We start from the raw sequence: 53,718 nt of genomic DNA, 5'->3' as shown, positions 1-53,718 counted from the left end.
ACGTACCCACAAGGTTCGCTCCGTGATCGAGTTTCACCACGTCAACAAGACCTATCGGGTCGCCGGGCGCGATGTGCCCGCCCTGCAGCCCACCAGCCTGCGCGTCGAGCGCGGCCAGGTGTTCGGCCTGATCGGCCACTCCGGCGCCGGCAAGAGCACATTGCTGCGCCTGATCAACCGCCTGGAAGAGCCCAGCGGCGGCCGCATCGAGATCGATGGCGAAGACGTTACCGCGCTGGATGCCAGGGGTCTGCGCCGCTTCCGCCGCCAGGTCGGGATGATCTTCCAGCACTTCAACCTGCTGTCGTCGAAGACCGTCGCCGCCAACGTGGCCATGCCGCTGGAGCTGGCCGGCGAGCTGAGCCGCGAGCAGATCACCCAGCGCGTCGCCGAGCTGCTGGCCCGCGTCGGCCTCAGCGATCACGCCAACAAGTTTCCGGCGCAGCTGTCCGGCGGCCAGAAGCAGCGCGTCGGTATTGCCCGCGCGCTGGCCACCCGCCCGAAGATCCTGCTGTGCGACGAGGCCACCAGTGCCCTCGACCCGCAAACCACCGGCCAGGTCCTGCAACTGCTGGCCGAGATCAACCGCGAGCTGGGCCTGACCATTGTCCTCATCACCCACGAGATGGATGTGATCCGCCGGGTCTGCGACCAGGTGGCGGTGATGGACGCCGGCACCATAGTCGAGCAGGGCCCGGTGGCCCAGGTGTTCCTCCACCCGCAGCACCCGACCACCCGCCGCTTCGTGCAGGAAGACGAGCACATCGACGAGAACGAGCAGCGTGATGACTTCGCCCATGTCAGCGGCAGGATCCTGCGCCTGACCTTCCAGGGCGAGGCCACCTACGCGCCGTTGCTCGGCACCGTAGCCCGGGAGACCGGGGTCGACTACAGCATCCTGGCCGGGCGCATCGACCGCATCAAGGACACGCCCTACGGCCAGCTGACCCTGGCCCTGACCGGCGGCGACATCGACGCCGCGCTGGCGCGCTTCCACGCCGCCGACGTGCACCTGGAGGTACTGCGCTGATGCTCGAGCAACTGCTGGCCAACTGGCTACCGAACGTCGACTGGGAGGAGATCGGCTACGCCAGTCTCGACACCCTCAACATGCTCGGCGGCGCCACCCTGTTCACCGTGCTGCTCGGCCTGCCGCTCGGCGTGCTGCTGTTCCTCACCGGCCCGCGGCAGATGTTCGAGCAACGCGCGCTGTACGGCGTGCTGTCGCTGGTGGTGAACGTGTTGCGCTCGGTGCCGTTCGTGATCCTGCTGATCCTGATGATCCCGCTGACAGTGATGATCACCGGCACCTCGCTGGGCGTCGCCGGCGCCATCCCGCCGCTGGTGGTGGGCGCCACGCCCTTCTTCGCCCGCCTGGTGGAAACCGCCCTGCGCGAGGTCGACCGCGGCATTATCGAGGCGACCCAGGCGATGGGCGCCAGCACCCTGCAGATCATCTTCCGCGCCCTGCTGCCAGAGGCGCTGCCAGGGCTGATCGCGGCCACCACCGTGACCGCCATCACCCTGGTTTCCTACACCGCCATGAGCGGCCTGATCGGCGGCGGCGGTCTCGGCGACCTGGCCGTGCGCTACGGCTACCAGCGCTACCAGCCGGACGTGATGGCGGTGACCGTCATCCTCCTACTGATCCTGGTGCAGGTCCTGCAGATGGTCGGCGACAAGCTGGTCATCCACTTCTCGCGCAAGTAACCCATTCGCACCACCTAGAACAGCGGGCAACCGGCCACCCGTCGAACCCCGCGCCATATCCCACAAGGAGCTGAACATGAAGAAACTGCTGACCGCCCTGGCCGCCGCTGCGGCCCTCACCTCCGCCGCCGCCCACGCCGGCGAGATCAGCGTGGCGGCCACCGCCGTGCCGCACGCGGAGCTCCTCGAGTTCGTCAAACCGGCCCTGGCCAAGGAAGGCGTCGAGCTGAAGATCAAGGTCTTCACCGACTACGTGCAGCCGAACGTGCAGGTTGCCGAAGGCCGCCTGGACGCCAACTTCTTCCAGCACCAGCCGTACCTGGACGAGTTCAACGCCTCGCGTGGCACCCAGCTGGTGAGCATCGCCGGCGTGCACGTCGAGCCCTTCGGCGCCTACTCCAGCAAGATCAAGAACCTAACCGAGCTAAGCGAAGGCGCCCAGGTCGTGATTCCCAACGACGCCACCAACGGCGGTCGTGCCCTGCTGCTGCTGCAGAAGGCCGGTGTGATCAAGCTGAAGGCCGACGCCGGCATCACCGCCACCGTCAAGGACATCGCCGAGAACCCGAAGGGCATCAAGGTGCGTGAACTGGAAGCGGCCACCCTGCCGCGCGTTCTGGCCCAGGTCGACCTGGCCCTGATCAACACCAACTACGCCCTGGAAGCCGGCCTCAACCCGACCAAGGACGCCCTGGTGATCGAAGGCTCCGACTCGCCGTACGTCAACATCCTGGTGACCACCGCCGAGAAGAAGGACAACGCCGACCTGCAGAAGCTGGCCAAGGCCCTGCACAGCGCCGAGGTGAAGCAGTTCATCGCGGACAAGTACAAGGGTGCCGTGGTCCCGGCGTTCTGATCGCCGCAGCCCGCCGCACAATAAAAAGCCCGCTCTGAGAGCGGGCTTTTTCGTTTCTGCTAGGCCGGCTGCAAGCCGCAGTCTGAGCCCGGATGCAATCCGGGACACAGACAGCTACTGGATCTGCAGCAGCGAGGGCAACTGGGCCGCCAGCTTGTCGTTGTTCACCGGTGCGCGGATAAAGCCGCGCTGGGTGCCGTCCGGGCCAATGATCACCAGGTTGCCGCTGTGGTCGACGGTGTAGTTTTCCTTGCTGGTGTCGGCCGGGATGTAGGGAATGCTCACCGCCGCGGCCAGCTTCTGCAGGTCTTCCTGGCTGCCGGTCAGGCCGAGGAAGGCCGGGTCGAAGAAGCCCAGGTATTTCTTCAGCTGCTCCGGGGTGTCGCGGTGCGGGTCGACCGTCACCAGCACCACGCGCAGCTTGTCCTTGGCCTCGGCCGGCAGCATGCCCTGCAGCTGGCGCAGCTGGGCCAGGGTGGCCGGGCAGATGTCCGGGCAGAAGGTGTAACCGAAGAACAGCAGGCTCCATTTGTCCTTCAGCTGATCGACCTGCAGCGCCTGGCCGTTCTGGTCGGTCAGCGCCAGCGAGGGCAGGCTGCGGCTCTGCGGCAACAGGACGATGCCGGCATCCAGCAAGGCCACCTTGTCGGTGCCGTCGCCTTTGCTGTTGAGCACCTTGTTGACGGTGAGGCCCAGCACCAGGGCGACCAGGGCGGCGAGGACGATGACGGTTTTCTGCGTACGACTCATGAACTCTCTCTTGGAAGCGGCGGGCGGCGCGCGAGTCTCGCGGCCGCCCAGGGATGCTGCGGGGTTGCGCTCAGAGGTTGAGCAGCAGGTAGTGGTCCGCCAGCAGGGCGATGAACAGCAGGAACAGGTACCAGATACTGTACTTGAAGGTGTTGATCGCGGCGTGCGGCCGGCTGTCACGGTACAGCACCCAGACCCAGAACATGAAGCGTCCGCCGAGCACCAGCGCGGCGGCGAGATAGAGCGGCCCGCTCATGTGGATGGCGTAGGGCAGCAGGGTCACTGCCAGCATCACGGCGGTGTACAGCAGGATGTGCACCTTGGTGTAGTGCTCGCCGTGGGTCACCGGCAGCATGGGGATGTCGGCCTTGGCGTATTCCTCCTTGCGGTGGATGGCCAGGGCCCAGAAGTGCGGCGGGGTCCAGGCGAAGATGATCAGCACCAGCAGCAGCGGCTCGGCACTGATATGCCCGGTAACGGCGACCCAGCCGAGCAGCGGCGGCGCGGCGCCGGCCAACCCGCCGATCACGATGTTCTGCGGCGTGGCGCGCTTGAGAAAGCCGGTGTAGAGCACTGCGTAGCCGAGCAGCGAGGCCAGGGTCAGCCAGGCGGCCAGCTCGTTGGTGAAGCTGAGCAGCAGAGCCATCCCGGCCACCGCCAGCAGCAGGGCGAAGCCCAGCGCTGCCGGCACCGAGAGCCGCCCGGCAGTGACCGGGCGCTTGTGGGTGCGCGCCATGATCGAGTCGATGCGCCGGTCGACCACATGGTTGACCGCCGCCGCAGCCCCGGCGCACAGGCCGATGCCGAGGTTGCCGAACAACAGCACGGTCCAGGGCACGCCGGCGCGGGTGGCGAGGAACATGCCGACCAGCGAGGTGATCAGCATCAGCAGTACCACCCGGGGCTTGGTCAGCTCCAGGTAGTCGCGCCAGCTGGCGGATTCGGAGTGGGCTCGCAGCACAGTAGCCATGGCGTATCTCCTTGCTTATTTACCCAGCGGAGCGAGGCGGGTGTCGGCCAGGTCGGCCTCCACGCGCTTGCTCGCCGCCAGGGGAACCGCCCGCAGGCGATAGTTGATCAGGACCAGCACCAGCAGCAGCGCGGCGCCGCCGGCGTTGTGCGCCACGGCCACGGCCAGCGGCAGGTGCAGCAGCACGTTGCTCACACCCAGGCTGACCTGCGCGGCCAGCGCCAGCAGCAGCAGGCCGGCCAGACGACCGAGGCCGGCGGCGCGCAGACGCCAGGCCAGCAGCAGCAGAACCAGGCTGAGCGCCACCGCACCGAGCCTGTGGGTCATATGGATGGCGGTGCGGGCGTCGCTGTCGAGTTGACCACCCAGGTAGTTGGGGCCGATGTGCTGGGTCAGGTGGAAGCCGTTGGCGAAGTCCATCGCCGGCCACCATTCACCATGGCAGGTCGGCAGATCGACGCAGGCCACCGCCGCGTAGTTGGAGCTGACCCAGCCGCCCAGAGCGATCTGGCAGCCCGCCAGCACCAGCGCCACACCGGCCAGCGCGCGCAGGCGCAGGGAAAGTCCGGGCAACACCGGCAGCGCGCCGGACAGGCGCAGGCTGAGCAGGAACAACAGGGCCAGGGTAGTGAAGCCGCCGAGCAGGTGGCCCGTGACCACCTGCGGCCACAGCTTGAGGGTGACCGTCCACATGCCGAAGGCGGCCTGGGCGATGACCACGCCGAGCAGCAGCAACGGCAGCTTCAACGGCTGGCCGTCGACAGCGCGGCGGCGCAGGGCCTGCACGGCCAGACCGAGGATGACCAGACCGAGGGTACCGGCGAAGTAGCGGTGAACCATCTCGTTCCAGCCCTTCTCCACCTCCACCGGCGCATGGGGGAAGCGCTCCTCGGCCAGGCTCTGCTTGTGCTCGCTCATCGGCACGCCGATGAAGCCGTAGCAGCCCGGCCAGTCCGGGCAGCCGAGGCCGGCGTGGGTCAGCCGGGTATAGGCGCCGAGCAGCACCACCACCACCGCCAGGGCGGTGGCGAACATGGCCAGGCGGTAGCCGGGCAGGGTCTTGCGTTCACTCATCCGGGGCCTCTCTTATTGTTATGGGCCAGCAGTCCGAGTCGATCAGCCGATCTGCGACAGCTTCAGCAAGAGGCGCAGGTCGTTGAGGATGTCCTTGCCCTTGGTCTTGCCGTCGTAGCGCAGCACCAGGTTGCCGTTCGGGTCGACTATCCACAGCTGGGCACCTTCGCCAGCGGGCACGGCCTTCTGGTAGCGCAGAGTGTCCAGCGAGTAACGACCCAGCTGCGGGTACTCGCGCTGCAACTGCTGGTCGTAATCGGCCGCCAGCGGCCGGGCCACGGCCAGGCCATGCGCGGCGCGGGTGGCATCGCGATTCAGACCGATATGGATTTGCCGGGCGGTGTAGACCAGCTGGCGGCAGTCGTCGGCGCAATCGCCGGGCGTGGTCACCAGCAGTTGCCAGCGTTCCTGGGCAGCGCCTTGCACACCGATATCGGCCAGCTGGCTGCCGTCGCCGATCAGGGCGCCGTGGTAGTTGCGCGCATCCGGTACCCAGAAGCGCCACTGGTACATGGCGGTGGCGAGGATCATCGGGCCGATCGCCACCAGCAGCAGCAGGATCAGCTGCCAGCGCCCGCGGGCGCGCGCCGGTGGCGCCTCAGGAGTGGAAAGGGCCGGATTCATGGCTGTGCTCATGCTGTTGCTCCCGCGCGATCTGTCTTGAATTGTGAATGCCGAGATAGAGGTAGAGGCCGCTCAGGGCGACGGCCAGGGCGAACCACTGCACGGCGTAGCCGCTGTGCTTCTCCGGGCCCATGGCCACCAGCGGCCACTCGGCCTGGTAGGCGGCGGGGCCGGGTTCCAGGCGTACTTCGTAGGCCATGCCGCCACGGCCGAGCTGGCGCCACAGGCGCTCCGGTTCGACGACGGTGATCAGTCGCGGCCAGTCACCGCCAACCGGATCGGCCTGCAGCTGGAAGGCCTCGCCGACCGGCACATAAACTCGCGCCACCAGCTCCAGCGGCTGCTCGGGCGTGGTGAAAGAAGGAGGATTGCGCCGATCCGGCCAGGGCAGCCAGCCGCGGTTGACCAGCAGCCACAAGCCGCTGGGTTGGTCGTAGAAGGGTTGCAACAGCTCGACGCCGACCTGGCCGCCGCGCTGGCGGTTGTCCAGCAGCAGGCTGTGGCGTTCGTCGAACTGGCCCTGCAAGCGGATGCGCAGGTGGGCGAGGTCGGAGCGCCGCTCCAGCTCGGTCACGGCAATGGGCTCAGCGTGCTGACGCGCCTCGAAATCGGCGAGCAGGGCGCGCTTCTCCTCGGCGCGCGCCAGTTGCCAGAAACCCAGGCCGACCAGCAGCGGCAGCAACAGAGCCACCACGATGCTGGGCAACACGCCCGGGCGAAAGCCGTTCAAGGCCTTCCCCCGAAAGCCCGGACACGGCTGGCTATACTGGAACTGCACACCATCTCCCCCATCCCCCGGAGTCACGCATGCTCAAGGCCGCGATCATCCTCCTACTGCTGGCCACCCTGGTCAGCCTGTTCAGCGGCCTGTTCTTCCTGGTCAAGGATGAGGGCCGCGGTTCGCGGGTGGTTAACGCCCTCACCGTCCGCGTGATCCTGGCCGCCGCTACCCTGGCCTTGATCTCCTGGGGTTTCTTCAGCGGCCAGCTGGTTTCTCATGTCACCTGGTGAACCCCGCTACAGGATGTAGACGAAGACGAACAGGCCGATCCACACCACGTCGACGAAGTGCCAGTACCAGCTGGCCGCCTCGAAGGCGAAGTGCTGGTCGGCATTGAAGTGCCCACGCCACACCCGCACCAGCATGATTGAAAGCATCAGCGCGCCGAGGGTCACGTGCGCACCGTGGAAACCGGTGAGCATGAAGAAGGTGGCGCCGTAGATGCCCGAGCCCAGGGTCAGGCCTAGCTCGTTGTAGGCGTGGATGTACTCCTCAACCTGGAAGAACAGGAAGGCGATACCGAGCAGCACGGTCAGCGCCAGCCAGATCTTCAGCTGCTTGCGGTTGTCCTTCTTCAGCGCGTGGTGGGCGAAGGTCACGGTGAAGCTGGATGTCACCAGCAGAATGGTGTTGAGCAGCGGCAGCCCCCAGGCCGAGATCACGCCGCTGGGCGCCGGGAAGAGTTTCGGGTCCGGGTTGTTCAGCAGCGGCCAGGTGTACTCGAAGTTAGGCCACAGCATGTTGGATACGCCCTTGTCGCCCTCACCGCCTAGCCAGGGGGCTGCCCAGGTGCGCACGTAGAACAGCACACCGAAGAAGGCGGCGAAGAACATCACCTCGGAGAAGATGAACCAGCTCATGCCCCAGCGGAACGAGCGGTCCATCTGCGGGCTGTACAGGCCCTCGCGGCTTTCCTTGATCACGTTGCCGAACCAGCCGAACAGCATGTAGGCGAGGATCAGGCCACCGATGAAGAAGATCAGCGGACCGTTGGATTCGGCGCGGTCGGCCTTGAGGTCGTTGAACCAGGTGCCGACACCGTAGACGGTGGTGAGCATGCCGATGGTGGCGATGATCGGCCACTTGCTCTGGGCGGGAACGTAGTAGTTCTCGTGACTCGACATTTCTTGTTCTCCTTATGGAGCCGCCCGGCTAGGGGCTGTCTGGGCAAGAGTCGCCTGCGCGACGGGCGGTTTGCGCGCAGTGATATCGAACAGGGTGTAGGCCAGGGTCAGGTGCTTCACATCCTTGGGTAGATCTCTGTCGACGATGAAGCGCACCGGCATCTCGATGCGCTCGCCGGGTTGCAGCACCTGCTGGGTGAAGCAGAAGCATTCGGTCTTGTGGAAGAAGGCGGCGGCCTTGGACGGCGCCACGCTGGGGATGGCCTGGGCGGTCATCGGCTTTTCGGTCGGGTTGTAGGCAACGAACAGCATCTCGTTGCTCGCTCCCGCCATCACCGTCAGCTCGTCCGCCTTGGGGCGGAACTCCCAGACCATGTCCGCGGCGTTGGTGGCGAGGAACTGCACGCGCACCTGGCGCGCCTCGTCCACCACCTGCTCGCCCTGGTAAGCCGAGGCCGTCTTGCCATTGATGCCGAAGGCCTGGCACATCACGTCGTAGATCGGCACCAGGAGGAAGCCGAAGGCGAACATGCCGACCACCACCGCCAGCAGGCGGAGGACCAGGCGGCGGTTGTCCAGGGCTTCGCTCACGGGCGCGCTCCTACTTCACTTCCGGCGGAGTGGTGAAGGTGTGGTAGGGCGCCGGCGAAGGCACCGTCCACTCCAGCCCCTCGGCACCGTCCCAGGGCTTGGCCGCGGCCGGTTTGCCGCTGCGGATGCACTTGATGACGATGAACAGGAAGAGGAACTGGGTGGCGCCGAAGGTGAAGGCACCGATCGACGAGATCATGTTGAAGTCGGCGAACTGCAGGTTGTAGTCCGGAATCCGCCGCGGCATGCCAGCCAGGCCGACGAAGTGCATCGGGAAGAACGCCATGTTCATGCCGATGAAGCTCATCCAGAAGTGCAGCTTGCCGAGGGTCTCGTCGTACATGTGGCCGGTCCACTTGGGCAACCAGTAATACGCCGAGGCGAAGATGCCGAAGATCGCGCCGGGCACCAGCACGTAGTGGAAGTGCGCCACCACGAAGTAGGTGTCGTGGTACTGGAAGTCCGCCGGGGCGATGGCCAGCATCAGGCCGGAGAAGCCGCCAATGGTGAACAGGATGACGAAGGCCACGGCGAACAGCATCGGCGTCTCGAAAGTCATCGAGCCTTGCCACATGGTGCTCACCCAGTTGAACACCTTCACCCCGGTGGGCACGGCGATCAGCATGGTGGCGTACATGAAGAACAGCTCGCCGGTCAGCGGTATGCCGACGGTGAACATGTGGTGCGCCCAGACGATGAACGAGAGGAAGGCGATCGAGGCGGTGGCATAGACCATCGAGGTGTAGCCGAACAGCGGCTTGCGCGCGAAGGCCGGGATGATCGCGCTGACGGCGCCGAAGGCCGGCAGGATCATGATGTACACCTCGGGATGGCCGAAGAACCAGAACACGTGCTGGAACAGCACCGGGTCACCGCCACCGGCCGCGCTGAAGAAGCTGGTGCCGAAGTGGATGTCCATCAGCATCATGGTCACCACCCCGGCCAGCACCGGCATCACCGCGATCAGCAGGAAGGCGGTGATCAGCCAGGTCCAAACGAACAGCGGCATCTTCATCAGGGTCATGCCGGGGGCGCGCAGGTTGAGGATGGTGGCGATCACGTTGATCGCGCCCATGATCGAGCTGATGCCCATCAGGTGGATGGCAAAGATGAAGAAGGTCACCGACTCCGGCGCATAGGTAGTCGACAGCGGCGCGTAGAAGGTCCAGCCGAAGTTCGGCCCGCCGCCCTCGGTGAACAGAGTGCTGACCAGCAGGCCGAAGGCCGCCGGCAGCAACCAGAAGCTGAAGTTGTTCATCCGCGGCAGGGCCATATCCGGCGCGCCGACCATCAGCGGGATCATCCAGTTGGCCAGGCCGACGAAGGCCGGCATCACGGCGCCGAACACCATGATCAGACCGTGCATGGTGGTCATCTGGTTGAAGAAGGCCGGCTCGACAATCTGCAGGCCCGGCTGGAACAGTTCCGCGCGGATCACCATGGCCATGGACCCGCCGAGCAGGAACATGGCGAAGCTGAACCACAGGTACATCGTGCCGATGTCCTTGTGGTTGGTGGTCAGCACCCAGCGCATCAGGCCCTTGGCAGGGCCATGGTGATGGTCATGTCCGGCATGACCGTGGCCAGCATGGCCCGGATCGATCACTGCACTCATGTCCTTACTCCTGAGCCTGTTTGAACGCGAGGATGTCCTTCGGGGTGACCATGTCGCCGACATTGTTACCCCAGGCGTTGCGCTCGTAGGTGATGATGGCGGCGAGGTCGACTTCCGACAGCTGCTTGCCGAACGCGGCCATGGCGGTGCCCTGCTTGCCCTCGACCACGATGCGGATGTGGTCGGCGGCTGCGCCGGTGGCGATCTTCGAGCCCTTGAGCGCAGGGAACATCGGCGGCAGACCCTCGCCGTTCGGCTGGTGGCAGGAGGCGCAGTTGGTCTGGTAGGCCTTCTCGCCGCGGGCCATCAGCTCCTCGCGGGTCCACTCCTTGCTGGTCAGCTCCTTGATCTTGGCGGCCTCTTCCTTGCGCTCGGCCAGCCACTTGGCGAAGTCTTCCTTGCTCTTGGCCTCGACCACCACCGGCATGAAGCCGTGGTCCTTGCCGCACAGCTCGGTGCACTGACCGCGGTAGAGACCGGGTTCCTCGATGCGGGTCCAGGATTCGTTGACGAAGCCGGGGATGGCGTCCTTCTTCACGGCCAGGGCCGGTACCCACCAGGAGTGGATCACGTCGGCGGCGGTGATCAGGAAGCGCACCTTGGTCCCCACGGGCACCACCAGCGGCTGGTCGACCTCGAGCAGGTAATGCTCGTCCTTCTCGGCCTTGTTGTAGATCTGGTCGGAAGGCGTAGCCAGGTTGCTGAAGAACTCGACGTCCTGGCCCAGGTACTTGTAGTGCCACTTCCACTGGTAACCGGTGACCTGGATGTCCAGTTCCGATTCGGAAGTGTCGTAAATGTCGATCAGCGTCTTGGTGGCCGGAACGGCCATCGCCACCAGGATGACGAAGGGCACGACAGTCCAGAGAATCTCTACCGTGGTGCTTTCGTGGAAATGCGCCGGCTGCTGGCCGGTGGAGCGGCGGTGGATCAGCATCGACCAGAACATCACGCCGAAGACCACCACGCCGATCACGACGCAGATCCAGAAAATGATCATGTGCAGGTCGAAGACTGAACGGCTGACCTCGGTGACACCCGGCAGCATATTCACTGCCCACTCGGCGTGCGCCGAGCCAAATGTCAACCACAGCAGGAGGCCCATCCAGACTCGTGGATGTCGCATCATTGCGGGTTCCCCTCGTTGTTCTTGTTATCCCGCCGGCTAAGCCTGCGGCAAAGGGATCGACTGCCAAAACGGCTGGCTACTACTTGTCGAAACCTCTCCGTGCCGAAGCCCGTCCGGTTCCATCAGGTAAACGCCTTGCGATTTCGAGTATAGCCAGCGACCGCGTCAGCACAACGCAGTCAGAAAAATAACGCCCCATTTCTGCGCCTGCCGTGCAGGCTTAGAGCGATGCGGGATGCGCCGCAGAGCGGTGCCTGGGATATAGCGTTGCCGAATAAAAATTAAATAATTATGACAATCAGGTCTTAGCCGGCGTCCTTCGCCAGCTAACGTGAATTCTCGTTTGCTTGCCTCATGTCCCTGTCCGGAGCCGTCATGAATACCCTCGCCCTGCGCGACCAGATCCAGCGCGCCCTTGTCCACGAAACCTCCACCGGTGACCTGGCCCGCCAGCTCGATAGCCAGCTCGACCGCCTGCACCCGATCATCCAGTTGCCCCCCAGCGACGCGCGGGGCGTGCTCGAACGCTTCGTCGCCGCCTACGTGGAGCAAGTGCCGGACGTGCTCGACGCCGCCAACGCCGTGGCCCGCGAGGCCGGCATCGAGTCGCAGGTGAAACCGGTGCTCAAGCTGGCCGAACAGTTCTTCCTCAGCCCGCCCAGCATCATGGAGGGACACCAGGGCCTGGATGCGCTGCTGGACGAGGCCTACCTCGCCCATCGCCTGGTCGAGGAGGTGAACGACCGCTATATCGCCCACCTCGGCCAGCCGCTGATCCCGCTGGATACCACGGTGGCCAACGTGATCGCCCACCAGCTGATCGGCGAGCCCTTCGCCAACCAGTTGGACGAAGCCGTGCACCACGCGGTGGAGGGGATGCTGGACGAGCAGGTGTTCCAGCAGGACTCGGTGCAGGAATACCGCGCCCGCCTGAGCAATCCGCAGACGGTGGCGGCCTGGCAGAACTGGCCGTGCCTGTCGCGCCAGCTGGGCGTGGAGCTGGGCCTGCCGGCCTGAGCCATCCCCAGATACATCGAGGCCCGCGATTGCGGGCCTCGTCGTTTCACTGGGACTGGTAGCGCGCCCTGGGCGTGGCCATCGGCACCACCTCGCCATCCAGCGGCAGGAAGCTCCCGCGCTCGGCGTCGTAGGCACGGATCGCGCTGGTCTCGATGTCGTAGACCCAGCCATGGATGAACAGCTGGCCGCTGGCCACGCGCGCCGCCACCGAGGGGTGGGTGCACAGGTGGTTGAGCTGGGCCACCACGTTCTCCTCGGTGAGGATGCCCAGGGTGTCGTGGCCTTCGCAGCCACAGTTGGCCTCAACCACCTTGAGCGCCACCTCGCTGTGGCGCAGCCAGGCCTTCACCGTCGGCATGCTCTCCAGGGTCTCGGGGGCCAGCACCGCCTTCATCGCGCCGCAGTCGGAGTGGCCGCAGATGATGATGTGCTGCACACCCAGGGCCAGCACCGCGTACTCGATGGCGGTGGAGACGCCACCCATCATCTGCCCGTAGGCCGGCACCACGTTGCCGACGTTGCGGGTGACGAACAGGTCGCCCGGTGCGCTCTGGGTGATCAGCTCGGGAACGATGCGCGAGTCGGCGCAGGTGATGAACATGGCGCGCGGGTTCTGTGCGCTGGCCAGGGCCTTGAACAGCTCTTCCTGTTGCGGGAAGACCTCGTTGCGGAAGCGCTTGAAGCCACCAACGATGGCGTTCAGCGCCTCATCGGCGCTCTCCGGCGCGGTACGCGCCTGCAGGGGAATGGCGTTGTGCTTGTAGGGCATGGCGTCTCACCTCGTGCTGGACCGTCGCGCTTTCGCGCGGTGCGGATTATCGACCTGGCATGCGGACAGTTGCCAGCCCCGGTGAGTCACAATTCGTTTACAGCAACGCCAGTTGCCGACCGGGTGGGGCGAACTGGCTGCAATCGAGGTTGAAACCATCGCGGTGTGTCAGGCCGAGGCGTTTGCGCGCCAGGCTGAAGCGCTGCGACAACAGATCGGCGAAGGCGCCCTCGCCGCGCATGCGGGTGCCGAAGCGGCTGTCGTAGTTCTTGCCGCCGCGCGACTGGCGGATCAGGCTCATCACATGCTCGGCGCGCTCGGGGAAATGGCTGCGCAGCCACTCCTCGAACAGCTCGGCGATCTCCAGCGGCAGGCGCAACAGCACGTAGCCGGCCGAGCGCGCGCCGGCGTCGCGGGCCGCCTCGAGAATCCGCTCCAGCTCCATGTCGTTGATCATCGGGATGATCGGCGCCACCAGCGCGGTCACCGGTACGCCGGCCTGGCCCAGAGTGCGCATGGCCCGCAGGCGCGCGCCGGGCGAGGCGGTACGCGGCTCCATGATGCGCTTGAGATCGTCGTCCAGGGTGGTCAGGCTGAACGCCACGCTGACCAGATTGCGGCTGGCCAGCTCCTGCAGCAGGTCGAGGTCGCGCAGGATCAGCGAGCTCTTGGTGATGATGTGCAGCGGATGGCGGAAGCGCAGCAGAATCTCCAGGGCCTGGCGGGTCAGGCGCTGCTCGCGCTCTATCGGCTGGTAGGCATCGGTGTTGATGCCCAGGGCAATCGGCTGCGGCATATAGCCGGGCTTGCTCAGCTCCTCTTCCAGGCGCTCGGCCAGGTTGGTCTTGGCGATCAGCCGGGTCTCGAAGTCGATGCCCGGCGACATGTCCCAATAGGCGTGGCTGGGCCGGGCAAAACAATAGATGCAGCCATGCTCGCAGCCGCGATAGGGATTCACCGAGCGATCGAAACCGACGTCCGGCGACTGGTTTCGGGTGATCACCGTCTTGGCTCGCTCCGCGCGCACCTCGGTAGCGCGGCAGGGCGGCGTCTCCTCCTGAAACCAGCCGTCATCCTCGACCTGGCTGCGGGTCGGGGCGAAGCGGTTGTGCGGGTTGCTGGCGGTGCCGCGGCCGCGGGGCGGCAAGGTGACGGACATGGGCAATGCTCCAGAATACTGTATGCATGAACAGTATTCTGATTCACCCGGCCACGCCAGCGGCGCCTACTCGTCCTCGACCGGCGGCGGCGCGGTGAACGGCTCGATCACATACTCACGACCGTGACTGCGACAATCCTCGAGCGTGCCCTCGGCATCGCGCCGGGTGACCAGGAAGGTGCTGCCACGCGAATCCTCGGCGTCGATCACGCCGGTCTGCAGGTCAACACCATCGCTCACTACCGCCGAGAGAAAACCATCGGCCCAGTCCGTCTCGCCATGCCAGCGCAGGATCATCCGTCCCTCGCGCCAGTGCACCGAGACGAACTCCAGGCCGTAATCCCAGCGATAGCCCAGCAGGCAGAAATGGTTGGTGGCGGTGTTCGCATTCTGGTGCGCCAGCAGTAGACGCAGCTCCGCCCCGGGTTGGCGGTAGCGGGCCTCGGCAGCCGGATCGAAGCGCGCATTCATGCCGGAGTAGATCGAGGGGCCGAATTCTTCGGCGGCACCGGAAAATGAGCTACTCGCCAGCAAGGCTAGCGCGATGAAGTGGCTCTTCATTGACGTCCCTGTCGATGACGATGGCTGAAGCGGCAGCAGGCGAGCGACCTGCCTCGCCTTGGCCCTACTCTGGCTTCTTCAGCTTGGGATTGGGGAAGAACTGCACGGTCTGGCCCTTGCTCGCCGCCGGCTTGGGCGCAATCTGGTTGACCCGGGTGCCGACTTCCTTGGGCACCGACTGGCCCTGAGCGTTGAGGGTGTCGGCATAGCCACAGGCCACGCATTCGCGGTGTGGCGTGCCGTCCTCGTCCCACATCTTGATGGTGTCCATCGCGCTGCACGCCGGGCACACGGCGCCGGCGATGAAGCGTTTTTTCACCTCGCTCATCACGCCGCCTCCTGGCTCAGGCCGAGGTGACGCAGCAGGGCGTCGATGCTCGGCTCGCGACCGCGGAAGTCGACGAACAGCACCATCGGTTCCTGCGAGCCGCCGCGGGCCAGGATCGCCTCGCGGAAGGCGCGGCCGGTGGCCGGGTTGAGCACGCCCTCTTCCTCGAACTTGGAGAAGGCGTCGGCGGACAGCACTTCGGCCCACTTGTAGCTGTAGTAACCGGCCGCGTAACCGCCGGCGAAGATGTGCGCGAAGCTGTTGGCGAAGCGGTTGAAGGCCGGCGGACGCACCACCGCCACCTCGTCGCGGATGCCTTCCAGCACCTGCAGCACGCTGCGACCGTCGCCGTGGGTTGCGTGCAGTTCGAAGTCGAACAGGCTGAACTCCAGCTGGCGCACCATCATCAGGCCGGACTGGAAGTTCTTCGCCGCCAGCATCTTGTCCAGCAGCGCCTGGGGCAGCGGCTCGCCGGTCTCGTAGTGGCCGGAGATCAGCGCCAGGCCCTCGGGCTCCCAGCACCAGTTCTCCATGAACTGGCTCGGCAGCTCCACCGCATCCCAGGCCACGCCGTTGATGCCGGAGGCTCCGGCATGCTCGACGCGGGTCAGCAGGTGGTGCAGGCCGTGGCCGAACTCGTGGAACAGGGTGGTGACTTCGTCGTGGGTCAGCAGCGCCGGCTTGCCGCCGACCGCGGGGGTGAAGTTGCACACCAGGTTGGCCACCGGGGCGATCAGGCTGCCGGAGGCCGCGCGACGCTTGTCGCGGGCGCCGTCCATCCAGGCGCCACCGCGCTTGTTGGCGCGGGCGTAGAGGTCGAAGAAGAAGCGGCCGACATGTTGGCCATTCTCGCGGATCTCGAACAGGCGCACGTCCGGGTGCCAGCTGTCGAACTCTTTCAGCTCGTTGATCTCGATGCCGTAGAGCTTCTGCACGATGGCGAACAGGCCGGTCAGCACCTTGTCGATCGGGAACCAGGCGCGCACTTCCTCCTGGGAAATGCTGTAGCGCTGCTGGCGCAGCTTTTCGCTGAAGTAGCCGACGTCCCAGCTCTGCAGGTCGTTGACGCCTTGCTCGGCGGCGAAGGCTTTCAGCTCTTCCAGGTCTTGGGCGGCAAACGGCTTGCTGCGCACCGCCAGGTCACGCAGGAAGTGCAGCACCTGCTCGGTGGACTCGGCCATCTTGCTGGCCAGGCTCAGCTCGCTGTAGTGGGCGAAGCCGAGCAGACGCGCCAGCTCCTGGCGCAGGTCGAGCAGCTCGGCCATCACCGGGCCGTTGTCGTTCTGCCCGGCGTTCGGGCCCTGGTCGGAAGCACGGGTACAGTAGGCGGTGTAGACCTCTTCGCGCAGGGCGCGGTCGTCGGCGTAGGTCATCACCGCGTAGTAACTGGGGAACTCCAAAGTGATCAGCCAGCCGTCCAGCTCCTTGGCCTGCGCGGCCTGGGCCATCTGCGCCTTGGCCGAGTCGGTGAGGCCGGCAAGCAGAGACTCGTCGGTGATGTGCTTGGTCCAGGCCTGGGTGGCGTCGAGCAGCTGGTTGGAGAATTTGCTGGCCAGCTCGGACAGCTTCATCTGGATCTCGCCGTAGCGCTTCTGCTGCTCGGCCGGCAGGTCGATGCCGCTCAGGCGGAAGTCGCGCAGGGCGTGTTCGAGGATGGTCTTCTGCGCCACGTCGAAGCCTTCGGCAGCCGGGCTCTTGGCCAGCGCGTCGTAGGCCTCGAACAGCGGCTTGTTCTGGCCCATCTCGGTCCAGTACTCGGACAGCTTGGGCAGGCAGGCCTCGTAGGCCGCACGCAGCTCGGCGTTGTTGCACACCGCGTTGAGGTGGCTGACCGGGCTCCAGGCACGACCCAGGCGCGCGTTGAGCTCGTCCAGCGCCAGCACCAGGCCGTCCCAGCTCGGGTTGGCCTGCTGGGTCTTGAGCAGCTCGGCGATGGCCACGCGGCTGTCGGCGAGAATCTGGTCGACGGCCGGCTCGACATGCTCGGGCTTGATCAGCGAGTAGGGTGGCAGGTCGAAGTCTTGCAGCAGGGGATTGGCAGCGGTCACGGCGAGGCACCTTTGAATACGCGAATGCAGAATCGGGTTATGGGGTCTTAGACGACCTTTCACAACCGCAGTGCCTGGCATGTTAATTACAATCTGCGGCAACCGCAGCCTGAAGGAGACTATCGTGGCGATTCGAACTTACCAGGGCAGCGCCCCGCAGCTGGGCCCGCGCGCCTTTGTCGACGCATCCGCCGTGGTGATCGGCGACGTGGTACTGGGCGAAGACGCCTCGGTCTGGCCGATGGCTGTGGTTCGCGGTGACATGCACCGAATCAGGATCGGCGCCCGCAGCAGCGTGCAGGACGGCAGCGTGCTGCATATCACCCACGCCGGGCCGTTCAACCCGGACGGCTACCCGCTGCTGATCGGCGACGAAGTGACCATCGGCCACAACGTCACCCTGCATGGCTGCACCCTGGGCAACCGCATCCTGGTCGGCATGGGCAGCATCGTGATGGACGGCGCGGTGGTCGAGGATGAAGTGGTGATCGGCGCCGGCAGCCTGGTACCGCCGGGCAAGGTGCTGGAGAGCGGCTACCTGTACGTCGGCAGCCCGGTGAAGCAGGCCCGCGCGCTGAGCGACAAGGAACGCGCTTTCTTCGCCTACAGCGCGGCCAACTACGTGAAGCTCAAGGACCTGCACCTGGCCGAGGGCTACGACCGGTGAACCGCTTCACGCCCTTTGCCTAGCGCGCTGGGCCCGAAGCGGCCCCGGACATACTCTGGGCGCCCTGGAAAAGGATTTTGCCGATGACCAACCCCTTCGCTACTTCCGTTCCCCAGCCGGTCGCCGAGCGCCCGGCCTGGCAGCAGCCCTACGCCTTCGGCGCCATGGGCGCACTGGTGATGCTGCAGAGCCTGGTGGTCGGCAATCTGCTGGCTGCGCTCAACCACGCCGAGTTCAGCGACTATCTGCTCGGCAACCTGATGCACCTGCTACCGGGCTGGCTATGCAGCGTCCTGCTCGGCGGGCTGGCCGCCACCCTGTTGGTCGCCAGCTATCAGGAGCGCCATGCGGCGGTCCTGGTCAAACCCGGCAGAGTGCTGCTGGCAGTTGCCGCCGCCATCGTGCTGGCCGGCCTGCTCTATGGCGTACTGTCCGGCTTCCTGCTCGCCGGCCTGTATGGCTGGCTCAGTGAGCACGGCAGTCTGGTGGGGCTCTACCAGCCGCTGGTCTTCGAGCCCCTAGGCCTGCTGGCCTTCGCCCTGACCAACCTGCTGCCGCTGTGGCTCGGCCTGCGCCTAGGCGCGCGGCAGGCCCGGACACCGGCACCAGTAGGGCGCACGAGCGTGGCGGCGCTGCTGGCTCTGTGCGTGCTACTGCTGAGCCTGAAGACCCTGGACATCCTGATCAAACAGGTGGTGCCGGGTTACAGCGCGGCCCTGCCGCTGGCCCTGGCCTGCCTGACCCCACTGCTCGGCGCCGCGCTGGTGTTCGCCAGCAGCTGGAGCGCGCTGCCGGCGCGCCTGCATCGGCTCAGAGCAGGGCAGCTGCTGCTGACCGCCCTGGCGATCTTCGTCGTGTGGATGCTGGCCCAGCTGCTGGTCGCCGGCCTGCTGGTGATGTATGCGCTGGCCGACCGCGGCAGCGAGCTTTTCCATCCCGCTCTGCTGGTGGCCATGGGCGCCGGCCTGCTGGCCCTGCTATGGCCGCTGACCCTGCTGGGCCTGCGCTGGATCTATCGCGCCGAGGCGGCCTGAGCGACTCACTCGTTCTTCTGGTAGATGATCTTGCGGCTGCCACCCTCGCAGCTGCCGACCACCATGTTGGGGTCTTCCACGTCGGCGGCCGGGACTATTTCCAGGGTGTAGCTGGTCACCTTGGCCGCCTGGATCTTCACCTCGATCTCGCGCTTCAGCTCTTCGCAGGGCTTGGGTGCGGCGAGGGCGCCGCCACACAGCAGGGTGGCCATGACGGCCGCAAACCAGCGCTTCATCGCATGCTCCTCGGGATGGGATCAGGCAGTTCTAGTTCTGATCGGCCAGCGCCGCCAGGGTTCGCTCGCGTTGTTCCGCGTCCAGTTCGCCCAGCGCGGCGGCGCGGCGGTAGAACTGCGCCCAGTCGCCGCTGGCCTGGCGGAACAGCGTGGCGAACGCTTCCACCCACTGGTCGTAGAGGCCGAACGGCAGCAGCCGGGCGTTATTGAGTGGCTGGGCGACCCAGGCGTCGTAGCGCCGATCGCCGCCCCACTCGCCGTCGCGCAAGGTGCGGTATTCGTCGCGCAGACGCTCGAACTCAGCGACCTTGCCGGCGCGCTTCTGCGCCTCGTCCAGCGGGCTGGCGTAGAGCGCCTGCAGGCGCTCGCGGCTGGCCAGGATCAGCTCGGTGAACTGGCGACGCATGCGCTCTGCATGCGCATCGCCGTGCGCCAGGCCACGGGCGGCGCGCCACTGACGCAGGCCTTCCTGCTCGACGAAGCTGGCGAAGGACTCGTTGAACGCCGTGTCGTCGGCTACGTACAGCTGCTGGTGCGCCAGCTCGTGGAAGATCACCGCGGCGAGGCGCTCGTCGTCCCAGCGCAGCATGGTGTTGAGGATCGGGTCGTCGAACCAGCCCAGGGTCGAATAGGCCTCGATGCCCGCCACATAGGTGTCCATGCCCTCGGCCTGCAGCAAGGCGGCGGCACCACGGGCGCGCCCCTGCTGGTAGAAGCCGCGGTAGGCCACGCAGCCGGCGACGGGGAAGCAGTGGGTCAGCGGCGCCAGCGACAGCTCCGGCGTGGCGAACACATTCCACACCACATAGGGCCGCTGCAGGTCCGCATACAGGCGATAGCTGCGGTTGTCCGGCAGCGCCAGGTGCGCGCTGGCGAACTCACGCGCCTGCTGGGCCAGTGCCAGGCGGCGCTGCAGCACGGGATCGGCCTGGGGATCGGCGAGCAGCTGGGCCACCGGCTGGCGTGCGGCGAGCAGGTCGAGCTGGCCACGGCTGAGCTGGGCGTAATAGTCGAGGCTGGCGCAACCGCTCAGCAGAACGCCGAGCCACAGCGGAACCAGGCACCGCGCGCGGCGGTCGAGTAGGGCGATAGGCATTTCGCGAGCCTATTGCATTGCCCCTCTGCCAAGGAAGCCCGTCATGCGCTCACCTCTGTTGCTCTGCCTGCCCGTTCTGCTCGGCGGTTGTTCGCTGCTGATGCCTTTTCACGATCCAGCGCAGGCCTGGATCGAACTGCACGAGCGCCAGGACGGTCGCCTGGAGGCGGTGCAGGTAGACGGTAAAACGCTGGACGACGGCCGTTATTTCCAGATTTCTCCCGGCCGCCACGAGCTGCAGGTACGTCTGCGCTTCGAAGTGGCGCCCGCCAACACCGGCGCGCAGCAGAGTCTGCCGCGCACCTGCCTGCTGACCCTCGACTACGCCGACTTCGCCGCCGGCCAGCGTTATCGGCTGAAGGCCGGTAGTCGCGGCTTCCGTCCCTGGGCGCAGTTACAGGACGAGCGCGGCGAAGACTTGGCGCGAGCCCGTGAGGGCCGCTGCGGCGCCGTCTGATCGGCGCTATGCTGGCCTTCTCCATCGTCGAGGACACCACCATGCGCCTGCCCCTGTTGCTGCCCCTGCTCGCCGTCGGTGCCTGCGCCAGCCCGCTGCCACCGGCGGACCCGCAGCAGGCCTGGGTCGAACTGTACGCCAGCCCCGGCTACACCCTGATGGCGCACAAGCTGGATGACCAGCAGACCCGCGACGGCCGTTACTTCCAGGTGGCGCCCGGCGCCCACGAGCTGCAGGTGCGCTTCCAGTTCGAGGTGGCGGGTGGCGGCGGTGGCGGCGAGTTCAGCAGCGAGCCGGTCGAGATGACCTGCCACCTGCGCTTCCGTTACGACGGCTTCGCCGCTGGCCAGCGTTATCGTATCGAGGCCCGGCCGCTGCAGTACAAGGCCCAGGGCTGGCTGTACGGCGAGGGCCGCCAGGTGCTGGCGCGCGCCGACGTACTGCGCTGCAGCACCTTCTGAGTGCCGCTCAGGCGTCCAGCGTCACCTGCAGGCTGATCTCGGCGTTGAGCAGCTTGGACACGGGGCAACCGGTCTTGGCCGTCTCCACCGCCTCCTCGAACTTGTTGCGGTCGGCGCCGGGAATCCTGGCGCGCAGGCTCAGGTGCACGGCGCTGATGCGAAAGCCGCCGTCCTCTTTCTCCAGCCACACCTCGGCCTGGGTATCGATGCTCTCGGCGAGCATGCCGCGCTCCTCCAGCTCTTTGGACAGGGCCATGGAGAAGCAGCCGGCATGGGCGGCGCCGATCAGCTCCTCGGGGTTGGTACCGGGCTGATCCTCGAAGCGGGTATTGAAGCCATAGGGCTGGTCCTTCAACGCGCCGCTCTGGGTGGAGATGCGACCCTTGCCGTCCTTGATGCCGCCCTGCCAGTGGGCCGAAGCCGTCTTCTTGATGGTCATGTGCTGCTCCTCTCGAATGGGTGGATACCCAGTTGAGAGGAACGCGGCGGCGGCAAAGTTCGTCCTATCGCAGCCCGGCGACTATCTCGAAGCTGCGCAGGCGGTGCTCGGGCTGGTACAGGTCGCAGGTGAAGATCAGCTCGTCGGCGCCACTCTGCTCCAGCAGGATCTCCAGACGCGCGCGCACCTTCTCCGGCCCGCCGATCACCGCCAGGCCGAGGAAGTCGCCGACCGCTTGCTGTTCGTGGGGTTGCCAGCGGCCGACCATGCTTTCCACCGGCGGACGCAACACCAGGCTCTGCCCGCGCATCAGCGCCAGCACCCGCTGGTAGGCAGTGGTGGCGAGGAACTCGGCTTCCTCGTCGCTCGGTGCGGCAATCAACGGTACGCCGATCATGGCGTAGGGCTTGTCCAGCACGGCCGAGGGCTGGAAGTTCTCGCGGTAGATGCGCAGTGCCTGGTGCAGATAACGCGGCGCAAAGTGCGAGGCGAAGGCATAGGGCAGGCCCTTCTGCGCCGCCAGCTGGGCACTGAACAGGCTGGAGCCGAGCAGCCAGATCGGCACGTTCGTGTCCACGCCCGGCACGGCCAGCACCGACTGCCCGGGCTGGCGCGGACCGAGCAGTGTTTCCAGCTCCTCGACGTCCTGCGGGAAATCCTCGGCGCTGCCCAGGCGGTCGCGGCGCAGGGCGCGGGCGGTGGCCTGGTCGGCACCCGGCGCACGGCCCAGGCCCAGCTCGATGCGGCCCGGATAGAGCGCCGCCAGGGTGCCGAACTGTTCGGCCACCACCAGCGGCGCATGGTTGGGCAGCATGATGCCGCCGGAGCCGAGGCGCAGGGTGGAGGTGTTGGCGGCCAGGTAGCCGAGCAGCACGGCGGTGGCGGAACTGGCGATGCCCTCCATGTTGTGGTGCTCGGCCACCCACATGCGCGAGAAGCCGAGCTGCTCCACATACCGGGCCAGAGCAAGGGAGCGCTGCAGGGCGGGCGCGGCGCCGATATCGTCGTCGCGCATGGGCGCCAGGTCGAGTACGGAGAATGGCGTGTTGGACAGCTTGCTCATAAGGCCTCCTCGGGTCGTACCTGCTTTATGGGGTCGCCCCGGCGAAAGGCAAGCCGCCATTCGGCCGCGCCATGAAAAAGGCCGGAGCCCCTCGCGGAGGCTCCGGCCTAGTTGCCGCGGCTAGATGATCAGCCGCGCTGGTAAACGATTTCCTTGGTGTCGGCCTCGCAGGTGCCGACCACGGTCTTGTCGCCGGCGCCACCCTTGTCGACCACTTCCAGGGTGTAGGCGGCCACGCCCTTGTCCTTGAGCTTGGCCTCGATCTCCGCCTTCAGCTCGTCGCAGGGCTTGCCAGCAGCCAGGGCGGAGCCGGCCAGGGTGAACAGGGCCAGGCCCAGCATCATTTGCTTCATGGATAACGCTCCTTCGTAGGTGGACTCGCGGGGCAACCCGCCCCGGACCGGCCAAGACTAGCCGACAGGCGCGGGCGAAACCGTGCGCCGCTCAGCTGTTGCTGATGCGGAAACCGACCTTGAGTTCGACCTGATAGTGCGCCACCTTGCCGTCGACGATATGACCACGGGTATCGACGACCTCGAACCAGTCCATGTTGCGCACGGACTTGGCGCACTCGGCGAGGGCATTGGCGATGGCATCCTCGATGCTCACCTTGGAGGTGCCGACGACTTCGATTTTCTTGTAGGTGCGGTGATCGGACATGTGCTTCTCCTTGGGCAGACAGGCTTCTTCTTCACGCTAGCCAAGCCGGGCGAAAGCACAAGCGGGGCGCGACTCAACCCGCCAATTCGCGGCCCAGCCACTGCGCCAGGCGCTCGGCGCGATCATCGCGGCTGCGCCCGGGCACCCACAGGGCAAGGCGGGCCGAGGTTTCGACAAAACCCCAGGGTGCGACCAGGCGACCGGCGGCCAAATCGTCCGCCACCAGCTGCTGCGGAGCGATGGCCACACCGAGGCCGGCGGCGGCGGCTTCCAGCAGGTAGTAGAGATGCTCGAAGCCCTGGCCCTGCTGCAGTCGCGCCGCCTCCAGGCCCTGGGCCTCGGCCCACTGCGGCCAGGCCTGGGGTCGCGAGGCGGTATGCAGCAGTGGTTCGCCGAGCAGGGCGGCGGCCGGCTCTCCGCTCAGGCGCGCATACCCCTGATAACGCGGACTCAGCACCGGGCCGATGCGCTCCGCCGCCAGCTCGTACACCTGCATGTCCGCCGGCCAGGGCGGGGTGGCGAAGCACAGGGTGGCATCGACACCGGGCCGGCGCGGGTCCAGCTCGCCCTCACTGGACGACAGCTGCAGGCGCAACTCCGGCAGCTCGCGGTTGAGCCGGTCCAGGCGGGGGATGAACCAGCGCGCCAGCAGGCTGCCGGGGCAGCCGAGGACGAAGGGCGCACCCTCCTGGCGCTGACGCAACTCGGCACAGGTCACGCGCAGGCGCTCGAAGGTCTCGGAGGCGACGTCGCGCAGGCGCACGCCCGCATCGGTGAGTTTCACGCCGCGCCCATCCTTGTCGAACAGGCTGACGCCGAGCTGTTCCTCCAGCACACGTATCTGCCGGCTCACCGCCCCGTGGGTCACATGCAGCTCGGTCGCGGCCTGGCTGACGCTGAGCAGACGGGCAGCGGCCTCGAAGGCGCGCAAAGCATTCAGTGGGGGCAGTTCTCGACTCATGGACCAGTGATATTTTCTGACGTGTCCTGGCAATCTAATCCGTTTGCGCCGGCCCCGCCACTTCGCGCCGGTTCATTTTCGCTCGATGCGATGGTCCGTGCCGCTGGTAGAGATTTCCGGCTCCTCACCTTCCCAGGCGACCTGCTGACCGATGCCGTTGACCTCTATGCTCACCGGGCCTTCCAGATCCAGCTGCAGGATGTTCTCCGCACCATAGATGGCTACCGTTGGGGACTGCCCCTCACCCCGTATTTCGGCGTTGATACGATGGCCGCTGCCATTGACCGCGAGGCCACCGATATGCCCGACGTCGACACGGTTTTCGGCTCCGGTCACCTCCAGGCTGGCAGCGCTGCCCAACCGCAGCACGTGCTCAGAGCCTTGCACGTCGACCCTGCCACAATCGCCATCCAGACGAAATTCGTTGGCATTGCCAGTGATGATCACGTCCCGCCCTTTGCACGACACGTCACGCGAAACTCCGATGCCATCGAGTTCCATCGCCTCCTGAGCCTGAGCGGCGCCAGTCAGCGTCAGTAACAGCGCACCCGCTCCCAATACCTTGTGCATAGCCATGTCTCCAATCGATAGCGGCCCGCTTGGCCGTGTGCTGCTGGGACAAAGCCGCCGGGTGCCGAGTTCTACGTCTTCTTCGGCACAGCGGGGAATGCGCGGGGAGCTCTCTCCTCAGCCCCACAAACATGTGAGTATTTCTCACGCATTAGCGCAATCTAATCGCTTTTTCTGTCCGCCCGGATGGATAGAATGACGCCATCACCCACTCTCCCTCGCACCGACCCGATTCGCGAGGGCAGCAGAGCAGGAGCACGCCATGACTTCTTTACGCACCGGCCCGGATAGCACCGGCCTGTTCGGCCATTTCGGCGGCCAGTATGTCGCCGAGACCCTGATGCCGCTGATCCACGACCTCGCCGCCGAGTACGAGAAGGCCAAGGCCGACCCGGAGTTCGCCAAGGAACTGGCCTACTTCCAGCGCGACTACGTCGGCCGCCCGAGCCCGCTGTACTTCGCCGAGCGCCTGACCGAGCACTGCGGCGGCGCGAAGATCTACCTCAAGCGCGAAGAGCTCAATCACACCGGTGCGCACAAGATCAACAACTGCATCGGCCAGATCCTGCTGGCCAAGCGCATGGGCAAGAAACGCATCATCGCCGAGACCGGCGCCGGCATGCACGGCGTGGCCACCGCCACCGTGGCCGCGCGCTTCGGCATGGAGTGCGTGATCTTCATGGGCACCACCGACATCGATCGGCAGCAGGCCAACGTGTTCCGCATGAAGCTGCTGGGCGCCACCGTGATCCCGGTCACCGCCGGCACCGGCACCCTCAAGGATGCGATGAACGAGGCGCTGCGCGACTGGGTGACCAACGTGCACAACACCTTCTACCTGATCGGCACCGTCGCCGGCCCGCACCCGTACCCGGCCATGGTCCGCGACTTCCAGGCGGTGATCGGCAAGGAAACCCGCGAGCAGCTGCAGGAAAAGGAAGGCCGCCTGCCCGATTCCCTGGTCGCCTGCATCGGCGGCGGCTCCAACGCCATGGGCCTGTTCCACCCCTTCCTCGATGACCAGTCGGTACAGATCGTCGGTGTGGAAGCGGCCGGCCACGGCATCGAGACCGGCAAGCACGCCGCCAGCCTAAACGGCGGCGTACCGGGCGTGCTGCACGGCAACCGCACCTTCCTGCTGCAGGACGACGATGGCCAGATCATCGACGCCCACTCCATCTCCGCCGGCCTGGACTACCCGGGCATCGGCCCCGAGCACGCCTGGCTGCACGACATCGGCCGCGTCGAGTACACCTCGATCACCGATGACGAAGCCCTGGCCGCCTTCCACCAGTGCTGCCGCCTGGAAGGCATCATCCCGGCCCTGGAGAGCTCCCACGCCCTGGCCGAAGTGTTCAAGCGCGCACCTAGCCTACCCAAGGACCACATCATGGTGGTCAACCTGTCCGGCCGCGGCGACAAGGACATGCAGACCGTGATGCACCACCTCGACCTGTCCAAATCGGAGAACAACTGATGAGCCGTCTGCAGAGCCGATTTGCCGAGCTGAAACAGCAGAACCGCGCCGCCCTGGTCACCTTCGTCACCGGCGGCGACCCGGACTATGAGACGTCCTTGCAGATCCTCAAGGGCCTGCCGGCCGCCGGTGCCGACGTGATCGAGCTGGGCATGCCCTTCACCGATCCGATGGCCGACGGCCCGTCGATCCAGCTGGCCAACATCCGCGCCCTGGGCGCCAAGCAGACCCTGGCCAAGACCCTGCAGATGGTCCGCGAATTCCGCCAAGGCGAAGCCAACACTCCGCTGGTGCTGATGGGCTACTTCAACCCCATCCACTACTACGGCGTGGACAAGTTCATCGCCGACGCCAAGGAAGCCGGCGTGGACGGCCTGATCGTGGTCGACCTGCCGCCGGAACATAACGCCGACCTGTGCTTCCCGGCCCAGGCCGCGGGCATCGACTTTATCCGCCTCACGACTCCCACGACTGACGACAAGCGCCTGCCGACCGTACTCAACGGCAGCTCGGGCTTCGTCTACTACGTCTCCGTGGCCGGCGTCACCGGCGCCGGTTCCGCCACCCTGGACCAGGTGGAAGAAGCCCACGCCCGCCTGCGCCGCCATACCGACCTGCCGGTATGCATCGGCTTCGGCATCCGCACCCCGGAGCACGCCGCCGAGGTGGCGCGCCGTGCCGAGGGCGTGGTGGTGGGCTCGGCGCTGGTCGACCAGATCGCCAAGGCCGCCAGCCCGCAACAGGCCGTCGAAGGTGTGCTGAACCTGTGCGCCCAGCTGGCCGAAGGCGTGCGCGGCGCTCGTCGCTGAGTTTGCCTCGGCGTGAAAAAAAGCCGCCCTCGGGCGGCTTTTTTGTATTCAGGCGCGGCTACTGACCAGCCGCAGCACCTGCCAGTAACTCGGCGGTTCCGGGGTCAGGCCGCGCTCGCGTAGCAGGGCGTGCAGCTGTGGCAGGCGAAAGTAGGGCACCGAGGCCATCAGGTGGTGCTCGATGTGGTAGTTGACCCGGATCGGCGCGACGAAGGCGCGGGCCAGCCAGCCGGCGCGCGTGGTGCGGGTGTTGCGCAGGGTGTCGCGACTCGGTTCCAGGCAGGCGTGCTCGGCCATCGAGCGGATGCGGATGAACAGCGGGAAGGGCGTGACATAGGCCAGCGCCCACACGCCGTACAGCCAGGCGTGGCCGCTGGCCCAGCACGCGGCCAGCAGCAGGCCATTGGTGATCAGCATGCCGGCGGCGTTGCCAAGGAAGGTCAGCGGATAGTCCCACCAGCGCCGTCCTTCCTGGGGCAGCACCTGCACGTCATTGGCCACCGTCCACTTGAGTACCCCGGCGTCCATCAGCACCCGACCGAGCATGAACTTGAGCCCGGTGACGCCGAACAGATCACGGGCCAGCTTGCGCTGCAGCGAGGTGCGCGTGGTGGGGAAACCGGCCACCAGGGACAGATCCGGGTCATCCACAGTCGAGGTCTTGGCGTGGTGCACCAGGTGGTAGGGGCGGTACTTGTGCAGCTCGTTCCACACCGGCCGCGCGCATAGCCAGTCGGTCAGCACGTCGTTGCCCCACTTGCTCTTGAACAGGGTGCCGTGCGCCCCATCGTGCTGCAGGATGGCCAGGCACAGCTGGCGCCCGCCGATGATCGCCAGGCCCAGCAGCAGTGCGGGAATCAGTGCCCACCAGGGCAGATGTTCGGCGGCCCAGGCCAGGGCCACGAAAGTCAGGGCCACGACCGCCCAGGTCGAGCCAACGGCCCAGGCGCCGCGCCAGTCGGAGCGCTGGGTAAGGGCCTTGATCTCGTCGCGGCTGAGGATGTCGCTGATTTTGGTCTTGTTGTTCATGCGAGTCTCTCCTGAATCAGTGCAGGCGATCGGCCGCCGGCCGGTGCGCTGGGTTGGGGCTGGGGCGGCTGCCGTCGAACAGTCCGCGCCAGATCTGGTGGCCGTGCTCCACGAAGCGCTGCACGCAGGCGAAGAAGCGTGCGCGCGCGGCCGCGTCGACCAGGGGCTCGGGCAGAAGGGGATCGAACGCCGCCTGGCGAATCGCCTGGCGGCCGAGCAGGAAGGCCTCGCGCGCGGCGGTCTCCGGCTCCAGCTCGGCAGCGCGCTGGCGCCATTCCTCCAGCTGCGTTTCCAGCCGGGCGTAGGCGGCGCTCAGCGCGGCGCCATCCCACAGCGCATGGATGCGCCGTTCCTGCTCGGCGCCGAACTGGTCGGCACGGAACAGCAGGGCCTCCGGCTCCAGGCCGAGCTTGTGCAGGCGCTGGCGCACGCCATCGATGTCCGCCTCGATATTGTCCGGACGCAGGTACAGGCCCTTCTCCAGCTCAACGAAACCAAGCATGTGCAGGGCCCGCTCGCGGCGCTGCAGGGCGCTGCGGTCGACGCGCCCGAGAGCGGCGCAGGCGACCATGAGGTAGGCGCCGCTCCAAGGCCGCATACGCCGCTCCATGCCACGCCAGGCGGCCAGTTCGCTGGACAGCTGCAAGGCCATCGGACCGAGGCGATAGCTGCCGCGCCCGGCACCTTCCACCAGGGCTTCGGCCGACAGCCGGGCCAGGGCGACACGCACGCTGTTCTCGCTGATGCCGAACAGGGTGCTGGCGGCAATGGCATCACGGGCCAGCAGCGGCTCGCCGTCATTGGCCATCAGCAGCTCGAGGATCAGGCTCTTGGCGTTGATTTTCATGGGGTGGGCTTTGCCTTAATTACACACGATCAAATTTATATTTGAACTAATGTAATATTTCAACAGAAAGTTTTTCCTTGCTCATCTATGAAATGTTCCGCCATGAAAAAGCCGCTGCGCACAGGGCGGGCAGCGGCTCGGGTACGGCGTGAACCTCAGCGCAACTTGTCGACCATCGCCGCCAGTACGCTCAGCACATCGCGCGCCAGGCGCTTGGAGCGGGCGCCGTTCCAGCCGGTGCGCGGGTCGGGCGAGAGGTTGTGGTCCTTGAACGGCATCTCCACCGTGTAGGCCAGGCAGTTGTAGGTCTGCCCGACCCAGTTGCAGGCCAGCGCGAGATTGGCCTGACCCGGTTCGTCACGCGGGTAGCCGTGCTCCACCTGGAATTCGCCGATGGCCATCAGGCGCTGGCGGAACTCCTGCTCCAGCGCGTCCAGGCGCGGGGTGAAACCGGGGTTGCCCTCGCAGCCGGCGGTGAACACATAGGGAATCTCCTCGTCGCCGTGGATATCCAGGAAGCAGTCGACGCCCTGGGCGGCCATCTGCTGCTGGACGAACAGCACCTCCGGGCTCTCGCTGGCCGAAGGCGCCTGCCAGGCGCGATTGAGGTCCTTGCCGGCGGCGTTGGTACGCAGGTTGCCGAGGAAGGCGCCGTCCGGGTTCATGTGCGGCACTAGGTACAGGTCGGCCTTGCTCAGCAGTTGCCGCAGCTCCGCGTCATCCTGGTAGAGGCGCTCGATCAGGCCCTCCATGTACCACTCAGCCATATGCTCGCCGGGATGCTGCTGGGCGATCAGCCAGATCTTGCGCGGCGTGCTGGCCGTGCCACGCACATGCAGCAGCGGCAACTCGCGGCCCTGCAGGCTGCTGCCACAGGCCAGCAGTTCGACGTTGGGCAGCGCCAGCGCCTTGACCAACAATTGCGCGTGCCTGGCCCGACTGTAGGGCTCGAAGTAGGCAAAGCGGGCGGAATTGCGCTCGGCCAGCAGCTTGAAGTGCAGACCGTCCGCGTCGAAGGTCGTCGGTACGCGGAACCAGTCCTCGCCGTCGTAGCTGGCCACCGCCTGGTAGCCGCTCCAGGCGCTCTTGTAGCTGGACTGGGCGGCGTTGGTCAGGCTGAAGCCGTGGCTGTGGCCGACGCTCAGGCCCTCGGCGAGAAAGTGGAACCACTGGAAGTGGTCGCTGGCGAAGTCCTTGCGGATGGCCAGGCGCACCCGGCTAGGGTCGCCGGCGTTGATCACCTCGATGTTGCCGCTGTCGAAATCGCTGCGAATCTGCATGGCCGGGGTCCTGATTGCGGGAAGCCGGCAGGATAGCCGGCACTGATCTGCTGCGCATGCCCGAGGTAACAGGCTGTCGCATCCCGGCAAGACGATTACGCGAAGATGAATACTGCCGGCTCTTGCCAGGACGGGTAAGGGCTCTGCACTCTAGCGATCTGACTTTGGCAAGGAAGCCCTATGCGCCGCACCACTTCGCTGACGCTGCTGTTCACCCTGTTCTTCGCCCCCCAACTGCTGGCTACGGAACGGCCCAGTTTCTTTGGCGAAACCTTGCTACCACAGCACAACTTCGGCATCTCCCGAGGCTGGTACGACCAACAACTGACGGCCAAGGATCTCTGGCAGCGAGCTCTGATCGAGTTGCAGCTGTTCTCGCCCGATGCAGAGAAAAAAAGCTGGAGCTCAGAGGATTGTCACTACGACAGCGCCCTCAAGGTGCTGCAACAGATTCGTCGGGAGCTAGGGACCGAGACACCGTACCAGAGACTATGGGCAGCCAATCAGGTGCGAGTGCTGGATGTCTGTGCAGGGCAGGCCGGTGAGGAGCCGGTCGAGCCGGAGATCGAAGGGCAGCCGGCTCGCGCGCAAAGCGACTACCTGTATCAGCTGGCCAGCTGGCATTTCTACAAACGCCAGTACGAGCCGGCGCTGGCGCTCTATGAGCAGGTCGGCGAGCAGAAGCAGGCTCCACTACGTGGCTTCGCGCGCTATATGAGCCTGCGTAGCCTGGCGGCGCTGGGGCGCGCCGACGAAGCCTATGCCCGAGCCAACGACATGCTCGAGGAAAACGACCTAGACAGCCGCGAGCTAGTGGCCAACTACCGCTTCATCCTGATGCATTTCACCAGCCTCTATCGGCCTGACGTAGACGTTGATCTTGCCGATCGTCATCTGCGCTGGCTGCTAGAAGCGATCAAGCAGAGCCCGGAGAAAGCGGCGGACATGAGTCGCAGCCGCCGGGATCTGGAAGACGCCACCGAACAACTAGCAGGCTATTTCGTCGCCCGCCCACAAGGGCTGCCAGTCCATTGGTGGTTGACCCCCAACGTCCCGCTCAACCCGCTGCTGCAGGCCGTTCAGCACCAAGCCCGAGACAACGAATTGGTGGACTGGCTACAGGCCCGCGAGGCCTACAACGTGCTGGCCAGCGATTGGCTATGGGCACTGCACCAGCAACAGGCAGACTACTGGGAGCAGAACCGCGTCATCGTCGAACACGCATGGCAACGTTGGCAGAGCAGCGGTCATGCGGAGTGGCTGCAGATAGCAGTCGCACGGGTACACCCACAAGACCCGCTGGCGCAGACCATTCTGGAGGCTGGTGAGGCGCGGCTGAATACTCAGTGGCAAGGAGAGACAGCCGAGTACCGCTATTGGCTGGCCGACCTCTGGACGCACAGCATTCGCCTGCGCCTGGGTCGCAATGATCTACCGGGGGCCATGCGCCTGGTCGAGCAGCACGCGGACTATGACCAGCTACGCCGTGATCGCCCCTACGCCAGAAGCGCAGCTCCAGAAGCCTACTCCAACGCATTGCGCTGGCTGGTCTATCAGGGCAAGGCCGAGGACGCTCGCCAGTGGCTGGCCATGCTGCTGAAACGCCACCCAAACAGCTACAAGGCATGGCGAACCCTGCTGGCTCAGGACTGGCCAGAGGCCCAGATTTCCGGACTTCAGCAGAGCAGATACAGCGACGAAAGCACCGACAACTCGCCACAGCTCTGGCATGCCATGCTGCAATTGCTACCACTCGAGGAACTGGAGCAACTGGCCGATCGCGAAGACCTCCTGAAGCCGTACCGCGTACCGCTGGCCAGAGCCACACTGACCCGCGCCATTCTGCTCGGCAAGGATATGGACACCTTGGATCGCAACGCGGCCAGGCTCGCCAAACACGAACCGGAGCTACGGGAGCTGGTACTGCGCTACAGCGAACAGCGCGATCATGACGCCTACGTCGAACTGCTGCTGCAAGTGCCTCGCCTACGCCCACTGCCCTATGTCGAGTATCAGGCAGACTTTTATGAGTCGCCACTGCATGACAGCCTGCCGAGCTCCGCCATGGCCATCGACGTGATCAATCACAACGACAACAACTGGTGGTGCCGCGTCCATCAGGAGCGCCAGGAGAAACGGCTGTTCGATGCGGCCAAGATAGCTCCGGCCAATCTGCGCGATATCTTCGATACCGAAAATCTTGAGCAGCAGCCCGAAGTGCTGGCCTATCTGGACAAGCAGCGACAGTTGCTGGCCAACCATCCGCTGTTTCAACACATCGATCAGGCTGAGCTGGACCTCCTGGCCGAGATCCCGTCCGGCCCACAGTATCTGAGTGAGGAGGTCATTCAGCGGGAGCGCTTTACCGACTGGCTACCCACGCGCAGCGAGAGTGACCGCAACCAGCATGCTGCCAACCTGCATCGAGCAGTACGCACCACCCGTTACGGTTGCCCCCGAGACGGCTCCCACGCCCGTTATTCGCAGGCAGCGTTCCGCCTGCTGCACCAGCACTATGGCGATACCTTGTGGGCTCGGGCGACGCCTTATTGGTTCGGCTGCCCGTACTCCTATCAGGGCTGCCCTGCCAAGCCCGCAGCAGATTAGCTATCGGTCTAGCCGGCCGGCCCGGACTACGCCGCTCACCGGTCAGCTTGGCGATGTCAGCCAGAATCAGCTCGGCAACGGCGCAATTGCCGAGGTGCAGCGTCCGCGCCACACTCCTGCGAAAACGACGGCACAAGACCGAAGGTAATTGCCCTGGAGTCACGAATGAAGACAACCCTGGACGAGCTGCAGGCCTTCACCCAGGTGGTGGATGGCGGCTCCATCACCGCCGCCGCGGAGCAGCTGGGGCAGACCGCCTCGGGCATCAGCCGCGCCCTCGGCCGCCTGGAGGAGAAGCTCGAAGTCACCCTGCTGCGCCGCACCACCCGGCGCCTGGAGCTGACCGAGGAGGGCGCGGCGTTCCTCGCCCAGGCCCGGCGCATTCTCGCCGCCGTTGAGGAGGCCGAGGAGCAGATGGCCCTGCGCCGCCAGGTGCCGGCCGGGCGCCTGCGGGTCAATGCCGCCTCGCCGTTCATGCTGCATGTGCTCGTGCCGCTGGTCGCCGGCTTCCGCGAGCGCTTTCCACAGATCGAGCTGGAGCTGAACAGCAACGACCAGATCATCGACCTGCTGGAGCAACGCACCGACCTGGCCATCCGCATCGGCCCCCTGCGCGACTCCAGCCTGCATGCGCGGCCGCTGGGCTGCAGTCGCATCCGCGTGCTGGCCAGCCCGGCCTATCTGAAGAGTCGCGGCACCCCGCGCAGCGTCGCCGAGCTGGAGGACCACGACCTGCTCGGCTTCACCCAACCGGAAAGCCTCAACGTCTGGCCGCTGCGCCATGCCCTCGGCGAGGGCCTGAGCATCAGCCCTAGTCTGCGCGCTTCCAGCGGCGAGACCCTGCGCCAGTTGGCCTTGAGCGGCGCGGGGCTGGTCTGCCTGTCGGACTTTATGACCGCCGAAGATCGGCAGTCCGGCGCGCTGATCGAAGTGCTGGCCGAGCAGCGTGTCGACAGCCACCAGCCGATCAACGCCGTGTACTACCGCAACACCGCGCTGGCGGCGCGTATCACCTGCTTCCTCGACTACCTGGGCGAGCATCTGGCGGGGCGGGCCTGGGCCAGAAACTGACCGGGCGCTCTTGGCCTTATGAATTTTCTTGTGTATTTTTTCATGAAATTAACAAGAAACAATTTCACGAGGCCGTCATGTTCAAGCAATCCGCGCAGCACATAGGCACTTACTACGCCGGCACCTATGGCCCGATTCCGCTGCGCCCGCGTCTGGAAGAACATACCGACTGCGACGTGCTGATCATCGGTGGCGGCTTTAGTGGCCTGCACACCGGCCTGCGCCTGGCCCTGGCCGGCAAGAAGGTGGTGATCCTCGAAGCCAGCCGCCTGGCCTGGGCCGCCTCTGGGCGCAACGGCGGCCAGGCACTGCCGGGCTGGTCCTGCGATATGCCGCCGCTGGAGAAAGCCCTGGGCACCGAGCGCGCCAAACAGTTGTGGGACAGCATGGTGTGGGCCGCCGAGGAGATGCGCGAGCTGCCCGAGCGCCACCGCTTCGACATCGACTACCGCACCGGCGCCATCTACACCGCCGTGCTGCCGCGCCGGGTGCGCCTGCTGCAGGAGAACCTCGAGGAAGCCAGCGAGAAGTACGGCTATCAGCAGCTCAGCTTCATCCCCAAGCAAGACTTGCCCCAATGGATCGCCAGCCCGCGCTACCAGGCCGCGCTGCATGACTCCGGCGCCGCCCACCTCAACCCGCTAAAGCTGGCCCAGGGCCTGGCGGGCGCCATCGAGGCGGCCGGCGGACGCATCTTCGAACAGAGCAAGGTGCTCGACTACCGCGAGACCGACGCCGGCTTCGTCGCCCGTACCGAATACGGCGAAGTGCGCGGCAATGTGCTGGTCCTGGCCTGCAACGCCTATATCGACCGCCTCGACCCGGCGCTGTCCAAGCGCCTGCTGCCGGTCGGCTCGTACCAGGTGGCCACCGCGCCGCTGGATCCGGAGCTGGCGCGCTCGCTGTTCCCGCGCGGCACCTGCGCCATCGACAACCAGTTCGTCCCCGACTACTTCCGCGTCACCCCGGACAACCGCCTGCTGTTCGGCGGCGGCTGCACCTACCTGGGCGGCATCCCGGCGGACGTGCCGGCGGCCACCCGGCCGTATCTTGAGCGGGTGTTCCCGCAGCTGCGCGGGGTGCAGATCGATTACGGCTGGGGTGGGCATATCGACTGCACCATGCACCGCACCCCCGATGTCGGCCGCCTGGACCACAAGTTCTGGCTGCAGGGCTTCTCCGGCCACGGCATCCTGCCGACCCTGGCAGCTGCTCGCGCGGTGAGCGACGCGATTCTCGGTGACGAACAGCTGCTCGGTCTGTACCAGGGCCTGAGCAACCCCGGCTTCCCCGGCGGCGACCTGCTGCGCGCGCCGATCGAGGCGGTGGGCAAGGCCTGGTACCGTCTGCGTGACGTCGTCTAACCCAACGGAATACGGAACCAGCATGGACAAGCAGGAAGAAATCGAAGGCCTCGCGATCCTGGTGCGCGACCTGCGCAAGCACAAGAACCTCACCCTCAACGAGCTGGCCGAATGCATCGGCCGCTCGGTGGGCTTCCTGTCCCAGGTCGAGCGCGGCCTGTCGCGCCCGACCGTGGCCGATCTCACCGCCATCAGCGAAGCGCTGGGCGTACCCACCACCTACTTCTACAACCCGGGCCACCCGCGCGCGGTGCGCTGGGTGACCCGCCCGGACGAGCGCCGCACCCTGTACTACGCCGGCGGCATCACCGATGTACTGGCCTCGCCCGGCATGGCTGGCGGCTTCGCCATGCTCGAGAGCTTCCTGGAACCCGGCGCCAGCAGTGGCGACGGCCACCTCGACGACAGTTCCGAGCAGGGCGGCTTCGTCCTGGAGGGCGAGCTAACCGTGTGGTACGGCGACGACGCCGAGCCGGTCACCCTCGGCCCGCGAGACAGTTTCCAGCTGCCGCCCCACGCCAAGTTCCGCTACGCCAACCTCACCGATTCCCCCACCCGAGTGCTCTGGGTCTTCACCTGACCGCGCAGATACCACCATGACAAGAACAACGAAATTCCCCGACCTGCTCAGCGAAGTGCGCGCCTTCCGCGCCGCCCATCCGGACGTGCGTTACGTGGAACTGATCTGCCTGGACATTCCGGGGCACTTCTACGGCAAGCGTTACCCCCTCGACATGCTGGAGAAGGTCGCCGCCGGCGGCCCGCTAAAGGTGCCGCAGAACTGTGTGCTGCTCGGCGCCCAGGGCGGCCTGCACCCGATCGGCGACTACTGCTTCAACGACGGCGACCCGGATGCCCCGCGCCGCCTGATCCCCGGCAGTCTCAAACCGGTACGCTGGGAGAACCAGCCGCTGGGGCAGATGCTGATCAGCTCCGACGGCACCGAGGCGCCGATCGAGTTCGAGCCGCGCGAGGTGCTGGCGCGCGTACTGAAGCGCCTGGAGGCAAAGGGCATCCGCCCGGTGGTGGCCTTCGAGCTGGAGTTCTACCTGTTCGACCGCAAGCTGGATGCCGGCCTGCCGCGCTTCCCGCGCGACCCGCTGACCGACGACGAGGACGACCAGCCGAACATGCACATCGAGCGCCTGTCGCGCTTCTCCGATGTGCTACACGAGATGGTCGACGCCGCCCAGGAGCAGGGCGTGGAGGCTAACGTGATCACCGCCGAACTGGGCCCCGGTCAGTTCGAGATCAACTTCGCCCACTGCGACGACGGCCTGCACGCCGCCGACCAGGCCGCGCTGTTCTGCCGCAGCACCCGCGGCGTGGCCATGCAGCACGGCTACCGCGCCAGCTTTATGAGCAAGCCCTACCTGGACGCACCGGGCAGCGGCATGCACGTGCACGTCAGCCTGTACGACCAGGCCGGCAACAACCTGCTCGACAGCGACGGTCAGCGCCCGCTGCGCCATGCCGTGGCCGGCTGCCTGGAGCTGCTGCCGCACTGCATGCCGATCTTCTCCGCCAACCACAATGCCTTCCGCCGCTACGGCGCCATGGTCAACTCGGCGAGCAAGGCCAGCTGGGGCTTCGAGGATCGTGACGCATGCATTCGCATCCCCGAGTCGGACGGCCGCAACCTGCGCATCGAACATCGCCTGGCCGGCGCCGACGCCAACCCTTACCTGGTGCTGGCGGCCATCCTCAGCGGCATGGAGCACGGCCTGGACCAGGCCCGCGAACCAATCCCCTCGCTGAACGAGGATCGCAGCAGCGGCATCGGCTTCCCCAAGGATATGCTCACCGCGGTGGCGGCCATGGAGTCCCACGAGGTGGTGAAGGCCAAGCTGGGCAGCGAGTTCGTCTTCGTCTACTGCGAGAACAAGCGCCAGGATCACCTGCAGTTCATGCACGACATCAGCGCACGGGAGTATCGCTGGTTCCTGTAGCGAGCAAGGCGCAATTGCCCGGCTCGCAACCAACTGCTAATTTGCCGTCCACGCCGGTGTAGCTCAGTCGGTAGAGCAGCGCACTCGTAACGCGAAGGTCGCAGGTTCGATTCCTGTCTCCGGCACCAGCATCCCGAACATGAAAAAGCCCAGCATCGAGCTGGGCTTTTTTTATGGCTATCGCCTTACTGCGCGGCCTGCATGGTGCGGGCACGCTCGGCCTGCTTCTGCTTCTTGTAGGCCAGCGCCGCCGGCGCCACTTTGCTCACCTGGCCGGTTTCCAGCCAGCGCTTGAGGCGGTTGGCGTCGGCCATGTGGGTGTACTTGCCGAAGGCATCCAGCACCACGAAGGCCACCGGTTTGCCGGCCATCTGCGTGCGCATCACCAGGCAGTGGCCGGCAGCGTTGGTGAAGCCGGTCTTGGTCAGCTGGATGCTCCAGTTGTCCTTGTGCACCAGGCTATTGGTGTTGCGGAAACCGAGGCTGTAGCGCGGCTTGGCGAACTGCTGAACGTGCTCGCGGGTGCTGCTGAACTGGCCGATCAGCGGGTACTGGCTGGCGGCCTTGACCAGCTTGACCAGGTCGTTAGCGGTGGAGAGGTTCTTTTCCGACAGGCCGGTAGGCTCGCGGTAGCGGGTGTTGCTCATGCCCAGGGCCGTGGCCTTGGCGTTCATCGCCGCGACGAAAGCCGGCACGCCGCCGGGGTAGTGGTGGGCGAGGCTGGCGGCGGCACGGTTCTCCGAGCTCATCAGGGTCAGCAGCAGCATGTCGCGGCGGCTCAGCTGGCTGCCGATACGCACGCGGGAATACACACCGCGCATCTCCGCCACGTCCTTGATCACGATGCTCAGCTGCTCATCGAGCGAGGGCTTGGCATCCAGCACCACCATGGCGGTCATCAGCTTGGTCACCGAGGCGATCGGTACCTGCAGGTCCGGGTTGCTGGAGTAGAGGATCTGGTTGCTGTTGAGGTCGACCAGCAGGGCGCTGCCGGAAGCGAGTTCCTGGGTCTGCGGCGCCGCCTGGACGAGGGGGGCGGCGAGGGTCAGGCAGGCCAGCAGCAGGCTGGCGAGGGAGAAGGCTTTTTTCACTATCGGGATCCGCACTGTTGAATGAGCCAGGCGGTCCCTGCCGGCGAATGGCGTGAGTATAAGTGTGAGCGCAGTCTCAGGCGAGCGCGGGCGCTCTACGGCGGCCCAGGCGCAGCAGGCCCATGGCGAGGAGGATCACCGCGGCGCCGGCAGCCAGGCGCGGCAGGTCGAAGTCGCGGTTCCAGATCAGCAGATTGACCAGCAGCCCGGCCGGCACGTGCAGCTCGTTCATGATCGCCAGGGTGCCGGCGTCCACCCGGGTGCTGCCCTTGACCCACCAGTACAGGCCCAGCGCCGTGGCGAACAGACCCATCCAGACCAGCACGCCCCATTGCACGGTGGTCTGCGGCAGCTTCTGCGGATCACCGAACAGCAGGAACGACGGCAGCACCAGCAGCAGCGCACCGAGGAAGAAATGGCCGAAGAAGCGGTGTAGCGGCTGCGCCGGCTGGTAGTGCAGCAGCAGTCGACGGCACAGCACCTGGCCGGCGGCGAAGGTGGCGTTGGCCACCTGCAGCAGGGCGAAGCCGAGCAGGTAGTCGCCTTCCAGCTTGTCGAAGCGGATGATCACTCCGCCACCCACCGCCACCAGCGCCGCGAGCAGCGCCCAGGGACTGAAGCGCCGGGCCAGGGCATCGTCGAGCAGGGTCACGTAGATCGGCGTGAGCACGGTGAACAGCAGCACCTCCGGCACCGTCAGCACCTGGAAGCTGCGGTACAGGCACAGGTAGGTGATGCCGAACTGCAGCGCGCCGGCCAGCCAGAAGCCGGCCAGCAGCCGCCACGGCAGGCCGCGCCAGAGGGTGAAGGGCAGGAACACCAGCGCGGCGATCAGCACTCGCGCCAGCACGGCGAAGTCGCTGTCGACGCGGCCGGCCAGGTACTCGCCGATCAGGCTGAAGGAGAAGGCCCACAGGGCCGTGACGACCAGCAGGTAGCGCATGTCAGCTCAGCTGGCTGCGCAGTTCCGCCAGTACCGCCGCACTCTGCGGCCGCACGCCGCGCCAGACGAAGAAGGCCTCGGCGGCCTGCTCCACCAGCATGCCCAGGCCGTCGATGCAGCGCGCCGCGCCATGTTCGGCAGCCCAGCGGTTGAAAGCGGTCGGCTGCTTGGCATACATCATGTCGTAGCAAACGGTGTGGCCCGGCTGGATCAGGCTCGGGTCGAGCGGCGGCAGCTCGCCGGCCAGCGAGGCCGAGGTGCCGTTGATGATCAGGTCGACCGGTTCGCTGAGCCAGTCGAAACCGGCCGCGGCCACCGGGCCCAGGTCGGCGAACTCGCGGGCCAGTTGCTCGGCCTTCTCCACCGTGCGGTTGGCGATGGTCAGGCTCTGCGGCCGCTTGGCCAGCAGCGGTTCCAACACACCGCGCACCGCGCCGCCGGCGCCAAGCAGGAGGATACGCTTGTCGGCCAGGTCGAGGCCGGCGTTCACCGTCAGGTCGCGCACCAGGCCGGCACCGTCGGTGTTGTCGCCGAGCAGGCGACCGTCATCGAGTTTCTTTAGGGTGTTCACCGCGCCGGCGCGACGGGCGCGCTCGCTCAGTTCATCGGCCAGGCGATAGGCCTCTTCCTTGAACGGCACGGTGACATTGCCACCACGGCCGGTCGTGAAGAATGCGCGGGCATAGCCGGCAAAATCGTCCAGCGGCGCCAGCAGCGCCTCGTAGGACAGCTGCTCGCCGGTCTGCGCGGCAAACATGCCGTGGATCAGCGGCGACTTGCTGTGGCCGATGGGATTGCCGAACACGCCGTAACGGTCAGTCACTTCGCAGCCTCGCCCAGCCAGTCGCGGTCCTGCAGGAAGTACTCGGTCAGACGCGCTTCTTCGCTGCCCGGCTCGGGCTTCCAGTCATAACCCCAACGCACGTGCGGCGGCAGCGACATGAGGATGGATTCGGTGCGCCCGCCGGATTGCAGGCCGAACAGGGTACCGCGGTCGAACACCAGGTTGAATTCGACGTAGCGGCCACGGCGGAAGGCCTGGAACTCGCGCTGAGCCTCGGTGAACGGGGTGGCCTTGCGGCGCTGGACGATCGGCAGGTAAGCCTGGATGTAGGCATCGCCGATGGCGCGCAGGAAGGCGAAGCTGGTGTCGAAGTCCCATTGATTGAGGTCGTCGAAGAACAGCCCGCCAATGCCGCGCGGCTCGCCGCGGTGCTTGAGGTGGAAGTAGCGGTCGCACCACTCTTTGAACTTCGGATAGACCTCGGCACCGAACGGCGCGCAGGCGTCACGGGCGACCTGGTGCCAGTGCACGCAGTCTTCCTCAACGGCGTAGTAAGGGGTCAGGTCGAAGCCGCCGCCGAACCACCAGACCGCTTCCTCTCCGTCCTTCTCGGCACTGAAGAAGCGCACGTTGGCGTGGGAGGTGGGGATGTGGGGGTTTTCCGGGTGGATCACCAGGGACACGCCCATGGCCTCGAAGCCGCGCCCGGCCAGTTCCGGGCGATGGGCACTGGCCGACGGCGGCAGGCTGTCGCCGAATACATGGGAGAAGTTCACGCCACCCTTCTCGATCAGCGCGCCGTTCTCGATCACCCGGGTACGGCCACCACCACCGGCGGGGCGCTCCCAGCTGTCTTCGAAGAAACGGACACCGCCGTCTTCGGCTTCGAGGGCGGCGCAGATGCGATCCTGCAGGTCGCGCAGGTAGGCCTTCACGGCCTGGGTACGTTCACTCACGGCTATGGATCCGGGCAGTTCGGAAGAGGGCGCCAGCATACCATCGTCGTATCCCGCCGGGCTTGACGGAGGTCAGCAGCGGCGTTTGGATGGTGCCCTTTGCAGAGGAGCGCGCGACATGGCCAAACGCATCCAGTTTTCCCGCCACGGCGGCAGCGACGTGCTCGAGCTGGTCGACCAGCCAGCGGCCGAGCCTGGTCCGCAGGAAGTGCGCGTACGCAACCGCGCCATCGGCCTGAACTTCATCGACACCTACTACCGCAGCGGTCTGTACCAGCCGCCAAGCCTGCCGTCCGGCCTGGGCAGCGAGGGCGCTGGCGAGGTGGAGGCGGTGGGCAGTGCGGTGACGCACCTCAAGGTCGGCGACCGCGTGGCCTATGGCACCGGCCCGCTCGGCGCCTATGGCGAGCTGCATGTGCTGCCGGCGCAGCATCTGGTCAAACTGCCGGAGTCGATCTCCTTCGAGCAGGCCGCGGCGCTGATGCTCAAGGGCCTCACCGTACAGTACCTGCTGCGCCAGACCTACCGGGTCGACGCCGGGCAGACCATCCTCTGGCACGCCGCGGCCGGCGGCGTAGGGCTGATCGCCTGCCAGTGGGCGCGTGCTCTGGGCGTGCAGCTGATCGGCACCGTGTCGTCTCCGGAGAAGGCCGCGCTGGCCAAGGCCAACGGCGCCTGGGCGACCATCGACTACAGCCGCGAGGACGTGGTGCAGCGGGTGCTGGAGCTGACCGGCGGGGCCAAGTGCCCGGTGGTCTACGACTCGGTGGGCAAGGACACCTGGGAGCGCTCGCTGGACTGCGTGGCGCCGCGCGGCCTGCTGGTGAGCTTCGGCAACGCATCGGGCGCCGTCACGGGAGTCAACCTCGGCGTGCTGGCACAAAAAGGCTCGCTCTACGTCACCCGGCCGACCCTGGGCAACTACGCCAACAACGCGGAGAACCTGCAGGCGATGGCTGACGAACTGTTCGGCCTGGTCACCAGCGGCGCAATCAAGGTCGAGATCGGCCGACGCTACGCGCTGGCCGAGGCGGCACAGGCCCAGGATGCACTGAGCGGCCGGCAGACCACCGGCTCGACCATCCTGATTCCGTAACTAGTCACCACGATCTCGCGAGCTAGAGAAAAACAAGGCGGAAGCGGCTGAGGAAGCGGAGTTGACTATTGGTCAATGAGAATTCCGAAGACGCTTTCAACGCAGTTTTTCCGACGCGCAGCAGATCGTGTTCAGGATGGGCGGATTACATCGCCGGTCCGCAGGTCGCGAATCAGACTGGGGTTCTTGCGCCCACCCAGGGCGCCACCGAGCACCGCATCCAGCTGGCGCGGGAAGTACTGCTCGACACGCAGACGCGAACGCGCCGAGGGCCGCCCCGCCGGGTTGGCCGAGGTGGATACCAGCGGGCCGGTGAGGGCGCACAGATCGCGCACCAGCGGATGAGCGCTGACGCGCAGTGCGACGGTGTCGTGCTGACCGGTGATCCACTCGGGCAGGCGATTCTGGTGCGGCACCAGCCAGGTGTTGGGCCCCGGCCAAGTGCTGGCCAGGCGGCCGATCCAGCGCTCGGGCAGGTCGTCCAAGAGGAAGTCGAACTGCTCGATGCTGTCCGCCACCAGAATCACGCCCTTGCGCACGGGACGGTCCTTGAGCGCCAGCAGGCGATCGACCGCGGCCTCGTTCCATGGGTCGCAACCCAGGCCCCAGACGGCCTCTGTGGGATAGGCGATCACCCCGCCCTCGCGTACTACCTTTGCCACTCGCCGTATGCGCCAACTACCGTGCATGCTCGCCCCCTTTCTCTGCATGGCGGCGAGTTTACCCAGCTCAGACGACGCGGTGTACCCAGCGCCCGGCTTCGCAGGCCACCAACCCCTGCAACTCCAGATCGGTCAGGGCTACCAGCACCTCGCCGATCGACAGTTCGCAGGCCAAGGCCAGACCTTCGCTGGTTTGCGGAGCGGCGCGCAGCTGCGCCAGCAGCGGGTGATCGATCTGCGCAGGCGATTCGCTCACCGGAGCGACGCGTTGCCAACCCCGTAGGGCCTGGAGGATGTCCTCGACGCTCTCCACCAGAGTAGCGCCTTCGCGGATCAATTGATGGCAGCCACGCGCACCGGGATGGTGGATGGACCCGGGAATCGCATAGACCTCGCGCCCTTGCTCGGCGGCCAGACGCGCGGTGATCAGCGAGCCGCTGGACAGACTGGCCTCGACCACCAGCACCCCCAGCGATAGGCCGCTAATGATGCGATTGCGCCGCGGAAAATTGCTGGCCTGGGGCGGGCAATCCAGCGGCAGCTCGGATACCAGTGCGCCGCCCTGCTCGACGATGCGCGCGGCCAACCCAAGGTGGCGCTGTGGATAGATGTGCTGCAGCCCGGTACCGAGCACCGCGACCGTGGCACCATCGACATCCAGTGCGCCATGATGCGCCGCTCCGTCGATGCCCAGGGCGAGGCCGCTAGTGATCACGAAGCCTCCGCCGGCAAGGCTGCGGGCGAACGCGGCGGCGGTATCCAGCCCTGGCCGCGATGCCCTGCGACTGCCGACCATGGCCAGCTGCGGATGCTCCAGCAGCGACGGCTCGCCAGCAACGAACAACAGTGGTGGCGCATCGCTCAGCTCCGCCAGCAGGCCGGGGTAAGCAGGATCGTCCCACATCAGCAGCGACTGGCCCGGTTGCTCCAGCCAGCGCAAGGCTGCCGTAGCGTGCTGGCGGATCTCCGCACTGCGCCTGGGTTCGGCACAGACGGTAGGCAGCCCGAGAGAGCGCCAGGCGGAAGCAGGGGCACTGAGAGCGGCAGAGGCACTGCCGAAGGCTTCGAGCAAACGGCGGAAGCGTCGTGGACCGAGTTCTGGCAGGCGGTGCAGACGCAGACGAGCTTCCAACTCGGCGGGGGAGATTTCGTGCATGTCGATCATCCTTGATCGTGGCGCAGAAAGCAGAACCCCCGCGAGAGCGGGGGTTCTGTTGATTACGGGTTCTTCACCTTATCCATCAAGGCGAGGTCCCGGGAAGCATAGAGCACCAGACCGTAGCTGAGTTTCTCGTAAGAGCGGAACACCATCAGCAGGCCGGAGCGCTCGTCCGGAATCTTCACCGACTCACCGGTAATACGATCACGTACAGTCTCGCCAGTCTTATAGACAGCGAGCACATTGCCCTCATTAAGGCCATCGACCTTGCCCTTGTTGATGGTGACAACATCAAATTGACCGATGCGTGCCACACCTCGTGGGACATCGAGAATCACACCATCTACATCGGTGGCCGGCTCGCTGGGCATGAAAATCGAATTGACCGCCCGTTCCTCAGTTGGGAAAAGACGGTCTCCGAGGCGTACCTCTTGAGTAGAGCGGGTCAGGTTAAGGGTAGCGATATCACCTTCCTCGGCAACCACTTCTCCGCTGCCAATATCGTCGGCATTGATGCCGAGAAACTCTTGGGTCTCTGGATCGGTATAGACTTTACCCTGGCGGAAGATGCCATATACGGATTGGTCATCATCGAAGGAGCCGCGGGCATATATGCGGTCACCGGCGCCGCCGACCACCCGCTCCGCCTGCCCAGCTACCACATATGGCTTATTATTGAAATCTTCTTCGGCATCAACAATCCGATTGGTCAACAGGAAGCTGCTGATCGCCTCCAGCGGAATAGTCGGAATTGCTTCCGCCATCGGCGTGCTCCGCACCTTGGGTGACAGCTTGATGGTGCCTCGGGACTCACCACGGTTGAGCATCAGACGCGGCTGACCGTCGATATATACCAGGCTCAATGTATCGCCCGGATAGATCAGGTGAGGATTCTCGATCTGCGGGTTGGCGTGCCACAACTCGGGCCACTTCCACGGCTGGCTGAGGAACTTGCCGGAGATGTCCCACAGGGTGTCACCCTTGACCACGGTGTAGCGGTCCGGATGGCCTTCCTTGAGCTGGACGGCTGCCTGGACCAGGCCACTCTGTACCAGACCGCCCGCGGCGACCAGCAGCAGGGCGAGTAGTGATTTCCTCATGCGGTGAATCCCTTTATTATGTGGCTGGCGCCTGTAAGCCGCAGAAGCCGCGGCTTTTGAGCCGTTTTTCAAAGCTGTTCATCATCTTAGCAGCGGTTTTTTACTTTATTCCACAAGTGCATCACAAACAGCCATGGCGATACTCAACATCCTCGAATTCCCCGATCCGCGCCTGCGTACCATCGCCAAGCCGGTGACCGTCTTCGACGCAGCTCTTTCCCAACTGATCGATGACATGTTCGAGACCATGTATGCCGCGCCCGGCATAGGTCTGGCGGCCACGCAGATCAACGTGCACAAGCGTGTGGTGGTGATGGATCTGTCCGAGGACAAGTCCGAGCCGCGGGTGTTCATCAACCCCGAGTTCGAGTCGCTGACCGAGGAAATGGACCAGTACCAGGAAGGCTGCCTGTCGGTGCCCGGCTTCTACGAGAACGTCGACCGCCCGCAGAAGGTCAAGATCAAGGCCCAGGACCGCGACGGCAGCCACTACGAACTGATCGCCGAAGGCCTGCTCGCCGTGTGCATCCAGCACGAGTGCGATCACCTCAACGGCAAGCTCTTCGTCGACTACCTGTCCAACCTCAAGCGCGACCGGATCAAGAAGAAGCTGGAAAAACAGCACCGCCAGCAGGCTTGATCTCCGACCCCAAAGGCTTGCTCCGGCAAGCCTTTTTCTTTTCATGCAGTGAGTGATCCATGCGCATCATCTTTGCCGGCACCCCGGAATTCGCCGCCAGCCATCTGCAGGCCCTGCTCGATGCGGGCCGCGAGATAGTCGCCGTCTACACCCAGCCGGACCGTCCGGCTGGCCGCGGGCAGAAACTGATGCCCAGCCCGGTCAAGCAGCTCGCGCTGCAGCACGGCATCGCCGTGTACCAGCCGCAGACCCTGCGCGACCCAGCCGCCCAGGCTGAGCTGGCCGCGCTCAAGCCGGACCTGATGGTGGTGGTGGCGTACGGCCTGATCCTGCCGCAGGTGGTGCTAGACACCCCGCGCATGGGTTGCATCAACAGCCATGCCTCGCTGCTGCCACGCTGGCGCGGTGCCGCGCCGATCCAGCGCGCGATCCAGGCCGGCGATGCCAGCAGCGGCGTCACCGTGATGCAGATGGAGGCGGGCCTGGACACCGGCCCCATGCTGCTCAAGGCCAGCACCACCATCACCGCCGAAGACACCGGCGGCAGCCTGCACGATCGACTGGCGCAGCTGGGCTCGGCGGCCGTGGTCGAGGCAGTCACCAAACTCGCTGCAGGCGAACTCAAGGGCGAAGTGCAGGACGATAGCCTGGCCACTTACGCGCACAAGCTGAACAAGGACGAGGCGCGCCTGGACTGGAGCCGCCCGGCCGAGGAGCTGGAGCGCCTGGTGCGCGCCTTCAACCCCTGGCCGATCTGCCATAGCACGCTGAACGGCGAACCCCTCAAGGTGCTGGCCGCGCAGCTGGGCGAGGGCAAAGGTGCCCCAGGCATAGTTCTTTCTGCCAACAAGAACGGCCTGACCATCGCCTGTGGCGAAGGCGCCCTGCGCCTGACCCGCCTGCAGCTGCCCGGCGGCAAGCCGCTGGCCTTCAGTGATCTGTACAACAGCCGCCGCGAGCAGTTCGACCCCGGCCTGGTGCTCGGCCAATGAATCCACGCCTGGCCGCCGCTCGCGCCCTTGCTACCGTACTCAACGGCAAGGCCTCGCTGGGTAGCAGCCTGCCGCCACTGCTGGACAGGGTCGACGCACGTGACCGCGGCCTGGCCCAGGACCTGGCCTTCGGCACCGCACGCTGGCAGCCGCGCCTCCAGCTGCTCGCCGACAAGCTGCTGCAGAAGCCGTTCAAGGCCGCCGACCGCGATGTCGAAGCCCTGCTGTTGGTCGGCCTGTACCAGCTGCTGCATACCCGTATCCCGGCCCACGCCGCCATCGGCGAAACGGTAGCTTGCGTCGACAAGCTGAAGAAATCTTCGCTCAAGGGCCTGCTCAACGGCGTGCTGCGCAATGCCCAGCGCGATCACCAGGTGCTGTTCGCCGAACTGGATCGCGACCCGGTGCTGCACACCGCGCACCCGCGCTGGCTGCAGAAGCGGCTGAAGGCCGACTGGCCGGAGTACTGGCAGGCCATCTGCGCCGCCAACAACCAGCACCCGCCGCTGCTGCTGCGGGTCAATCGCCGCCATGGCAGCCGCGATGCCTACCTGGCCGAGCTGCGCGCCACCGGCATCGAGGCCGAACCCTGTGCCTTCAGCCGCGACGGCATCCGTCTGCTGCAACCCTGCGACGTGACAACCCTGCCGGGGTTCGCCGAAGGCCGCGTCAGCGTGCAGGACGAAGCCGCCCAGCTGGCCGCCGACCTGCTCGATCTGGCCCCCGGCCAGCGTGTGCTGGACGCCTGCGCGGCGCCCGGCGGCAAGACCTGCCATCTGCTCGAAGCCGAGCCAGGCCTCAAGGAAGCCATAGCCCTAGACCTGGAACCGGCACGCCTGGCCCGGGTGCAGGAGAACCTCGACCGCCTTAAGCTCAAGGCCACCCTGATCGCCGCCGACGGCCGCGCCGTGGCCGCCTGGTGGGACGGTAAGCCGTTCCAGCGCATCCTGCTCGACGCACCGTGCTCGGCCACCGGCGTAATCCGCCGTCACCCCGATATCAAGTTGACCCGCCAAGCCGACGACATCACCGCCCTCGCCACCCTGCAAAGTGAGCTGCTCGAGGCGCTGTGGCCGACCCTGGAGGTCGGCGGCGTGCTGCTCTACGCCACCTGTTCGGTGCTGCCGGAAGAGAATCGCGACAATATCGCCGCCTTCCTCGCCCGCACCCCCGGCGCGCGCGAGCTGGATATCGCCGGCACCTTCGGCCTCAAGCAGGCCCACGGGCGCCAGCTGCTGCCGCAGGCCGAGGGCCACGACGGCTTCTACTATGCCAAGCTGATCAAGATCGCCGCGGCACCACGCGGCTGAGGAAGGAACCAGATGAAGATCATCATTCTCGGCGCAGGGCAGGTCGGCGGCACCCTGGCGGAGCACCTGGCCAGCGAGGCCAACGACATCACCGTGGTCGATACCGATGCCGACCGCCTGCGCGATCTCGGCGACCGCCTGGACATCCGCACCGTGGTAGGCCGTGGCTCTTTCCCCACCGTGTTGCGCCAGGCCGGCGCCGACGACGCCGACATGCTGGTGGCGGTGACCAACAGCGACGAGACCAATATGGTCGCCTGTCAGGTCGCCTATACCCTGTTCCACACCCCGACCAAGATCGCCCGGGTGCGCGAGTCGGCCTACCTGACCCGCGAGGCGCTGTTCGACAACGAGGCGATCCCGGTCGACGTGCTGATCAGCCCCGAACAGGTGGTGACCAACTACATCAAGCGCCTGATCGAATACCCCGGCGCCCTGCAGGTGATCGACTTCGCCGAGGGCAAGGCCCAGCTGGTGGCGGTCAAGGCCTACTACGGCGGCCCGCTGGTCGGCCAGCAGCTGCGCCAGCTGCGCGAACACATGCCCAACGTCGATACCCGCGTGGCGGCCATCTTCCGCCGCAATCGCCCGATCATGCCCCAGGGCGACACGGTGATCGAAGCGGACGACGAAGTGTTCTTCATCGCCGCGAAAGCGCATATCAGGGCGGTGATGAGCGAGCTGCGCCGCCTCGAGGACAGCTACAAGCGCATCGTCATCGCCGGCGGCGGGCATATCGGCGAGCGCCTGGCCGAGGCCATCGAGAGCCGCTACCAGGTGAAGATCATCGAGATGAACCCGGCGCGCTGCCGCTACCTCTCAGACAATCTGGAAAGCACCATCGTGCTGCAGGGCAGTGCCTCCGACCGCGACCTGCTGGTGGAAGAGAACATCAACGAGGCCGACATCTTCCTGGCCCTGACCAACGACGACGAGGCCAACATCATGTCCTCGCTGCTGGCCAAGCGCCTGGGTGCGCGGAAGGTGATGACCATCATCAACAACCCGGCCTATGTCGACCTGGTCCAGGGAGGCGATATCGACATCGCCATCAGCCCACAGCTGGCCACCATCGGCACTTTGCTGACCCACGTGCGCCGCGGCGACATCGAGAGCGTGCACAGCCTGCGTCGTGGCGCAGCCGAGGCCATCGAGGCCATCGCCCATGGCGACGCCCGCTCGAGCAAGGTGGTCGGCAAGACGATCGAGGAAATCGCCCTGCCGCCGGGCACCACCATCGGCGCGGTGATCCGCGACGAAGAAGTGCTGATCGCCCACGACGACACGGTGATCGAATCCGGCGACCACGTGATACTGTTCCTCGTCGACAAGAAGTACATCCGCGACGTGGAGCGCCTGTTCCAGGTCGGTCTGACTTTCTTCTGACAAGGCATTCGCCGAGGCCCATGGCATGACGACGCCGGACTCCCTGGAAAAACTGCTGGCCCGCGGGGTGGACAACGCCCTGCTGCGCTTCGGCCTGGGCAAGGCCTACCTGGATGGCAACCAGCCCGACGCGGCGGCCGAGCACCTGCAGAAGTGCCTGGGCTTCGATCCCAACTATTCGGCGGCGTGGAAGCTGCTCGGCCAAGCCTGTCAGCGCCAGGGCATGCTGGAGGAAGCACGCCAGGCCTGGCACAACGGCCTCGAGGTGGCGCGCAAGCGTGGCGACAAGCAGACCGAGAAGGAAATGATGGTGTTTTTGCGCCGCCTGGAGAAGGCGACGGGAGAGGGCGCCTAGTCTTCGCGCTGGAAGATCAGCGCCACGCCGCTGGGCTCGAAACGCACCACCTGCATCTGCACCACCGGCGCCGGTATCGGCAGGCCCTGAACCTGGCCGCTGACCACTTCGCCGATCTGCAGCAGCTTCTGCGCATCGTCGATCACCACGAACACGCCACTCTCGGAGATATCGCGGGTAGTCACCAGCATCTGGCCGTGCAACGGATGATCGATGCGCAGCTGGACCTTCAGCGGGGTACGCTTGTGATCGCGCTTGTTGTCCATGCCTGTCCTGTTCTTATGGGCGGGAAACTGCTGTGACGGTACTGGCTTACGCCGGCCGTATCAATACCACTTCTTCTCGCCCTCGGGGCGCTTCTTGAAGCGCTTCATGCTCCACAAGTACTGGCTCGGGTAGGCGCGCACGTAGCGCTCCAGCTCGCGGCTCATGGCCGCGGCCGATACCTGCGGGTCCTCGCTGTACATATCCTCGGGCACCGCCTCGAAGATCACCTTGAAACCGCTGTTGTCCGGCAGGCGCACGGCGGTGAGGAACACTCCACGTGCCTTGCCGCCGGCGAGCATGCCCGGCACGAACTTGCTGGTCAGCGCCTGGATCGCACAGAAGGGCACGAACAGGCCGCTGGAGCGGCTCGGCTCCGGGTCGGCAGGAATGCCCACCACACCACCACGGCGTACTTCCTTGATCACGCTGAGGATGCCTTCCTTGGTCGAGGCCGCCACCCGGTTGCCCATCTGCGCGCGCTGCTTCTGCAACAGCTCGTCGACCGCCTTGAGCTTGGGCGGGCGATAGAAGATCACCGGCTTGCACTGGGAGCAGAAGTAGTGGTTGAGCACTTCCCAGTTGCCCAGGTGGCTGGCCACGCCGACCACGCCCTTGCCGGAGGCCAGGGCCGCGTGCAGCACGTCCAGGCCCTCGACCTCCCGCACCAGCTTGAGGGTGCGCTCGACCGGCCAGATCCAGGCGCAGGCGCTCTCGGTGAAGATCTTGCCGATGTCGCGCAGGGTGGCGCCGACCAGCTGTTCGCGTTCGGCCTCGTCGAGTTCGGGGAAGCACTTGGCCAGGTTGATGCGCACCACCTCGCGCGAGCTGTTCGGCAGCTTCCACATCAACCAGCCGATGGCCGAGCCGACCGCCTGCACGGCGCCCCAGGGCAACAGGGCGAACAGGCGCAGGAAGCCGACCACCAGGGCGCCTTTGAATTTCTCCACGAGCAACTCCCGAATACGCAAAAGGCCAGCATTGTAACGGCTGTGACCGCCGGGTTCAGCCTCGCAATGCGTGATAGCGATCGCAGTCGGTCGTATGGTCCATGACCATGCCCGCCGCCTGCATGTAGGCGTAGCAGATGGTCGGGCCGACGAAGGTGAAGCCCAGCTTCTTCAGCGCCTTGCTCATGGCCTCGGCCTCGGGCGTCACCGCCGGCACCTCGCCGCGACTGCCGAAGTGATTGATCTTCGGCGCGCCACCGACGAAGGACCAGAGCAGCGTCACCGGGTCTTCCAGCTTGAGCCAGGCCTGGGCGTTCTGCCGCGCCGCCTTGAGCTTGAGGCGGTTACGGATGATGCCGGGGTCCTGCATGCGTTCCTCGATCTCCGCGTCGCTCATCAGCGCCAGGCGCTCGGCATCGAAACCGAACAGCACCTGGCGATAGCGCTCGCGCTTCTTCAGCACGGTGATCCACGACAGGCCGGCCTGGAAACCTTCGAGCAGCAGCATCTCGAACAGCCACTGCGGGTCGCGCTGCGGCACGCCCCACTCCTGGTCGTGATATGCGATGTACAAGGGGTCGTCGTTGCACCAGAAGCAGCGCGGCATGGCGTTCATGTCCAGGGGAAGTCGTACTGCACTCTAGCGCAGAGCCGGTTAAAAGCGCCCGTCGGCCAGCAGCAGGGTTTCCAGGCAATGCTCCTGGATGCCGTAGAACTGCTTGATGCCCTGGATCTTCTCCAGCAGCTCGCCCGGCGCCACCGGCTCGGGGCGTTTCACCGCAAGAATCATCTTGTTCTTGTTGGTGTGTTCCAGCGAGACGAACTCGAACACCTTGGTTTCATAACCGCAGGCTTCCAGCAGCAGGGCGCGCAGGCTGTCGGTGACCATCTCGGCTTCCTGGCCCAGGTGCACGCCGTACTGCAGCATGGGCTTGAGCATGGCCGGCGTGTGCATCTGCGGGCGGATCTGCTTGTGGCAGCAGGGCGAGCACATGATGATCGCCGCATCGCTGCGAATGCCCAGGTGCAGGGCGTAGTCGGTGGCCACGTCGCAGGCGTGCAGGGCGATCATCACGTCGATGGCGGCCGGCGTGTAGGTGCGCACATCGCCATGCTCGAAGCGCAGCCCCGGCTGCTCCAAACGGGCCGCAGCTGTATTGCCCAGCCGCACCATGTCTTCACGCAGTTCCACACCGGTGACCTGCCCCTGCAGGCCCAGGCTGTTGCGCAGGTAGTCGTGCATGGCGAAGGTCAGGTAGCCCTTGCCCGAACCGAAGTCGACGGCATGGATCGGCAGCTGCGGATCGCGCTGCTGCAGCGGCGAGTGGCTCAGGGCGTGGGAAAACACCTCGATGAACTTGTTGATCTGCTTCCACTTGCGCGCCATCGCCGGCACCAGCTCGTGCTTGGCGGTGGTCACGCCCAGATCCGTGAGGAAGGGCCGGCTCAGTTCGAGAAAACGCTTCTTCTCCCGGTCATGGCCAGCGGCCGGCGCCTCGCGCTCGGGAGCCTTGCCAACGAACAGACGCGCCTTGTCCTTCTTGCCGAAGGTCAGCTGCACATCCTCGGTCAGCGACAGCAGGTGGGCGTTCTTGAACGCCGCCGGCAGCAGGCTGGCGATATGCGCCAGGGCTTCGGCTACGGGCAGGTTCTTGGTGATATCGCGGGTCTTGTAGGTGGAGACGAACGACAGGCAGGCCTGGCCCTTCACCGTTACCGGGCGGATGGTCAGGCGCTGCAGCTCGGCTTCCTCGCCGTGGTACCTGCTCAGCAGCAGCTTCACCAGGGTGTTCTGCACCACGCTGGTTTCCAGCAGGGCGAGAAACTCGTCACGAGCAATGGTGGCGGCGGAGGGCGAGGATTCGACTGACATGAAAAGGGCCTGAATAAGCGCTGCCGATGCCGGCAAGGGGCAGCAATGCTACAGGGTACGCAGCGGCCATGCGCGCCGGGCTTGCCGTCACATCCAGCTGAGGTTGATCGGGTATACTGCGCGGCTTTATGCAAACGCCTCGATACCGGTGAAATTCGTGAGCCAGACTACGCCCGACGTAAGCACCTTCCAAGGCCTGATCCTCGCCCTGCAAAGCTATTGGGCCGAGCAAGGCTGCGTGATCCTGCAACCCTACGACATGGAAATGGGTGCCGGCACCTTCCATACCGCCACTTTCCTGCGCGCCATCGGCCCGGAAACCTGGAACGCCGCCTATGTGCAGCCTTCGCGCCGCCCAGCCGACGGCCGCTACGGCGAGAACCCCAATCGCCTGCAGCACTACTACCAGTTCCAGGTGGTACTCAAGCCGAACCCGGACAACATCCAGGACCTGTACCTGGAATCGCTGCGCCGCATCGGCGTCGACACCCTGGTCCACGACATCCGCTTCGTCGAAGACAACTGGGAATCGCCGACCCTCGGCGCCTGGGGCCTGGGCTGGGAAGTCTGGCTGAACGGCATGGAAGTCACCCAGTTCACCTACTTCCAGCAGGTTGGCGGCGTCGAGTGCTACCCGGTCACCGGCGAGATCACCTACGGCCTCGAGCGTCTGGCCATGTACCTGCAGGGCGTCGACTCGGTGTATGACCTGGTCTACTCCGACGGCCCGTTCGGCAAGGTCACCTACGGCGACGTGTTCCACCAGAACGAAGTGGAGCAGTCCACCTTCAACTTCGAGCACGCCAACGTCGACAAGCTGTTCGATCTGTTCGACTTCTACGAGTCCGAGGCCAACCGCCTGATGGAGCTGCAGCTGCCGCTGCCGGCCTACGAAATGGTGATCAAGGCCTCGCACAGCTTCAACCTGCTCGACGCCCGCCGCGCCATCTCGGTGACCGCGCGCCAGCAGT

Annotated in this window: 59 protein-coding genes and 1 tRNA gene (1 of these 60 cut by a window edge); 24 read left to right on the top strand and 36 right to left on the bottom strand. The window is 65.9% G+C overall.

The window, feature by feature from the left end; translation table 11 throughout:
* The first annotated feature begins 22 nt into the window (after window positions 1-22).
* From IB232_RS12245 to IB232_RS12235, 3 genes are all read left to right on the top strand, one after another.
* Window positions 23-1,030 (top strand): methionine ABC transporter ATP-binding protein, encoded by a 1,008-nt coding sequence (locus tag IB232_RS12245; protein WP_192398910.1) that lies wholly within the window; start codon window positions 23-25, stop codon window positions 1,028-1,030.
* Window positions 1,030-1,710 (top strand): methionine ABC transporter permease, encoded by a 681-nt coding sequence (locus IB232_RS12240; protein ID WP_192398909.1) that lies wholly within the window; start codon window positions 1,030-1,032, stop codon window positions 1,708-1,710. The genes IB232_RS12245 and IB232_RS12240 overlap by 1 nt, the downstream gene beginning before the upstream one ends.
* Window positions 1,711-1,786: 76 nt before the next feature.
* Window positions 1,787-2,566 (top strand): MetQ/NlpA family ABC transporter substrate-binding protein, encoded by a 780-nt coding sequence (locus IB232_RS12235; RefSeq protein WP_192398908.1) that lies wholly within the window; start codon window positions 1,787-1,789, stop codon window positions 2,564-2,566.
* 114 nt (window positions 2,567-2,680) lie between these two features.
* Here IB232_RS12235 and IB232_RS12230 read toward each other — a convergent pair whose 3' ends face one another.
* From IB232_RS12230 to IB232_RS12210, 5 genes are all read right to left on the bottom strand, one after another.
* Window positions 2,681-3,316 (bottom strand): SCO family protein, encoded by a 636-nt coding sequence (locus IB232_RS12230; RefSeq protein ID WP_192398907.1) that lies wholly within the window; start codon window positions 3,314-3,316, stop codon window positions 2,681-2,683.
* A 70-nt stretch (window positions 3,317-3,386) separates the two neighbouring features.
* On the bottom strand, window positions 3,387-4,286 hold the full coding sequence (gene cyoE, locus IB232_RS12225) for a heme o synthase (protein ID WP_192398906.1): 900 nt from the start codon (window positions 4,284-4,286) through the stop codon (window positions 3,387-3,389).
* Window positions 4,287-4,301: 15 nt separating this feature from the next.
* Window positions 4,302-5,360 (bottom strand): COX15/CtaA family protein, encoded by a 1,059-nt coding sequence (locus IB232_RS12220; RefSeq protein ID WP_192398905.1) that lies wholly within the window; start codon window positions 5,358-5,360, stop codon window positions 4,302-4,304.
* Between the two features lie 42 nt (window positions 5,361-5,402).
* Window positions 5,403-5,996 carry a hypothetical protein gene (locus tag IB232_RS12215; protein WP_225592285.1) on the bottom strand — a complete coding sequence of 198 codons (594 nt, stop codon included), beginning with the start codon at window positions 5,994-5,996 and terminating at the stop codon, window positions 5,403-5,405.
* The gene (locus IB232_RS12210; RefSeq protein ID WP_192398904.1) at window positions 5,959-6,714 is read right to left on the bottom strand and encodes an SURF1 family protein; all 756 of its coding nucleotides are present in this window, start codon (window positions 6,712-6,714) and stop codon (window positions 5,959-5,961) included. Before IB232_RS12210 ends, IB232_RS12215 begins: the two co-directional genes overlap by 38 nt.
* Before the next feature lie 77 nt (window positions 6,715-6,791).
* On the opposite strand from IB232_RS12210, the gene IB232_RS12205 reads away from it, so the two are divergent.
* Window positions 6,792-6,995: a twin transmembrane helix small protein gene (locus IB232_RS12205; RefSeq protein ID WP_192398903.1), complete on the top strand. Its 204-nt coding sequence runs from the start codon at window positions 6,792-6,794 to the stop codon at window positions 6,993-6,995.
* 6 nt (window positions 6,996-7,001) lie between these two features.
* Here the strand turns inward: IB232_RS12205 and IB232_RS12200 are convergent, their stop codons facing one another.
* Genes IB232_RS12200 through coxB form a run of 4 tightly spaced genes read right to left on the bottom strand, consistent with a single transcriptional unit; the run spans window position 7,002 to window position 11,224 of the window.
* Window positions 7,002-7,889, bottom strand: a complete 888-nt coding sequence (locus tag IB232_RS12200; protein ID WP_192398902.1) for a cytochrome c oxidase subunit 3 — start codon at window positions 7,887-7,889, stop codon at window positions 7,002-7,004.
* Window positions 7,890-7,901: 12 nt separating this feature from the next.
* On the bottom strand, window positions 7,902-8,480 hold the full coding sequence (locus IB232_RS12195) for a cytochrome c oxidase assembly protein (RefSeq protein ID WP_192398901.1): 579 nt from the start codon (window positions 8,478-8,480) through the stop codon (window positions 7,902-7,904).
* A 10-nt stretch (window positions 8,481-8,490) separates the two neighbouring features.
* Window positions 8,491-10,095 carry a cytochrome c oxidase subunit I gene (ctaD, locus tag IB232_RS12190; protein ID WP_192398900.1) on the bottom strand — a complete coding sequence of 535 codons (1,605 nt, stop codon included), beginning with the start codon at window positions 10,093-10,095 and terminating at the stop codon, window positions 8,491-8,493.
* Between the two features lie 4 nt (window positions 10,096-10,099).
* The gene (gene coxB / locus IB232_RS12185; protein ID WP_192398899.1) at window positions 10,100-11,224 is read right to left on the bottom strand and encodes a cytochrome c oxidase subunit II; all 1,125 of its coding nucleotides are present in this window, start codon (window positions 11,222-11,224) and stop codon (window positions 10,100-10,102) included.
* A gap of 375 nt (window positions 11,225-11,599) precedes the next feature.
* Between coxB and IB232_RS12180 the strand changes: the two genes are divergently transcribed.
* Window positions 11,600-12,241, top strand: a complete 642-nt coding sequence (locus tag IB232_RS12180) for a hypothetical protein (RefSeq protein WP_192398898.1) — start codon at window positions 11,600-11,602, stop codon at window positions 12,239-12,241.
* A gap of 46 nt (window positions 12,242-12,287) precedes the next feature.
* Here the strand turns inward: IB232_RS12180 and IB232_RS12175 are convergent, their stop codons facing one another.
* The 5 genes from IB232_RS12175 to prlC all read right to left on the bottom strand — a co-directional run bounded on the left by IB232_RS12175 (window position 12,288) and on the right by prlC (window position 17,109).
* On the bottom strand, window positions 12,288-13,013 hold the full coding sequence (locus IB232_RS12175; RefSeq protein ID WP_192398897.1) for a carbonic anhydrase: 726 nt from the start codon (window positions 13,011-13,013) through the stop codon (window positions 12,288-12,290).
* A 97-nt stretch (window positions 13,014-13,110) separates the two neighbouring features.
* Complete coding sequence (locus IB232_RS12170; RefSeq protein WP_192398896.1) at window positions 13,111-14,172, bottom strand: PA0069 family radical SAM protein; 1,062 nt, start codon at window positions 14,170-14,172, stop codon at window positions 13,111-13,113.
* Between the two features lie 66 nt (window positions 14,173-14,238).
* On the bottom strand, window positions 14,239-14,733 hold the full coding sequence (locus tag IB232_RS12165) for a hypothetical protein (RefSeq protein WP_192398895.1): 495 nt from the start codon (window positions 14,731-14,733) through the stop codon (window positions 14,239-14,241).
* A gap of 64 nt (window positions 14,734-14,797) precedes the next feature.
* Entirely contained in the window at window positions 14,798-15,061 is a 264-nt protein-coding gene (locus tag IB232_RS12160) for a YheV family putative zinc ribbon protein (RefSeq protein WP_192398894.1), read from the bottom strand.
* Complete coding sequence (gene prlC / locus IB232_RS12155; RefSeq protein ID WP_192398893.1) at window positions 15,061-17,109, bottom strand: oligopeptidase A; 2,049 nt, start codon at window positions 17,107-17,109, stop codon at window positions 15,061-15,063. Before prlC ends, IB232_RS12160 begins: the two co-directional genes overlap by 1 nt.
* Window positions 17,110-17,233: 124 nt before the next feature.
* Here prlC and IB232_RS12150 point away from each other — a divergent pair, with 124 nt between their 5' ends.
* Entirely contained in the window at window positions 17,234-17,776 is a 543-nt protein-coding gene (locus tag IB232_RS12150) for a gamma carbonic anhydrase family protein (RefSeq protein ID WP_192398892.1), read from the top strand.
* An 83-nt stretch (window positions 17,777-17,859) separates the two neighbouring features.
* Window positions 17,860-18,810 carry a hypothetical protein gene (locus tag IB232_RS12145; RefSeq protein ID WP_192398891.1) on the top strand — a complete coding sequence of 317 codons (951 nt, stop codon included), beginning with the start codon at window positions 17,860-17,862 and terminating at the stop codon, window positions 18,808-18,810.
* A gap of 5 nt (window positions 18,811-18,815) precedes the next feature.
* On the opposite strand, the gene IB232_RS12140 is transcribed toward IB232_RS12145, so the two are convergent.
* Window positions 18,816-19,046 (bottom strand): DUF1161 domain-containing protein, encoded by a 231-nt coding sequence (locus tag IB232_RS12140; protein WP_192398890.1) that lies wholly within the window; start codon window positions 19,044-19,046, stop codon window positions 18,816-18,818.
* A 31-nt stretch (window positions 19,047-19,077) separates the two neighbouring features.
* Window positions 19,078-20,142, bottom strand: a complete 1,065-nt coding sequence (locus IB232_RS12135; RefSeq protein ID WP_192398889.1) for an aminopeptidase — start codon at window positions 20,140-20,142, stop codon at window positions 19,078-19,080.
* A gap of 43 nt (window positions 20,143-20,185) precedes the next feature.
* Between IB232_RS12135 and IB232_RS12130 the strand changes: the two genes are divergently transcribed.
* Both IB232_RS12130 and IB232_RS12125 read left to right on the top strand, forming a co-directional pair.
* Window positions 20,186-20,599: a hypothetical protein gene (locus IB232_RS12130; RefSeq protein WP_192398888.1), complete on the top strand. Its 414-nt coding sequence runs from the start codon at window positions 20,186-20,188 to the stop codon at window positions 20,597-20,599.
* 41 nt (window positions 20,600-20,640) lie between these two features.
* Window positions 20,641-21,060, top strand: coding sequence for a hypothetical protein (locus IB232_RS12125; RefSeq protein ID WP_192399347.1), 420 nt, complete (start codon window positions 20,641-20,643; stop codon window positions 21,058-21,060).
* 7 nt (window positions 21,061-21,067) lie between these two features.
* Here the strand turns inward: IB232_RS12125 and IB232_RS12120 are convergent, their stop codons facing one another.
* From IB232_RS12120 to IB232_RS12095, 6 genes are all read right to left on the bottom strand, one after another.
* Window positions 21,068-21,493, bottom strand: a complete 426-nt coding sequence (locus tag IB232_RS12120) for an OsmC family protein (protein ID WP_318652268.1) — start codon at window positions 21,491-21,493, stop codon at window positions 21,068-21,070.
* A 70-nt stretch (window positions 21,494-21,563) separates the two neighbouring features.
* Window positions 21,564-22,562 (bottom strand): LLM class flavin-dependent oxidoreductase, encoded by a 999-nt coding sequence (locus IB232_RS12115; RefSeq protein WP_192398886.1) that lies wholly within the window; start codon window positions 22,560-22,562, stop codon window positions 21,564-21,566.
* Between the two features lie 128 nt (window positions 22,563-22,690).
* Window positions 22,691-22,915 (bottom strand): DUF1161 domain-containing protein, encoded by a 225-nt coding sequence (locus tag IB232_RS12110; RefSeq protein ID WP_192398885.1) that lies wholly within the window; start codon window positions 22,913-22,915, stop codon window positions 22,691-22,693.
* A 91-nt stretch (window positions 22,916-23,006) separates the two neighbouring features.
* Window positions 23,007-23,222 carry a dodecin gene (locus IB232_RS12105; RefSeq protein WP_137973879.1) on the bottom strand — a complete coding sequence of 72 codons (216 nt, stop codon included), beginning with the start codon at window positions 23,220-23,222 and terminating at the stop codon, window positions 23,007-23,009.
* Between the two features lie 73 nt (window positions 23,223-23,295).
* Window positions 23,296-24,183: a LysR family transcriptional regulator gene (locus IB232_RS12100; protein ID WP_192398884.1), complete on the bottom strand. Its 888-nt coding sequence runs from the start codon at window positions 24,181-24,183 to the stop codon at window positions 23,296-23,298.
* A 72-nt stretch (window positions 24,184-24,255) separates the two neighbouring features.
* Window positions 24,256-24,753, bottom strand: coding sequence for a DUF3060 domain-containing protein (locus tag IB232_RS12095; protein WP_192398883.1), 498 nt, complete (start codon window positions 24,751-24,753; stop codon window positions 24,256-24,258).
* A 262-nt stretch (window positions 24,754-25,015) separates the two neighbouring features.
* On the opposite strand from IB232_RS12095, the gene trpB reads away from it, so the two are divergent.
* Window positions 25,016-26,230 carry a tryptophan synthase subunit beta gene (gene trpB / locus IB232_RS12090; RefSeq protein ID WP_192398882.1) on the top strand — a complete coding sequence of 405 codons (1,215 nt, stop codon included), beginning with the start codon at window positions 25,016-25,018 and terminating at the stop codon, window positions 26,228-26,230.
* Window positions 26,230-27,039 carry a tryptophan synthase subunit alpha gene (gene trpA / locus IB232_RS12085; protein ID WP_192398881.1) on the top strand — a complete coding sequence of 270 codons (810 nt, stop codon included), beginning with the start codon at window positions 26,230-26,232 and terminating at the stop codon, window positions 27,037-27,039. The genes trpB and trpA overlap by 1 nt, the downstream gene beginning before the upstream one ends.
* Window positions 27,040-27,087: 48 nt before the next feature.
* On the opposite strand, the gene IB232_RS12080 is transcribed toward trpA, so the two are convergent.
* From IB232_RS12080 to IB232_RS12070, 3 genes are all read right to left on the bottom strand, one after another.
* Window positions 27,088-28,068 (bottom strand): fatty acid desaturase family protein, encoded by a 981-nt coding sequence (locus IB232_RS12080; RefSeq protein WP_192398880.1) that lies wholly within the window; start codon window positions 28,066-28,068, stop codon window positions 27,088-27,090.
* Window positions 28,069-28,084: 16 nt separating this feature from the next.
* The gene (locus IB232_RS12075; protein WP_192398879.1) at window positions 28,085-28,915 is read right to left on the bottom strand and encodes a PaaX family transcriptional regulator C-terminal domain-containing protein; all 831 of its coding nucleotides are present in this window, start codon (window positions 28,913-28,915) and stop codon (window positions 28,085-28,087) included.
* Between the two features lie 155 nt (window positions 28,916-29,070).
* Window positions 29,071-30,195 carry a M14-type cytosolic carboxypeptidase gene (locus IB232_RS12070; protein ID WP_192398878.1) on the bottom strand — a complete coding sequence of 375 codons (1,125 nt, stop codon included), beginning with the start codon at window positions 30,193-30,195 and terminating at the stop codon, window positions 29,071-29,073.
* 180 nt (window positions 30,196-30,375) lie between these two features.
* On the opposite strand from IB232_RS12070, the gene IB232_RS12065 reads away from it, so the two are divergent.
* The 6 genes from IB232_RS12065 (at window position 30,376) to IB232_RS12040 (ending at window position 37,314) form a co-directional block, all read left to right on the top strand.
* On the top strand, window positions 30,376-32,802 hold the full coding sequence (locus IB232_RS12065) for a hypothetical protein (protein WP_192398877.1): 2,427 nt from the start codon (window positions 30,376-30,378) through the stop codon (window positions 32,800-32,802).
* A gap of 165 nt (window positions 32,803-32,967) precedes the next feature.
* Window positions 32,968-33,873 carry a LysR family transcriptional regulator gene (locus IB232_RS12060; protein WP_192398876.1) on the top strand — a complete coding sequence of 302 codons (906 nt, stop codon included), beginning with the start codon at window positions 32,968-32,970 and terminating at the stop codon, window positions 33,871-33,873.
* 77 nt (window positions 33,874-33,950) lie between these two features.
* The gene (locus IB232_RS12055; RefSeq protein ID WP_192398875.1) at window positions 33,951-35,237 is read left to right on the top strand and encodes an NAD(P)/FAD-dependent oxidoreductase; all 1,287 of its coding nucleotides are present in this window, start codon (window positions 33,951-33,953) and stop codon (window positions 35,235-35,237) included.
* 22 nt (window positions 35,238-35,259) lie between these two features.
* Window positions 35,260-35,817, top strand: a complete 558-nt coding sequence (locus IB232_RS12050; RefSeq protein ID WP_192398874.1) for a helix-turn-helix domain-containing protein — start codon at window positions 35,260-35,262, stop codon at window positions 35,815-35,817.
* Window positions 35,818-35,833: 16 nt separating this feature from the next.
* Window positions 35,834-37,186, top strand: a complete 1,353-nt coding sequence (locus IB232_RS12045) for a glutamine synthetase family protein (RefSeq protein WP_192398873.1) — start codon at window positions 35,834-35,836, stop codon at window positions 37,184-37,186.
* A 52-nt stretch (window positions 37,187-37,238) separates the two neighbouring features.
* Window positions 37,239-37,314: transfer RNA gene (locus IB232_RS12040), tRNA-Thr, on the top strand.
* Window positions 37,315-37,371: 57 nt separating this feature from the next.
* On the opposite strand, the gene pbpG is transcribed toward IB232_RS12040, so the two are convergent.
* From pbpG to hemF, 4 genes are all read right to left on the bottom strand, one after another.
* Entirely contained in the window at window positions 37,372-38,277 is a 906-nt protein-coding gene (gene pbpG, locus IB232_RS12035) for a D-alanyl-D-alanine endopeptidase (RefSeq protein ID WP_192398872.1), read from the bottom strand.
* Between the two features lie 76 nt (window positions 38,278-38,353).
* Window positions 38,354-39,220 (bottom strand): EamA family transporter, encoded by an 867-nt coding sequence (locus IB232_RS12030; protein WP_192398871.1) that lies wholly within the window; start codon window positions 39,218-39,220, stop codon window positions 38,354-38,356.
* Window position 39,221: 1 nt separating this feature from the next.
* The gene (gene aroE, locus IB232_RS12025) at window positions 39,222-40,043 is read right to left on the bottom strand and encodes a shikimate dehydrogenase (RefSeq protein ID WP_192398870.1); all 822 of its coding nucleotides are present in this window, start codon (window positions 40,041-40,043) and stop codon (window positions 39,222-39,224) included.
* Entirely contained in the window at window positions 40,040-40,999 is a 960-nt protein-coding gene (gene hemF / locus IB232_RS12020) for an oxygen-dependent coproporphyrinogen oxidase (protein WP_225592283.1), read from the bottom strand. The genes aroE and hemF overlap by 4 nt, the downstream gene beginning before the upstream one ends.
* 79 nt (window positions 41,000-41,078) lie before the next feature.
* Here hemF and IB232_RS12015 point away from each other — a divergent pair, with 79 nt between their 5' ends.
* Entirely contained in the window at window positions 41,079-42,056 is a 978-nt protein-coding gene (locus tag IB232_RS12015; RefSeq protein ID WP_192398868.1) for a quinone oxidoreductase family protein, read from the top strand.
* Between the two features lie 131 nt (window positions 42,057-42,187).
* On the opposite strand, the gene IB232_RS12010 is transcribed toward IB232_RS12015, so the two are convergent.
* From IB232_RS12010 to IB232_RS12000, 3 genes are all read right to left on the bottom strand, one after another.
* Entirely contained in the window at window positions 42,188-42,745 is a 558-nt protein-coding gene (locus IB232_RS12010; protein WP_192398867.1) for an L-threonylcarbamoyladenylate synthase, read from the bottom strand.
* Between the two features lie 40 nt (window positions 42,746-42,785).
* Window positions 42,786-43,874, bottom strand: a complete 1,089-nt coding sequence (gene dprA, locus IB232_RS12005; protein ID WP_192398866.1) for a DNA-processing protein DprA — start codon at window positions 43,872-43,874, stop codon at window positions 42,786-42,788.
* A 62-nt stretch (window positions 43,875-43,936) separates the two neighbouring features.
* A complete protein-coding gene (locus IB232_RS12000; protein WP_192398865.1) occupies window positions 43,937-44,977 on the bottom strand; it encodes a LysM peptidoglycan-binding domain-containing protein in 1,041 nt (346 codons plus the stop codon).
* A 133-nt stretch (window positions 44,978-45,110) separates the two neighbouring features.
* On the opposite strand from IB232_RS12000, the gene def reads away from it, so the two are divergent.
* From def to IB232_RS11975, 5 genes are read left to right on the top strand one after another with little or no spacing between them, the layout of a single operon-like run.
* A complete protein-coding gene (def, locus tag IB232_RS11995; protein ID WP_192398864.1) occupies window positions 45,111-45,617 on the top strand; it encodes a peptide deformylase in 507 nt (168 codons plus the stop codon).
* A 59-nt stretch (window positions 45,618-45,676) separates the two neighbouring features.
* Complete coding sequence (fmt, locus tag IB232_RS11990) at window positions 45,677-46,609, top strand: methionyl-tRNA formyltransferase (RefSeq protein ID WP_192398863.1); 933 nt, start codon at window positions 45,677-45,679, stop codon at window positions 46,607-46,609.
* A complete protein-coding gene (rsmB, locus tag IB232_RS11985; protein ID WP_192398862.1) occupies window positions 46,606-47,919 on the top strand; it encodes a 16S rRNA (cytosine(967)-C(5))-methyltransferase RsmB in 1,314 nt (437 codons plus the stop codon). Before fmt ends, rsmB begins: the two co-directional genes overlap by 4 nt.
* A gap of 12 nt (window positions 47,920-47,931) precedes the next feature.
* On the top strand, window positions 47,932-49,305 hold the full coding sequence (gene trkA / locus IB232_RS11980; protein ID WP_192398861.1) for a Trk system potassium transporter TrkA: 1,374 nt from the start codon (window positions 47,932-47,934) through the stop codon (window positions 49,303-49,305).
* A gap of 25 nt (window positions 49,306-49,330) precedes the next feature.
* On the top strand, window positions 49,331-49,660 hold the full coding sequence (locus IB232_RS11975) for a tetratricopeptide repeat protein (protein ID WP_192398860.1): 330 nt from the start codon (window positions 49,331-49,333) through the stop codon (window positions 49,658-49,660).
* Here the strand turns inward: IB232_RS11975 and IB232_RS11970 are convergent.
* The 4 genes from IB232_RS11970 to IB232_RS11955 are packed head-to-tail and all read right to left on the bottom strand — an operon-like array spanning window position 49,657 to window position 52,747.
* Window positions 49,657-49,926 carry a PilZ domain-containing protein gene (locus IB232_RS11970; protein ID WP_137973905.1) on the bottom strand — a complete coding sequence of 90 codons (270 nt, stop codon included), beginning with the start codon at window positions 49,924-49,926 and terminating at the stop codon, window positions 49,657-49,659. The genes IB232_RS11975 and IB232_RS11970 overlap by 4 nt on opposite strands.
* 60 nt (window positions 49,927-49,986) lie before the next feature.
* Window positions 49,987-50,874: a lysophospholipid acyltransferase gene (locus IB232_RS11965; protein ID WP_192398859.1), complete on the bottom strand. Its 888-nt coding sequence runs from the start codon at window positions 50,872-50,874 to the stop codon at window positions 49,987-49,989.
* Window positions 50,875-50,929: 55 nt separating this feature from the next.
* Window positions 50,930-51,481, bottom strand: coding sequence for a DNA-3-methyladenine glycosylase I (locus IB232_RS11960; protein ID WP_192398858.1), 552 nt, complete (start codon window positions 51,479-51,481; stop codon window positions 50,930-50,932).
* Window positions 51,482-51,529: 48 nt separating this feature from the next.
* Window positions 51,530-52,747: a class I SAM-dependent methyltransferase gene (locus IB232_RS11955; RefSeq protein WP_192398857.1), complete on the bottom strand. Its 1,218-nt coding sequence runs from the start codon at window positions 52,745-52,747 to the stop codon at window positions 51,530-51,532.
* Window positions 52,748-52,904: 157 nt separating this feature from the next.
* On the opposite strand from IB232_RS11955, the gene glyQ reads away from it, so the two are divergent.
* Window positions 52,905-53,718, top strand: partial view of a glycine--tRNA ligase subunit alpha gene (gene glyQ / locus IB232_RS11950; RefSeq protein WP_137973909.1) — the 5' portion only. 134 nt of this gene lie beyond the right edge of the window; 814 of the gene's 948 nt are visible here — the first part of the coding sequence; the start codon lies at window positions 52,905-52,907; its stop codon lies off the right edge, out of view.

It is taken from the genome of Pseudomonas sp. PDM15, from assembly GCF_014851565.1.
Lineage (GTDB): Bacteria > Pseudomonadota > Gammaproteobacteria > Pseudomonadales > Pseudomonadaceae > Aquipseudomonas.
Note: the sequence above shows the minus strand (reverse complement) of the source record. Positions and strands in the feature narration are given on the sequence as shown.

What these genes read in the sequence shown, in the direction of transcription:
- IB232_RS12240 (WP_192398909.1), top strand. Translation starts at nt 1,030, where the DNA reads ATGCTCGAGCAACTGCTGGCCAACTGGCTACCGAACGTCGACTGGGAG.
- IB232_RS12235 (WP_192398908.1), top strand. Translation starts at nt 1,787, where the DNA reads ATGAAGAAACTGCTGACCGCCCTGGCCGCCGCTGCGGCCCTCACCTCC.
- IB232_RS12230 (WP_192398907.1), bottom strand. Translation starts at nt 3,316, where the DNA reads ATGAGTCGTACGCAGAAAACCGTCATCGTCCTCGCCGCCCTGGTCGCC.
- cyoE (WP_192398906.1), bottom strand. Translation starts at nt 4,286, where the DNA reads ATGGCTACTGTGCTGCGAGCCCACTCCGAATCCGCCAGCTGGCGCGAC.
- IB232_RS12220 (WP_192398905.1), bottom strand. Translation starts at nt 5,360, where the DNA reads ATGAGTGAACGCAAGACCCTGCCCGGCTACCGCCTGGCCATGTTCGCC.
- IB232_RS12215 (WP_225592285.1), bottom strand. Translation starts at nt 5,996, where the DNA reads ATGAGCACAGCCATGAATCCGGCCCTTTCCACTCCTGAGGCGCCACCG.
- IB232_RS12205 (WP_192398903.1), top strand. Translation starts at nt 6,792, where the DNA reads ATGCTCAAGGCCGCGATCATCCTCCTACTGCTGGCCACCCTGGTCAGC.
- IB232_RS12200 (WP_192398902.1), bottom strand. Translation starts at nt 7,889, where the DNA reads ATGTCGAGTCACGAGAACTACTACGTTCCCGCCCAGAGCAAGTGGCCG.
- ctaD (WP_192398900.1), bottom strand. Translation starts at nt 10,095, where the DNA reads ATGAGTGCAGTGATCGATCCGGGCCATGCTGGCCACGGTCATGCCGGA.
- coxB (WP_192398899.1), bottom strand. Translation starts at nt 11,224, where the DNA reads ATGATGCGACATCCACGAGTCTGGATGGGCCTCCTGCTGTGGTTGACA.
- IB232_RS12180 (WP_192398898.1), top strand. Translation starts at nt 11,600, where the DNA reads ATGAATACCCTCGCCCTGCGCGACCAGATCCAGCGCGCCCTTGTCCAC.
- IB232_RS12175 (WP_192398897.1), bottom strand. Translation starts at nt 13,013, where the DNA reads ATGCCCTACAAGCACAACGCCATTCCCCTGCAGGCGCGTACCGCGCCG.
- IB232_RS12170 (WP_192398896.1), bottom strand. Translation starts at nt 14,172, where the DNA reads ATGTCCGTCACCTTGCCGCCCCGCGGCCGCGGCACCGCCAGCAACCCG.
- IB232_RS12165 (WP_192398895.1), bottom strand. Translation starts at nt 14,733, where the DNA reads ATGAAGAGCCACTTCATCGCGCTAGCCTTGCTGGCGAGTAGCTCATTT.
- IB232_RS12160 (WP_192398894.1), bottom strand. Translation starts at nt 15,061, where the DNA reads ATGAGCGAGGTGAAAAAACGCTTCATCGCCGGCGCCGTGTGCCCGGCG.
- IB232_RS12145 (WP_192398891.1), top strand. Translation starts at nt 17,860, where the DNA reads ATGACCAACCCCTTCGCTACTTCCGTTCCCCAGCCGGTCGCCGAGCGC.
- IB232_RS12140 (WP_192398890.1), bottom strand. Translation starts at nt 19,046, where the DNA reads ATGAAGCGCTGGTTTGCGGCCGTCATGGCCACCCTGCTGTGTGGCGGC.
- IB232_RS12135 (WP_192398889.1), bottom strand. Translation starts at nt 20,142, where the DNA reads ATGCCTATCGCCCTACTCGACCGCCGCGCGCGGTGCCTGGTTCCGCTG.
- IB232_RS12130 (WP_192398888.1), top strand. Translation starts at nt 20,186, where the DNA reads ATGCGCTCACCTCTGTTGCTCTGCCTGCCCGTTCTGCTCGGCGGTTGT.
- IB232_RS12125 (WP_192399347.1), top strand. Translation starts at nt 20,641, where the DNA reads ATGCGCCTGCCCCTGTTGCTGCCCCTGCTCGCCGTCGGTGCCTGCGCC.
- IB232_RS12115 (WP_192398886.1), bottom strand. Translation starts at nt 22,562, where the DNA reads ATGAGCAAGCTGTCCAACACGCCATTCTCCGTACTCGACCTGGCGCCC.
- IB232_RS12110 (WP_192398885.1), bottom strand. Translation starts at nt 22,915, where the DNA reads ATGAAGCAAATGATGCTGGGCCTGGCCCTGTTCACCCTGGCCGGCTCC.
- IB232_RS12105 (WP_137973879.1), bottom strand. Translation starts at nt 23,222, where the DNA reads ATGTCCGATCACCGCACCTACAAGAAAATCGAAGTCGTCGGCACCTCC.
- IB232_RS12100 (WP_192398884.1), bottom strand. Translation starts at nt 24,183, where the DNA reads ATGAGTCGAGAACTGCCCCCACTGAATGCTTTGCGCGCCTTCGAGGCC.
- IB232_RS12095 (WP_192398883.1), bottom strand. Translation starts at nt 24,753, where the DNA reads ATGCACAAGGTATTGGGAGCGGGTGCGCTGTTACTGACGCTGACTGGC.
- trpB (WP_192398882.1), top strand. Translation starts at nt 25,016, where the DNA reads ATGACTTCTTTACGCACCGGCCCGGATAGCACCGGCCTGTTCGGCCAT.
- trpA (WP_192398881.1), top strand. Translation starts at nt 26,230, where the DNA reads ATGAGCCGTCTGCAGAGCCGATTTGCCGAGCTGAAACAGCAGAACCGC.
- IB232_RS12080 (WP_192398880.1), bottom strand. Translation starts at nt 28,068, where the DNA reads ATGAACAACAAGACCAAAATCAGCGACATCCTCAGCCGCGACGAGATC.
- IB232_RS12075 (WP_192398879.1), bottom strand. Translation starts at nt 28,915, where the DNA reads ATGAAAATCAACGCCAAGAGCCTGATCCTCGAGCTGCTGATGGCCAAT.
- IB232_RS12070 (WP_192398878.1), bottom strand. Translation starts at nt 30,195, where the DNA reads ATGCAGATTCGCAGCGATTTCGACAGCGGCAACATCGAGGTGATCAAC.
- IB232_RS12065 (WP_192398877.1), top strand. Translation starts at nt 30,376, where the DNA reads ATGCGCCGCACCACTTCGCTGACGCTGCTGTTCACCCTGTTCTTCGCC.
- IB232_RS12060 (WP_192398876.1), top strand. Translation starts at nt 32,968, where the DNA reads ATGAAGACAACCCTGGACGAGCTGCAGGCCTTCACCCAGGTGGTGGAT.
- IB232_RS12055 (WP_192398875.1), top strand. Translation starts at nt 33,951, where the DNA reads ATGTTCAAGCAATCCGCGCAGCACATAGGCACTTACTACGCCGGCACC.
- IB232_RS12050 (WP_192398874.1), top strand. Translation starts at nt 35,260, where the DNA reads ATGGACAAGCAGGAAGAAATCGAAGGCCTCGCGATCCTGGTGCGCGAC.
- IB232_RS12045 (WP_192398873.1), top strand. Translation starts at nt 35,834, where the DNA reads ATGACAAGAACAACGAAATTCCCCGACCTGCTCAGCGAAGTGCGCGCC.
- IB232_RS12030 (WP_192398871.1), bottom strand. Translation starts at nt 39,220, where the DNA reads ATGCGCTACCTGCTGGTCGTCACGGCCCTGTGGGCCTTCTCCTTCAGC.
- hemF (WP_225592283.1), bottom strand. Translation starts at nt 40,999, where the DNA reads ATGCTGGCGCCCTCTTCCGAACTGCCCGGATCCATAGCCGTGAGTGAA.
- IB232_RS12015 (WP_192398868.1), top strand. Translation starts at nt 41,079, where the DNA reads ATGGCCAAACGCATCCAGTTTTCCCGCCACGGCGGCAGCGACGTGCTC.
- IB232_RS12010 (WP_192398867.1), bottom strand. Translation starts at nt 42,745, where the DNA reads ATGCACGGTAGTTGGCGCATACGGCGAGTGGCAAAGGTAGTACGCGAG.
- dprA (WP_192398866.1), bottom strand. Translation starts at nt 43,874, where the DNA reads ATGCACGAAATCTCCCCCGCCGAGTTGGAAGCTCGTCTGCGTCTGCAC.
- IB232_RS12000 (WP_192398865.1), bottom strand. Translation starts at nt 44,977, where the DNA reads ATGAGGAAATCACTACTCGCCCTGCTGCTGGTCGCCGCGGGCGGTCTG.
- def (WP_192398864.1), top strand. Translation starts at nt 45,111, where the DNA reads ATGGCGATACTCAACATCCTCGAATTCCCCGATCCGCGCCTGCGTACC.
- fmt (WP_192398863.1), top strand. Translation starts at nt 45,677, where the DNA reads ATGCGCATCATCTTTGCCGGCACCCCGGAATTCGCCGCCAGCCATCTG.
- rsmB (WP_192398862.1), top strand. Translation starts at nt 46,606, where the DNA reads ATGAATCCACGCCTGGCCGCCGCTCGCGCCCTTGCTACCGTACTCAAC.
- trkA (WP_192398861.1), top strand. Translation starts at nt 47,932, where the DNA reads ATGAAGATCATCATTCTCGGCGCAGGGCAGGTCGGCGGCACCCTGGCG.
- IB232_RS11975 (WP_192398860.1), top strand. Translation starts at nt 49,331, where the DNA reads ATGACGACGCCGGACTCCCTGGAAAAACTGCTGGCCCGCGGGGTGGAC.
- IB232_RS11970 (WP_137973905.1), bottom strand. Translation starts at nt 49,926, where the DNA reads ATGGACAACAAGCGCGATCACAAGCGTACCCCGCTGAAGGTCCAGCTG.
- IB232_RS11960 (WP_192398858.1), bottom strand. Translation starts at nt 51,481, where the DNA reads ATGCCGCGCTGCTTCTGGTGCAACGACGACCCCTTGTACATCGCATAT.
- IB232_RS11955 (WP_192398857.1), bottom strand. Translation starts at nt 52,747, where the DNA reads ATGTCAGTCGAATCCTCGCCCTCCGCCGCCACCATTGCTCGTGACGAG.